We start from the raw sequence: 57,671 nt of genomic DNA on the forward strand, positions 1-57,671 counted from the left end.
ATGAAGGCGCAACTGTTCCGTTTATTTCCCGTTACCGTAAAGAGGCGACCGGCAGCTTAGATGAGGTCGAAGTGGCCGCAATCCGCGATCGGGTTTTGCAATTACGTGATTTGGACAAACGCCGCGAAGCGATTTTAAAATCGATGACCGAGCTAGGCAAGTTAACACCCGAACTTGAGGAACAGATTAACCAGGCGGAAACCATTTCACTTCTTGAAGATATTTACCTGCCTTATAAGCCGAAACGTAAGACACGTGCATCGGTTGCTAGAGAAAAAGGATTAGAACCTTTGGCTTTACAAATTCTCGAACAGCGCGACTTTGACCTTGCTGCTGAAGCCAATAAATTTGTCGATCCCGAAAAAGCGGTGAATTCGCTTGATGAAGCTTTAGCTGGCGCAAGAGATATTATTGCCGAGATGATCGCTGAAAATGCAGAGGCGCGCGACAAAATGCGGACTTATTTCCAGGAAAAGGCTGTTTTTAAATCAGAAGTAATCAAAGGTAAAGAAGAGGAGGGTATTAAATATAAGGATTACTTTGAATGGAGTGAGCCGGTTAAAACAGCCGCATCCCACCGTGTTTTGGCCATGCGCCGGGGCGAAAAAGAGCTGATTTTAAGACTAGATGCACTTCCGCCGGTTGAAGAGGCCATCTCTATCCTCGAAAACCAGTTTATTGCAGGCAATAATGCGGCTTCCAAACAGGTACAGCAAGCTTTAGAAGATGGCTACAAGCGCTTACTTGAGCCTGCCATGGAAACAGAATTGCGTGTTTTTACCAAACAAAAAGCAGATGAAGAAGCCATCCGCGTTTTTGCCGAAAATGCACGCCAATTGTTATTGGCAGCTCCGATGGGACAAAAAAATGTTATGGCTATCGATCCGGGATTCCGTACCGGTTGTAAGGTGGTTTGCCTAGATAAACAAGGTCAGTTGTTAGAGAATACAGCAATTTATCCGCATACCGGACAGGGAAATGTGAAAAACGCCGAATTTACTATCCGGCAACTTTGCGAAAAGCATAATATTGAAGCTATAGCGATTGGTAACGGCACTGCCGGAAGGGAAACTGAAGCTTTTGTCAGAACATTAAATCTACCTAATATTACCATAGTGATGGTTAACGAAAGTGGTGCTTCAATTTATTCGGCATCAGAAGTGGCCAGAGAAGAGTTCCCTACGCATGACATTACTGTTCGTGGAGCCGTTTCAATTGGTCGCCGTTTAATGGATCCGTTGGCCGAACTGGTTAAAATTGATCCAAAATCCATAGGTGTTGGCCAATATCAGCACGATGTTGATCAGAATAAATTGCAGGCAAGTTTAGATGATACCGTAATTAGTGCGGTAAATGCGGTGGGAGTAGAATTAAATACCGCTTCAAAACAGATCTTAGCATACGTTTCCGGCTTAGGGCCAGCTTTAGCAAAAAACATTGTTGATTATAGGAACACCCATGGTGCTTTTAAAAACCGCGAAAGTTTAAAAAAGGTACCGCGGTTAGGTGATAAAGCTTATGAGCAGGCAGCGGGTTTCTTACGTATCCGCAATGCCGAAAATGTTTTGGATACCAGCGGTGTGCACCCCGAACGTTATGCAGTAGTAGATCAAATGGCTAAAGACCTTGGCACTACGGTGTCTGCTTTAATGAAAGATGCGCAATTGCAAAAACAGATTAAACTACAGCAATATGTTACAACCGAAATCGGTTTACCAACATTAACAGATATTTTAAAAGAATTGGCAAAGCCCGGTCGTGATCCACGCAAACAGTTTGAGGCTTTTAATTTTACCGATGGAGTGAATGAGATTTCTGATTTGAAAGTAGGGATGAAACTTCCAGGCATTGTAACCAACATTACCAATTTTGGAGCTTTTGTTGATATTGGCGTACACCAGGATGGCTTGGTACACACCAGTCAGCTGGCAAACCGTTTTGTCGCTAATCCAAATGACGTATTAAAAGTGCACCAAAAAGTCGAAGTTACGGTGATGGAAGTTGACGTAGCCCGTAAAAGGATTTCGTTGTCAATGAAGACTGAAGCTAATCCGAAGTCAGAAGTCCGGAATCGGCAGCCGAAGGAGCAGAAACCTAAGCAGAATTTCAAATCTAATAATAATAACAAACCAAACTTCAAGCCGCGTAATGAACCAAAAGATGCTGATGGTGATTTACAGGAAAAATTGGCAAAACTGAAAGGGATGTTCAAATAATTTAGTTACTGAGCGGCACAGGTAAGCTTGTGCCGCTTCAGTTAGAGAATTACTGGAGCGCAATTAATAATCGAACTGGTGGGTATAATCTTTATTAACATCAACGGTAACCCCATCATCATTGGTGACCACTTTGCCATCGATCTCCGCTTTATAACTGATCTGATAACTGGCATTAAAATTAATACACTGCGCACTTGCACTAATCACATCAACTGGCAATATGGTCTCTATTACATAGGTTTTGGTACTCCCCGTAAAATCGTCTTTACCTAAAGAAATAGCAGCCTCATTGTTTCTGGTCACGCCATTTACCTTCCAGATGGTTTTAGTGCCTTTAGTATCACCGCCTACAATTACGAAAGAAACGTAATCGTCTGTTGCATTCACACCGTTTGCAGTAATGGTAAATTTTGCAGTTTTACCACTTTTTGAAGGAGTTGTTTCTGAATCCTTTTTACAAGAAAACAGTAGCGAAAAAACAAGAGCAAGAGATAATAATGTTGAAATTTTTTTCATAGGTTTTTAGTCTTTTTCTTAGCGATTATGCCAATTAAGTGCCAAGACTAATTACTATAATTAAAATACTATGTTCCCGGTAATCGGAACTACCTGTTTTTAGGTAGTTTTTCGATAACATCTTATTATTTAATGTTTATTATGACATACAATGTCCTAAAATTACAGTTGCGAAAAACAGATTTACAATCACTAACACGGACTCAACAGCTGCTAAAAGGTTTAAATCTGCCATGCGAATTGAATAATTACCCGTTCTGTTTGATTTTGAAACTACAACCCCGCAAACTTATCCCGAAGCTCAAATCTTTTTTTAGGTAAACTATCAGGATAGTTTTGCTGAATAAAAGCAATCATTGCTTCCCTTACATAGCACCTTAAATCAAAAGCCCTCGATGAATTCGAAGCGCTCATCAAAAAACGAACCTCGATGGTTCCGTCTTTAATACTGTCGGTAACCTGTACAACATTTACCCTTTTATCCCACAAAGGATTTTCATTCAGCAATCTTGTTAATTCCTGTCGCATTGGTTCAATCGGAATTGTATAATCAAGATATAAAAAAACTGTTCCGAGCAGATCAGCCGAAACACGTGTCCAGTTTTGGAATGGCTTTTCGATAAAATAGGTAATTGGCAGGATTAAACGTCTTTGGTCCCAGATATTAACGACTACATAGGTTAATGTAATTTCTTCTACCTTACCCCACTCCCCTTCCACAATCAACACATCATCGATTCTTATCGGCTGGGTAAAGGCAATCTGAAAACCGGCCAATAAATTACCAAGCGATTTCTGTGCTGCAAAACCGATGATAATCCCTCCTATACCAACGCCTGTAAGCAGCCCCGCCCCGATTTTTCGCATGCTTTCAAAACTCAACAGAATGATAGCAATAGTAACCAAAATAATAAGTGAAACAATAAACTTTCGCACAAACTGCAACTGTGTTCTTATTTTACGCTCTTTTAAATTATTTTCTTTGTTTAGATCATATTTCAGGTAAAAATAGTCTTCTAAAACGTTAATGGCCCGCACCAAAATCAGCGCAAAAATAATCGTGAGGGCGATCTCCAATGCCTTGCTCATTGGAAGGCGGTAGGCCGGCGACATCTCCATCAGCGTTAAGGAAAAATTGAGGAACAGTAAAGGAATAAAAAAAGCAATAGGCCTCTTCAAATGCTTTACTGTAGATTTAATAATAATAAAATCCCACCAGCGAGAAAGCAGGATAAAAGTTTTATGAATAATAAACCTGATTAAAATACCAAGAAATACCGCTATAAAACCAATAATGAGGTTCTTGAAAAACAAAGGAATAGGGAAACCGAAAAGCTTGTCGAGATACTGCATAAACGAAATTTGCTGGTTAATAAATGTGGCGGTAAGCCATTTGACATTGTTTATAACAGCCAGATTTTTGGATTGTTTGTCAATACAAAACCATTAGCCGCAAATAAATTATCTACATTAGCATTTTATACATCCTCAAAAGATAAACATGAATTTCTTCGATGCCCACAGTATATTTTTCACAGTTTTTGGCTATAAATTGAGCTATCTGGAATTTTTCGCTGTAATTACGGGAATCGTTTCTGTTGTCCTGTCAGCAAAAGCCAGTGTCTGGAGCTGGCCCGTAGGCATTATAAATGTATTTTTATCCGCCTTTTTATATTATCAAAGTCAGCTTTATCCTGATATGTTTCTAATGGTTTTCTTTTTTGTAACCAACATAATGGGCTGGTGGCGATGGACAAACCCAAAACCCGAAGAAGAAGATAGAAACAAGGAGCTTAAAATCAGCTTTATGCCACTACGGCAATTTATGTATTTATTGTCCGTTGGCATTTTTGGCACATTATTAATAGGCACTTTGGCTGGCCAGCTCCACAATTGGCTGCCCCTATTATTTAATTTGCCCAGTGCTTACCCTTTTATTGATTCATTTATTTTTGTAATGAGTGTAATCACCACTTTCCTAATGATCCAAAAAAGAGTAGAATGTTGGATCATCTGGCTGATAATTGATATTGTTGCTACCTATCTCTATTTCCTAAAAGGGATTAAATTTATGGGAATTGAATATATCATCTTTACCATTATTGCAGGCTTTGCCTTATGGAACTGGATTAAGGAATACAAGGGTTACAGTAAAACAATATCGAATACTGAAGATTTATAGATCTGATTTCGACTTACAAAACATTTTTTTATCTTTAACTTAAATCCTAAAATGATATGACAGCGAAACAGATGCTTCCTATCATCCCTGATAATATAGTAGTTAATAAAATTTACGGGTTAAGAGGCCTAAAAGTGATGCTGGATAGTGATCTGGCGGAGTTGTATGGCGTAGAGACTAAACGTGTCAATGAGCAGGTTGGTAGAAATCCTGATCGGTTCCCAGAAGATTTCATGTTTCAACTGACTGATGAAGAGTGGTTAAACTTGAAGTCGCAAATTGCGACTTCAAGTTGGGGCGGTAGAAGAAAACTTCCTTTTGTTTTTACCGAACATGGCATACTGATGCTGTCAAGCGTATTAAACAGCAAGCAGGCTATCCAGGTAAATATCCAGATTGTCAGGATTTTCTCCCGAATACGGCAATTTATTATTGACAGCGGTGAACTTAAACTTGAAATCGAAGAAATTAAGCAAAAAGTAAGCAATCAGGATAAAAACATCGAACTGGTTTTTACCTATCTGGATAAACTCATTGATAAGAAAATCGAACCAAGGAAAAGAATTGGATATATGCCTGATGATCTGTAATAGCCGCATATAATCCGGTAATATTTGCTAAGCAGGATTGCAATGATATCCTGGTAATATGCATTAGCTTATTCACGATGTCATTCGGAGACACGAAGCATCAGTAAATGATGAACAGTTGTTTTAAAGCTCAGCAGGCAGCAAATTAAGATTGGCGTAAACCCGATGGAAGCAACCAGAAAAGCTGTGGTTTTGCTTTAACAGAAAAACTATTGCATTTTTTATCGCTGCGTTATTCACAGTAAAGATATTTTATATCAAAAATTTTCCTTCCAACTATTTGATAATAAAAGTATTCTATCTATCTTTGCAGTCCCAAATTTAATGGGAATAATAAATTGTTTAATAAATTAAATACAAGCAAGTGAATACGTTAAGTTACAAAACTGTCTCGGCCAATGCTAAAACTGTAAACAAACAGTGGATTGTTGTTGATGCGGAAGGCGAGATTTTGGGGCGCTTGTCATCGAAGATCGCTATGATCATCCGTGGTAAAAACAAGCCTGAGTACACCCCACACGTAGACTGCGGTGATAACGTTATTGTTATTAATGCAGACAAGGTTAAATTGACAGGAAACAAATTCAGCGAAAAGCAATATGTTTCTTACACTGGTTATCCAGGTGGTCAACGTTTTATTTCTCCTAAGGAATTAATGGCGAAACACCCTCAACGTGTAATCGAGAAAGCGGTACGTGGTATGTTACCGAAAACTAAATTGGGTAAAAAATTATACACCAATCTTTTTGTGTATGCTGGTGCAAACCACCCTCATGCAGCTCAATCTCCAAAAACCATTAAACTTTAAGAAATGTCAGTTACTAACACTTCAGGAAGAAGAAAAACAGCTGTTGCACGTATCTACTTAAAAGATGGTGCTGGCGCAATTACCGTTAACGGTAAAGATCACAAAGAATATTTCCCTACTTTACCTTTACAATATATCGTAAACCAAAGTTTAGAAGTTGCTGAACTTGCTGGCCGTTATGATATTACTGTAAACGTACAAGGTGGTGGAGTAAAAGGACAAGCAGAAGCTGTTCGTTTAGCTATTGCTAAAGCGATTGTTGAACTAGATGCGGAGAAAAAACCTGCATTACGTGCTAAAGGCCTGATGACGCGTGATATGCGTATGGTTGAGCGTAAAAAACCAGGACGTGCTAAAGCCCGTAAGAAATTCCAATTCAGTAAACGTTAATCACAGGAGGCAACAACAATGGCAAGAACAACTTATCAAGACTTATTGGATGCAGGTGTACACTTTGGTCACCTTACCCGTAAATGGAATCCAAAAATGGCTCCTTACATTTTCATGGAGCGTAATGGCATTCACATTATAGATTTAAATAAAACTTTAACTAAAACTGAAGAGGCTGCGGCTGCGATCAAACAAATCGTAAAATCAGGTCGTAAAGTATTATTTGTTTCAACAAAAAAACAAGCAAAGGGAATCGTAGCTGAACAAGCTAAAAAAGTAAACATGCCTTTCGTAACCGAGCGTTGGTTAGGTGGTATGTTAACTAACTTTGCTACTGTTCGCAAGTCAATCAAAAAGATGTCTAACATCGATAAAATGACTAAAGACGGTACTTATTCGATCTTATCTAAAAAAGAGCGTTTAATGATTCAACGTGAGCGTATTAAATTAGAATCACTTTTAGGTGGTATTGCTGATTTAAACCGTTTACCTGCTGCTTTATTCTTAATCGACGTTAAGAAAGAACACATCGCGGTAACTGAAGCGTTAAAATTAAACATCCCTACTTTTGCGATGGTTGATACTAACTCTGACCCTTCTAATATCGATTTCCCGATTCCGGCAAATGATGATGCTACAAAATCTATCTCTTTAATCACTGATGTAATCATCAAAGCGATTGAAGAAGGTTTGGAAGAACGTAAACGCGAAAAAGATGATGAGGCAGAGAAAGAAGCTGTAGCCGCTAAAGCAGCAGCTGATGCTCCTGAATCAAAAGAGCCTAGACGTAAAAAAGCTGCTGAGGCAGAAGTTGAAGCGTCAGCATCAGAAGAAACTAAAACAGAAGAATAGTAATATTTTTTAATTGCAGGTTACTGGTTTCAGGTTTTAAGTTGGCTTAACATGAGTTTAACTTGGCGCTTGTAACTTGTAACCTGTAATTGTTATAATAAGATTGTAAAATTTAAAAGAGGAAATAAAATGTCTACAGTACAAATTACTGCCGCAGATGTAAATAAACTACGCCAACAAACTGGTGCTGGTATGATGGATTGCAAAAAAGCTTTATTAGAAGCTAATGGCGATTTCGAAGCTGCTGTTGATTTATTACGTAAAAAAGGTCAAAAAGTATCTGCTGCCCGTTCAGGTAATGCTACTTCTGAAGGCTTAGTGTCAATTGCTGTTTCAGCAGATGGTACTAATGGTAAATTAGTTGCTTTGGCTTGTGAAACTGAACCAGTTTCTAAAGTTGAAGATTTCCGTAATTTAGCTCAGGCTGTTTTAGCTGCCGCAGTTGCAAACAATCCTGCTACTACTGAAGAATTATCAGCAATTACTTTGGAAGATGGACGTACAGTTGCTGAAACCATTACTGAATTAACCGGTAAAATCGGAGAGAAAATTGTTATTCAGGAATATGCAAATATCTCTGGCGAAAAAATCGTTTCTTATATCCACTCTAATGGTAAAATGGGTGTTTTAGTAGTATTTGAAGGTGCTAATGGCGCAGATATTACTGAAGCTGGTAAAGATGTTGCGATGCAAATTGCTGCAATGAACCCAGTTGCTGTTGACAAGGATGGTGTTGATCCGGCTACTATCGAACGCGAAATCGAGATTGCGAAAGATGTTATCCGTCAGGAAGGCAAACCAGAAGAAATGGTAGAAAAAATTGCTGCCGGTAAATTGAACAAGTTCTACAAAGACAGCACTTTATTAAACCAGGAGTTTGTTAAAGATAGCTCTATGGATGTGCGTAAATTTTTAGATAATACTGCTAAAGGTTTAACTGTATCTGCTTTCAAACGCGTACAATTAGGTGCATAAGCATTTATAAAAATATATTTAGAAGCCTCAAGAAATTGAGGCTTTTTTTTTGCATTGCAATTCCAAACCTTGAATTAAAGTACCACGATATAGCTACAATATTTAACTTTGAAATCTATAAGCTAAACCTACTTAAACATTTCGATATGCATAAAGTAATATCCAATACTTCTTATTTTCAGGACGACATTTTAATAGAGAACCAGGACATCGTAATTGATGGCACGATCATTTCAGGCCTTATCGAAAGCAGCAATGAGAAAAACGGATCTTCGCTGGTTGTGCCTGGTTTTATTGACTTACAGATTTATGGTGCAGGCGAAAGGTTATTCTCTGCCGATCCAACTGTCGAATCATTAACCATAATGGAAGATGACCTGCTTAAAAAAGGTACAACCGGTTTCTTAGCCTGTATGGCAACAAATTCTCAGGAAGTTTTTAATGAGTGCATCAAAGCAGCCAAAGCACATCGATCAACAGCAAAAAATTGCTTAGGATTACATCTGGAAGGACCATTTTTGAATCCAAAACGTTTAGGTGCACATGTACCTGCGTTTGTCAGGAAGGCCTCGCTTGATGAGATTAAAAAATTAATCGATTTTGGGGATGGTGTGATTAAAATGATGACCATTGCACCAGAATTGCAGGATGATGAGGTAATTCAATACCTGCTTGATCATGGAGTGGTGGTTTCGCTTGGCCATAGTAATGCGACTTTTGAAGAGGCTACAGCCGCTTATAATAAAGGCATCCAAACCACAACCCACCTGTTTAATGCCATGAGTCCCATCCATCATCGCGAGCCCGGGATACCAACAGCAGTGTTCAGTCATGATAAGGCTATGGCCAGTATTATTGCTGATGGACAACACGTAGATTTCGAAGTGATTAAATTTGCGCAGAAAATATTAAAAGAACGTTTGTTTCTTATTACTGATGCCGTTACATCCTGTTCTACCGGACCATATCAACACGTCGAAAAAGGGAACAAATTTGTGATGCCCGATGGCACACTATCGGGTTCGTCGCTAACCATGTTAGAAGCCGTTAAAAATTGTGTATCACATTGCGATATCAGTTTGAATGAGGCAATAAAAATGGGAACCCTGTATCCTGCGAAATTAATTGGCATTGACAAATTCACCTCATGTATAAGTGTCGGGCAACAGGCAAACCTCTTACTCATTGATGATCATTTTAATTTAAAAGAGGTCATATTTCATGGTAAAACGGTATAAAGCATTCAATATGGTAAAAAAAATAGCTGCGACATTTTTATTCTTGTCAATTTGCGCCGTTAATTCCTGGGGGCAACAAACAAATACCGCTTTTTCCATAATACCACTTGGCGTAAAGGGTGGCGATGACGAGAGCAATTTATCCTGCTATATGATTGCGCCAGAAGGCAGCAATAACTATGTCTGCCTTGATGCAGGCACCGTCAATGCAGGTATTCAAAAGGCAATTAATCGTAGGTCGCTTAACGGCACCAGCGAAGAAACTCAGCGTAAACTGATTAAAGGGTATTTGATTTCGCATGCGCATTTAGACCATGTGGCAGGTTTAATAATCAACTCACCTGCTGATACTGCAAAAAAGATTTATGGAATTCCTTCCGTGCTTGGCATTTTAAGTGATAAATATTTTACATGGGATGCCTGGGCCAATTTTGCCAACGAAGGCGAAAAACCACAGTTAAAAAAGTATACTTATTTCCCCCTGATGGAAGGCAATACCTATCCGCTGGAAGGTACAGAAATGAAAGTGAAAGCTTTTGAACTGAGCCATGGTAATCCTTATAAAAGTACTGCTTTTCTCATTAGCCATGGTAATAGCTATGTACTTTACCTTGGAGATACCGGTGCCGACAAAATTGAGCAATCGGATAAACTCTTTAAATTGTGGCAGGCAGTAGCACCACTGGTCAATTCCGGACAGTTAAAAGCAATATTCCTCGAAGTTTCTTTCCCAAATGAACAGCCCGACAAACAATTGTTCGGACACCTTACGCCAGAACTTTTTTTTGCTGAACTATCCAACCTTGAAGCTTTAACCAATGAAAAAGTATTTAGAAAAGTTTCTTTTGTTATCACGCATATCAAACCCCCTCTGCAAACAGCAGAAAAAGTAAAGCAACAATTGATTTCCGGCAACAAAAAGCATTTAAAATTAATCTTCCCCGAACAAGGGAGGCGCTTAAAAATCAATTAAAACAGGAGCACTATTTGATGGTATTGCCCTTTTCTTTTAAAATCAATATTTCTATTTAAATATTTACATCAATTATTAAAAACCATAGCCAGGTATTAAAAAAATGTTAATATTTTTGGGGCCATGAAATATAAACGCATCCTACTTAAGCTTAGTGGAGAATCACTAATGGGCACAAAACAATATGGAATTGATAATGAACGCGTTAAACAATATGCTGAAGATATCAAGGCTGTACACGATAAAGGTTTAGAAATCGCAATCGTTATTGGAGGAGGAAATATTTTTCGAGGCCTGAGCGCCGAAAAAAGTGGGATGGACAGGGCACAGGCAGATTATATGGGTATGTTGGCTACAGTAATCAACTCTATGGCCTTGCAAGATGCTTTAGAGAAAGTTGGTATCAAGACACGTTTACTTACTGCCATTAAAATGGAGCAGATTTGCGAACCATTTATCCGCAGAAGAGCTGTTCGGCATTTAGAGAAAGGCCGTGTGGTTATTTTTGGTGCAGGAACCGGCAACCCATACTTTACAACAGATTCTGCTGCCGCTTTACGTGCTATAGAAATCAAAGCCGATGTTGTGCTAAAAGGAACACGTGTAGACGGTATTTATACTGCAGATCCTGAAAAAGATCCATTGGCTACTAAATACGAAGAAATTTCTTTTAGAGAAGTTTACAATAAAGGCCTTAATGTTATGGATATGACAGCTTTCACCCTTTGCGAAGAAAACCAATTGCCAATTATTGTGTTTGATATGAACAAACATGGCAATTTTATGAAAATCGCTAGTGGCGAACCGATTGGAACACTGGTTAAATAAGGTATAAAAATATTATTTTCGTAGAAATAGACACAATTATGAACGACCTCATACAATTACAATTAATGGATGCTCAATCTGCAATGGAAAGGGCCATCGATCATTGTGAATCTGAATTAACTAAAATCAGGGCTGGTAAAGCATCAGCTGGAATGTTGGATGGTATTTTCGTAGATTATTATGGTGCAGCTACAGCATTGTCACAGGTAGCGAGTATCAATACGCCTGATGCCAGGACCATCGTCATCCAACCCTGGGAAAAATCGCTTTTAACAGCGATTGAAAAAGCTATCCAGATAGCCAATATTGGCATCAACCCGCAAAATGATGGTATCGTTATCCGCCTGGTTGTTCCACCGTTAACTGAAGAGCGCAGAAAAGAATTGGTAAAAAAGGTGAAAGAAGAAGCCGAAAGAGGTCGTATTACCGTTCGCAATATCCGCAAAGATGCCAATACCAAAATTCAGAAATTAAAGGGTGAAGGCGTATCTGATGACGAAATTAAAACAGGAGAGGGAGAGGTACAAAAATTAACTGATGCCTACATCATCAAAGTTGATAAACATGCCGAAGCTAAAGAAAAAGATGTAATGACCGTTTAATCTTTACAAAAATAAAGAATTGGGAATAGACTTAAACTATTCCCTTTTTTATGCCCCTATTTTTTAGCGCTGGAACCCCTAACATTTAATATGGTGGGCAATGAAACCTGCGTTATCTTTTCGGCAGACTTACTGCCCTTTTTAAGTTTTTTCAATAGAATCTTCATTACGTTTTCTGCAATGGCTTCAAGAGGTTGAGCAATCGCTGTAACCGGGGGTTCACAAAATTCCAAAATTTCAAAATCATCAAAGGAAACAACAGCAATGTCCTGATGAATCTGAATACCTAGTTTCCTAAACGTTCTCAAACCATCCAGGCAAATATAGTTAGCGGCAAATAACACGGCGTCAAGTTGCTTCTCGGCCTTAAAAAAATCGATCATTTCCTTAATCGATTCAGCAGAGTTTACATAATTGATCTTCTTGACAATTGCAGGCAGGTTGTATTTCTCAACAGCCTTTTCGTAACCAGCCAAACGATCAACCATCTGTTGCTGAACGGTATCAATGGTTACAAAACCGATATTTTTATAGTGGTTTTTAATAAGGTGTTCAATGGCATTGTAGGTGCTGTTCTCGTTATCAATAATGACATAATCGGTTTTAACATCCTGTACATACCGATCAAACAACACTACCGGAGCATCTGTCTGGATCAGTTTTTTCACCTCTTCTTCCAACCCTTCAGGTAAAGCCATAATGTAGCCGTCAACATGCCTGTCTTTAAAAATATGGAGCAGTTCAATCGCCTTTTCAGTATCGTTTCTGGTACTGCTAAATAAGATTTTATATCCCAGGCTCGAAGCAATTTCATCAATCCTGCGTGCTATCCCGGCAAAAAAAGGCTCAGAAATATCATCAACCAGGAAACCTATAATTTTCGTTTTGCCTGTTCTTAAACTTGTTGCGAGGGCATTGGGATGATAATTTAGTTCGGCCACCAGGTCTAAGACCTTTTTAGTGAGCGATTCACTGATGTTTTTTTCCCTTGCTTTCCCATTAATCACAAAAGAAACAGTTGTGATGGAGATATTTAACTGTTTAGCAATGTCTTTAATTGAAATGCGTTTCTTTATCACAGGCATTAAGCGAATAAATTTGATTGTTAATATAACAATATATCATATAAATATAGAATGATATGATGAAATGACCTAAAAATAAAAAAGAGCAACCTATCCAGGATTGCTCGATTAACTAACTTATTATTCATAAAAAATGCTGTTGGGGAAGGAGTCGAACCTTCAAGGGGTAGTTAGCTACAGTTCAAAAAATTAATTTGTGGTCAACCCAATAAACTGCGTTTGTCCCATTATTCCCCACCACCGAGACAAGGAGGCGTGTCTGCCAATTTCACCACCCAACATTTTAGTCTGTAGTCCAAAGTCTGCAGTCGTAAGTCTACTAAAGACTATAGACTCTTGACTTAGGACTAAAGCAGCTGTAGGGGAAGGAATCGAACCTTCAAGGAGTGGTTGGTACCAAAACTGGTATATTCCCATTATTCTCCGCCACCGAGACAAGGAGGTGTGTCTGCCTGTTTCACCACCCTACATTATGTTTAACAATTTTGAAAGAACGTTTCCTTTTTGTTAATTGCTTGATACAAATGTAAAGGAACAACCAATACCTTGCAAATATTTTAAACATTTAATTTTATTTTTATAATATTAATAAATATTTGTAATTTCGCTTATCATAATTCAAAAATATGCTTAAAAAAGACAATTCCAATTTAGAAATTGACAACCTCGATATCGATATATTGAAGCAATTGATGCAGGATGCCACTAAACCGTATACAGAAATTGCCAAAGATCTTATCGTTTCCGGCGGAACGATCCATGTTAGGATGAAGAAACTGCAAGAAATGGGCATTATAAAAGGATCCCACCTCATCATTGATCCGCAAAAGGCAGGATATGATATTTGTGCATTTCTGGGTATTTATCTCGAAAAAGGAATCCAGTATAAAGATGCAGTTGCACAGCTAAGCAAAATTAAGGAGGTGGTAGAATTACATTACACTACCGGAGCATACAGTATGTTCGCCAAAATTATCTGCAGAGACACCAATCACTTGCGCCATGTTTTAAATGAAGAAATACAGGCGGTAAACGGCATACAACGTACAGAAACTTTAATATCATTGGAGGAAAGCATTAAGCGGCAGATCGAATTGGGGTAAGCGGATAGACTAAAGTAAAAAGGCTTCATTAAGAACAACATACTTTAAACCTTATCTATCTTAAATGGTAGTAATGCTTTGGGTTTTCGTGATGCTTATTGGAAATTAATGCTCAGTGTGGCTTCGGAAACTGCAGTCCCGTTATCCGCTATAGTCCCGATGAAAAAATCGGGAGCTGCCGCTACTACCGGGTTTAGGAACAAAGATTTGTGCAGATAAGCACCCAGCCCAAAATAGCACTACTTAACGGACCGCCTGGACCTGATTGGAGTGAACATCACGATTTTTTCATCGTGATAAAAAGAAAAGCGGGGAGAAACTTTAATAATGCACAGCGCCTGCGCTCCAAATCCAAATCATGATCATATTTTTTTTGATAATGCCCTTTGACTGCTCTCTATCAAAAACAGATCAAAAAATATCGTCATTGCGAGAAGGAACGACGAAGCAATCTTTCCCGGCAAACGAACCTTACTGTAAAGCTTGCTACGTCGACTGAAAAGCCTTCTTATATTGACAATTTATTCAGGAGATCTGTAACGATAAATTCTCCTATTATCTACATTAATTTTTATGCACAACAAATCATCGTTCGAAAGGACGCACTTATTTATTTCAGCAACTGGTAAGCAACCAGGGCAGCAATATATGCCATAGCCGTCATATAGGCCAGCTGGATTACCGGCCACTTCCAACCCTTGGTTTCGCGGTAAACAATAGCAACTGTGCTCATACACTGCATGGCAAAAGCATAAAAAAGCATCAGCGAAATACCAGTAGCAAAAGTATAAATTGGCAAGCCCGTACGGCTGTTTACCGAGGCAGACATGCGCTCCCTTATAGTTGAGGTATCTTCATCACCACCATCAACACTATAAATGGTAGCCATTGTACCAACAAACGCTTCACGGGCGGCAAATGAAGTAATTAAACCTATGCCAATTTTCCAGTCATAACCCAACGGACGGATAACAGGCTCTATCCAGTGTCCAAGAATACCTACATAGGAGTTTTCCAATTTTTCGGTTGCCACCAGGGTTTTAATGTGATCGGTATTTTTTGTCGTATCAGCCAGGGCCAATTCGTATTTTTTATCAATGTTTTCAAAGCGGTTGCCCGGTCCGAAAGAAGCCATTACCCAAAGGATGATGGAAATGGCAATGATTACCTTACCGGCCTCGAACACAAAAGTTTTTGATTTTTCATACATGGTGTAAAACACGTTTTTCCATCTTGGCATACGGTAAACCGGCAGCTCCATGATAAAATAAGACCTTTCTTTCGTTTTAATGATAAATTTCATTACCCATGCTACCAATACCGCAGCAATAATCCCTACCAGATACATAACCATCAGCGCCAGGCCTTGCAGGTTAAAAATGCCAAGAACGGTTTTTGATGGAATAATTAATGAAATGATTAAAATATATACCGGGAGTCTTGCCGAACAACTTACCAGTGGCGTAACCATGATGGTAATCATTCTATCTTTCCAATTTTCAATATTTCGGGCAGCCATAATAGAAGGTACAGCACAGGCTAAACCGCCAATCATCGGTACAACAGATTTGCCGTTGAGTCCAACCTTGCTCATCACTTTATCCATCATAAAGGTAACACGAGCCATATAACCCGTATCTTCCAAAACAGATATGAATGCGAAAAGAATAGCAATTTGTGGAATGAAAACAAAAATGCCACCCAAACCGGCAATTACACCATCCAACAACAAATCGGTAAGCATGCCTTCCGGCAAGTATTCATGCCCTATGCTGGTTATAAATCCAAAACCAGTTTCGATCCACTCCATCGGATAGGATGACCAGGCAAATATTGCATTGAAAATTACAAAAAGGATAAGCATAAAAATGGCAAATCCCCAGACTTTATGGGTTAAAACAGCGTCTAGCTTATTACTAAAAGAAAATTTCTTTTCGGTGCCTTTATCAATAACCACATCAGATAAAACAGTGCCGAGATATTTATATCTGGCAATGGTTTCCGCAGCCTGAATTTTAGAAGATTCGAAATGGTGAGACTGTTCAATATGTTCAATTTCTTCCTGTTCTTTTTCGGTGAAGAAGGTTAAATGTTCATGCTGATGTAATACCTGCAGTGCATAATAATCATTGTCTGAATTCAGCTTCGTCTTTATGGCATTAATGGCCTCCGGAGCAAGGAAGTTCACGTCTATATCCTGATACTGCGTGGCAATTTTATTGGTATTGGCAATAGCCTGTTTTAGCCTGTCAATCCCGATATTATTTCTTGCCGAAATGGAAACTACCTGGATACCCAATTTTTCGGATAGTTTATCCAGATTGATTTCAATCCCCTGCTTGGCGGAAAGATCGATCATATTAAGCGCCAAAATGATTGGGATACCCAAATCTGCCACTTGAGAATATAAAAGCATGTTACGCTTTAAATTCGAAGCATCGGCAATAAGTACAATCACATCAGGATGACTATTGTTCTTTTTATCGGCAAGTACCTGAAAAACGATACTTTCATCAGTACTCTTTGGATATAAGCTATATGTTCCCGGTAAATCAATAACCTCAGCTTCTTTACCATTTTCGAGTTTTGTAAAACCCGTTTTTTTATCAACAGTGATACCCGGAAAGTTTCCAATTTTTTGATTTAACCCTGTTAAACGATTAAATAAAGTAGATTTACCTGTATTGGGATTACCAACTAATGCAACTTTAATATCCAAACCCAGCTTTTTTATTGAATAATAATAACATCAGCTTCACTTTTACGCAAACAAAGCTGATAACCAGCCACACGGATCGCCATAGGATCGCCCAGAGGAGCAAAACGTTCCACCTCTACTACCTCACCCGGTAAGCAGCCCATCTCCATCAACTTTACAGACATATCCAAATCTGTAAAGGCTACAATTGTTCCCTTTTCTCCAACTTTTAGGTGCGACAGTTTCATGTGCTAAATTTGTCGCAAGTTAGCCTTTCTTTAGATTTATTCCAAATAAGATAATGCGGTGGGGACGATAAATTATACAGCTTTACCGTAAAATGATTTAATCCCGCTGCCTTCCTCCTCCAAAGCCACCTCCAACATTGCCACCACGGCCTCTACCACCATCTCCGCCTGCCCTAATCATGTTTTTTCCTCCCATACGATTTAAGGAATAGGTAAATGAAAACATGAAATAACGCCGCAAGACATTGTAGCTCTCATCACGTATGGTATTATTATTGGCCGTGCGGCTTACACCTTGATTTTCATTTAGCAAATCATTTACTGCCGCTTTAAAAGTACCTCTGTTTTTGAAAAACTGCTTGCTTATGTAAGAATTTACTAAAGTAAAGCGGGTATCAAAACCCTCTCCCCTGCCTGTATTTTGGTTATAGTCTGCATCAACTGACCATCGGATATCACCTGGAAACAGATAGCTTACACTGATATTGGGGCTAAAAGTATAATATCGTGTATTGGAACCGGATTGAACGGAATAGGTAGCCCTGTTTATTGAACCGTTAACACCTGCGGTCAGATCAAGTTTATCCAGGTTGGAAACTAAACGGTAACCATTATTAATCGACCAGCTATTGGTGATGTTCTTTAACGTATTGGTAAAGTTTACATCCCTGCCGTAGTTGCCATTAACGTTGATATGGAAATTAAGTTTATTTTCTGTCATGATGGGTAAACTTAATGAGGAAGACAATGAACCTGAATAAACGCCACTTACGTTTACAGGCAAAACAGCAAATTTACCCTGGTTAGCCCCACTCTCGATCAAACTGCTGCTATTGGCAATTTTGTTCGAGGTTTGGGTAAGGTTTATATTTATAAATAACGACCTGTTTTTACCGGGCGTAAATGTGTTATAGGCAATGCGCAACGTATTGTTGAACTCAGGCTTCAAATCAGGATTTCCCAACGGTATACTTTGCGTATTGGTATTGTTTGGAATAGGCTGCAATTGCTGTATGGAGGGCTGACTGGTGCTGCCCCTGTAATTAAAAACCAATCGCTTGCTGTTGCTGAAATTATACCGAAACATGGCAGAAGGGGTATAATTAAATACGTTCTGTTTTAGTATAAATCCTCTGGTAATGTTATCGTTTTTCCGATCGGTATTCTGAACGGCCATCCCCACATTCCAGTTGTATTTTTTAGCCATTTTATTAAAACTGAAACCAGCCGTATTGGTTAAAATCGTGTTTTCATAAACGTTACTTAAAGAATCATTCAGCAAATCATAATTTAGTGTAGCCGGATTAAAATCGTAGGTAAAGCGCTCAGAGGTATTATGATTATAGCCGTTCTGGTAGTTAAACTCAATGCTTAATGTTTTATTTAATGGTTCTGTATATACCAAACGGGTATTTTGGTTAATAGACTCGCTTTCCTGATCATTAAGCTGGTTAATAATCTTCTCTGTTTTAACATTATCTTTTTCGCGCGTTTCAGGATTGTAATTATAATTGTCGGCGTCGTTATTGTTGATATTGGTATTAAGATTCAGAGACAAAGTCCTGCCGCGGCGCATAAACTTTTTGCGCAATAAAATATTGTTGCTGACAGCTGGCGATGTATTATGGTTAGTTAACCGCTGAGCGCCATCTGTAGTATAGGTACCAAAATCGCGGGTATAAGTACTGCTGTTCACACTTTCATTATTGGTATAGCTTAAATTCGGCTGTATGCGCAAGGAAGTGAGCGAATCTAGTTTCGTATCGACCATAAAATTTAAACGGTGGTTCAAACGGTCTGCAGTATTATTTTGGCTGTTGTTGAAAACTGTAGTTACATTACCCAAAAGATTTTGGGTAACACTGTTCCTTAAAATCAGGTTATCAGATTTATTGACGAAATAACTAAAATTAATTTCAGTTTGATCGGCATACACATCCGAAAAATTGACCCCACCGGCTTTGGTATCGGTAATACCGCTACGTCCGCCGCTGCCACCCAGGCCACCGCCAAAATTTTGCCTGTTCACATTATTAAACTGAGCCACTACACTCAATCGCTTATCCTGATCGAAATGGTTGATATTCGCATTCACATCGTAACGGTCATCAGAACCATAACCACCGGTGCTATTCCCGAAATAGCCATTTTTTTTCTCCTTCTTTGTGGTAATATTAATGATTTTGGTTCTTGAACCATCATCAATTCCGGTAAACTGTGCCTGATCTGAAAGTTCATCAATAATCTGAATTTTATCGATCATATCGGCGGGAAGGTTTTTAGTGGCCAGCAATGGATCATTGCCAAAAAATTCTTTACCATCAACCCTTACCTTGGTAATGGTTTCGCCCTGGGCCTTCACTGTTCCGGCTTTATCGACCTCTAATCCTGGCAATTTCTTTAACAGATCTTCTACTACAGCATTCTCCACCACTTTAAACGAGCTCGCATTAAACTCAAGCGTATCCTTTTTTACTACAATTGGCGGGATTTCGGCTTTAATATCAACCGTTTGAAGATCAATCGCCCCTCCTTCCAAAACAATATCAGCGAGGGTGATATCTCCTTGATCTAAAGTAATGGTAAAATCTTTAGTGGCATTTTTTAAACCCAGATACGCTGCATATAATCTGTATTTACCTGGCTTTAAATTTTTAAAAACAAACTTCCCATCTTCTGTGGTATTTGCAGCACCTACTGTACTTGAGTCTGCCAGATTTTTAAGCGCCAAAGAAGCATAATCAATTGGTTTTTTATCTGTCGATTGGATAATCCTTCCGCTAACAGAACCCGTTTTCTGGGCGTACACATAAAAAGATGATAAAATAAGTAGAAAGGTAAAAATTTGTTTCATTCGGTTACTTCGGCTTATAGCATAAAGACAGCAGGCTGTTATAAAGGTTTATTTTGTTTTGAGTAACAATTGAAATACATAAATGTTAATTGTACATTTAATATGGTCAGATCTCTTAAAATATAAAAGTCCCGAATCAGACCGGAACTTTTATTTGTGTTTAAAAACGAACTAATATCAACAGGATTGCATTTTCGGGCAATGGTTGTTAAGGTTGAGTTACATCCTCATGCGGCCTCCACCACCGCCACCACCACGCTGACCTGGCATCTGCATATCGCTGCTCATGTTTCTACCCCCAATGCGCGTTAATGAGTAGGTGAAGGAGAACATATAATAACGTCTTAACACATTAGAAGTTAAATCAACAATTGAAGTTCCCGTAGCGGTTCTGCTCACACCGGTGTTCTGGTTAAGTGCATCATTTATAGAAAACTTGAATGTTCCCCTATTTTTAAAAAACTGACGGCTGATGTAAGGATTAAGAATGGTGTATTCCTGGTTAAACAAATCACCGCCGCCAAAATTCCTATAGTAATCGATATCAATGGCTAACCGGATATTGGCTGGCAATACATAACTGACATCAAAACTAGGATTGATGGTATAATACTGTGTATTGGATGATGGCCTGGCAGAAAATGTAGAGTTCGTATAACTTCCCGTTATACCTCCTGTTAAATCAAATTTATCTACATTGGTAACCAATTTATAACCATTTGAAATGGTGTAACTATTGGTTACATTCTTTATCAGCGCGTTGCTCACCTGATCTGCAATAAAATTCACATTTCTGTTATAAGAGCCGTTGCCGGAAATATTCAGCGTTAGCTTACGCTCTGCCATCAAGGGCAGAGACCAGGTAGCATTGGCATTACCTGCATAAACGCCGTCAACATTAATATAACCTACCTGCTGAACACCTCCTGACAAAGGTACAACCGTGTTTCCGATGGCGTTAAACGTTTGCGTGAGATTTAAACCGGCAAAGAAAAAACGACCAGTTTCGATATTAAAATTATTAAAGTTAATTCTTAACTGGTTATTAAACGCAGGTTTTAATTCAGGATTACCCAAATAAATGGTTTGAGCGTTTGTATTGTCAGGTATCGGTTGGATCTGATCAATAGTTGGCTGATTGGTTGAGCCACGGTAATTGATGAATAAACGCTTGCGGTTACTAAAATTATACCTGAACTGTGCTGACGGCGTAATATTGATAAAATTCTGGGTCCGCCTTAAACCTGTTGTTAAATTGGTATTTACCCTATTGGTCTGTTGCGCAGCTACGCCAATATTCCAGTTGTATTTTTTCTCGGTTGTAGTTAAACTTAAACCTGCCGCATTAGTTAGCGTACGGTTATTATAGATATTGGAAAATGTATTATCTACAAGGTCAAATTGTAGCGTTAATGGATTGTAATTAAATACATCTCTTTGCGAATCGCTATTTGAATAACCGTTCTGATAATTAACCTCCACACTTAACGTCTTGTTTAACGGTTCAGTATAAACCACTCTTGTGGTATTGTTTATGGAATGACTGCTGGTATTGTTTAACTGATTGGTAATGGTATCTCTTGCTACTGTTCCTTTTGTAATTTTGTCATTTCTATAGTTAAGGTTCGTCCCGTCATTATCGTTAATGCTGGTATTTACATTTAAGGATAACGTGCGGCCTCTCCGTTTAAAGCTCTTGCGGATCAATAGATTGTTACCAATGCTAGGTGTTGCTGTAGTTGTAGTGTTTCGCTGCGAACCGATTGTTGAGCCATCATCAAGTATTCTGGTATAGCTGTTAAAATTGTTACCATCGGTTTCGGTATAGGCGAGGTTGGGCTGTATTTTAACAGATAAAGATGGGTTAATTTTGGTATCGACCATAAAATTGAAACGGTGGTTAATCCTGTCAGAGGTATTATTTATCGCTTCATCAATGTTGTTGGTACCGCCAGCGAGGTTCTGGGTATTGGAATTCTGGATAAGTTCCGATTTCGCCTTATTAAAGAAATAGCTGGCCTGAAACTGGGTTCCATCTTTATAGGTATCGGCAAAGTTTAAACCTGCTGCGTTTGTAGTGGTAATTCCGCCACTTCCGCCGCCATTACTTCCGCCACCAAAACCACCACGTCCACCACCGAAGCCCCCAAAACCATTGCCTACACCTCCGCCCTGTCCAAAATTCTGCTTGTTTACATTGTTAAACTGACCGATAAAACTAATCTGCCTGTCATCGTCAAATTTGTTTACGTTAAGGCTTGCATCATAACGGTCGTTTGAACCATAACCGACTGTACTGTTACCGAAGTAACCGTGTTTCATACCATTTTTTGTAGTGATGTTCAAAATCTTGTTTCTTGTTCCGTCATCAATGCCGGTAAACTGTGCCTGTTCAGATAGTTCGTCAATTACCTGAATCTTATCTACCATGTCGGCAGGAAGGTTTTTGGTTGCCAGTAATGGATCATTGCCAAAAAATTCTTTACCATCAACCTTTACTTTGGTAATGGTTTCGCCCTGGGCTTTTACACTCCCGTCTTTTGCTACCTCCACCCCTGGAACCTTTTTCAGGAGATCTTCTACCACGGCGTTTTCACGTACTTTAATTGATTTGGCATCAAACTCCAGGGTGTCCTTTTTCACCACAATAGGAATGGTAGCGGTAACATTAACGGTTTTCAAATCAACACCATCATCGCTCATCGCTATTTCACCGGCGTTTACTGCTGCTTTGGCAACTTCTATATCCTTGGTCGTTGTTTTTAAACCCAAAAAGGCAGCATAAATCCTATACTTACCCGGGGCTATAGCTTTAAAAGTAAAACTTCCGTCAGGATTGGTTTGACCGGAAGCCACCACGCTCGAATCTTTCAGGTTTTTAACTGCTATGGTAGCAAAGTCAACCGGTTTTTTATCTTTCGCGTTAACCACTTTACCACTTATTGAGCCAGTATTTTGAGCCTGGGCAAGATATCCACAAAATAGGAGCATAATGAATATTGCCCGCTGAACGTTTCTTTTCATTAAAAAGTTAGGTATTATATTATAAAACTAAGCTATCAGACTAAAGAAAAGTCCAAAGGTTTGTTAAGGTGTGTTAAAAGCTTGGTAACATTTTAAATACACCCTAGAGAAGATATTCAGGCCAGAAGAAAAAGTGGTCTGAAGGAAGGTTATTTTTGAGATGAAGGATAACTCTGGTAATATACTTTTGGGCAGTTACAGTCTTTTTTAAAGATACTACAGCCGCTTAAACATACTACTACGATTACATATAGAATACTAACGTTCCTTCTCATTGAAATTTAATTTATGGAGCAATACATAACTAAAAACGGCCATTGATGCGCCTAACATATCACAGCCAAAATCCCACCATTCTGCAGAGCGGTAGGTAAAAACCTTCCATTGCAGCAATTCTATTCCACCACCAATAATGGCATTAATGAGCAAAATTTTAAAGATGGTAAATGTTCTGAAAGCGTAGGTATGCTGATATTTAATTTTACCAAAAAAGAGCAGGACAGATAAGACGAAAAAGAAGCCCATATGGGTCATTTTGTCAAAACCTTCAAAGAAAAAGCCACTTTTCCCAACTGAATCGGAAATGTGCATATTACAAAACACCAAAACAACAAGCGTCCAGAGAAGGGCCCATTTTTGCTGTTTTAGTGCTTTGTACAAAATATCAGAAATTAAGCTCCTACCAGTTCCTGGTAAGCTTCTGCTGTTAATAAACTATCTAATTCAGCTGCATCCGCCAATGATACTTTAACCATCCAGCCTTGTCCATAAGGATCAGAATTAACCAATTCAGGGTTATCATTTAATTCAGCATTAACTTCCAACACCGTTCCGGTAACAGGCATATACAAATCAGATACAGTTTTAACCGCTTCTACAGTACCAAAAACTTCTTCTTTAGCAACCTCACTACCTACAGTGTTAATATCAACATAAACGATATCACCCAATTCACGTTGTGCAAAATCGGTTACGCCGATATAAGCTTCATTACCTTCAACTCTAACCCACTCGTGGTCTTTGGTATACTTTAATTCTGATGGAAAATTCATTATTTTTATATTTTGAAAATAAGTTATCTACGTTGTTGCTCTGTCAGGGTTTGCAAACATAGCTGCAACCATTTTAAAGCTTCCTGATATTTACACTCCAAAAATACAATTTACTTTCACATATCGCAATGCCTAACCCATTAACTTAAATATTAATTTATCAGCACTAAGCTAATATTTGGTAACATTTATCAATTTAACAAACATCTATTTTGTTAGGATGCGGTTTCGACGATGTTATGCGCGGGTATTAAAACCCCAGCTTGTGATTCTTTCCCTACCGCAGCGATGGCAGTGAATAAATAGAAACTATTAAACATCAGGCATATGGCATGATGATGGCTGCTGCCCGCAACCAGTCAACCTTAAATTACGATATTAGATTCAACCTATCAATAATTGATACTGAATAGTTCAAAATCATGTGACCCTCATATCGTACTTTAATCCAAAGTAATTATCCAGACCAGTAATGATATAATAAATAATAGCGTAAATATGGATCCTATTATGTCAAATTTGCTCATAAACATTTGATTTGTAACACTTGTATACGAAATGTTTCACCAAATGGTTTCCTGATCTTTTTATTTTACGAAAAAAAATCTGCACATTCAGTAAATTCTAAACGTTTCCGAAGTGTTCAACCATAGTTTTTTTATCCATCTCAGTATAAAAAGGAATAGATCTTTAAGCTATAGTTATCCTTTTTTTGTATTAAAAATTTTTAGGAACTTTCAAAGCGAACACAATTATGAATAAGGCTAGGGTAAGCATGTTTCATTCACGCTGAAAACATGTAAAAGATAACATTTAGAACTTATGCAAGCAGCAACAGTATAGCTTTAATCTTTCAAGGATGACTATACTGGTTTCAATCGGAAGTTTGCTCGCTTAATTAAAAATTTCAGGAACATAACAAACACATTCAATAATTACAAAATTAGTGACGATGTAGTATCATGATCTGCTTCTTCCTAAATTGATTGCGTTTCTTCTGACACTGAAAATCGACTACCATTAGCATAAATGCCAAAATCAATAAAGTGATCAGTAGCCAGTCCACCGTTGGACGGTCTCTCATAAAAAATAGTTGGTTAGAATGCAAACATAGTAAAAAACTTAGTGTAACGCAATAATGCATATTTATGGTTATGATTAACGAAAAATGCATCTTTAGATAATAAAAATGCATTAATGCTATTTAGCGTGAAGCGGTATATTATTTAAGCAATCCGGTTAAATTACCTGCTATAGAAACCGTTAAAGGCATGACTATTTCTATGGAATTGTTTGTTCTGGCTTGCCTTATCGACTAAAATCATCACTAAGGCACAAACTAATAATAAGATTAACATCCAGTCAATTGTGAATTGCTTTTTCATCATCTGATTATTTAAAGACATGCAAATTTATGAAAAAAATAAATGTAGTTCAGCAAATCCGCATCGCCAGATTAGGGTTGATATTAAGCCTATACAGGAAAAATATGGTCAGTTGCAAGCATTTGGCTGATAACTGGAGGATAAAGTGGCTACAATTCAAACCATAAGAAGATATTTTATCCTACAAATGAGTATTTTTTTTTCAACCCTGCCTGTTTATATATACAGAAAACATCGCATCGTAAAAATATTAATGATTTGATTGCTAGCAAATTAAGAAATACCTGAATATACACAAACATATTAGGAATACCTTTTCTGTTGGAATTCAAATCTTTTAAATGAAAAATTACGTATCTATGTAAATCTAACCATACACAATACCTAACCAAAAACTAATTATGAGTAAGCTAATCATTGTTGCAATTATTTTTTTCACCTTATTTTGGGCAGTTCTGCTGATCGTAAAGCCTATAATCCTGGCTATTTTTATCGTATTAACCAGCATTGTATTTTGGCTGAATACCAGGTATGCAAAAAACATAGAATAAAGCTTTAGCCATAGGAAACCTTTTCAGGAATATGGGTTTCCTATGCCGAAACGGCTTAATTTCCGCTCTTCGCTAAACAAAGCCCCCTATTCATCATCTGTTGCCCTAACAAAGAAGGAGAGAAATTTCAGACTATAATCCTTAAGCTGCCTGATATACAAAACGGGTTAGTTAACCGTGTGTGTAAAAAAATATGTCTTTGCGATCATCCAACTTGTAAAAAAACAACAATGCTTGCAGGAATTTGTGTATAACACCGCAGTTTAAAGGAGATGCAAATGCAGCATCAGGTAATGATATAGAATGTTACTGCTTAATAATATCAAACATCATTAATTCAATGTAAACCTTAAGCTAAAACCAAAATTACTGAAAGAGGTATTAAAGGTTTGCGAAGTATAAGGTTTTGTAATATTCGAATCGTAAAATAACTTGATATTGAATTTCTGATTTAACACATAATCTACACTTGGCCTTAAGGTAATATTCTTGGCTCCCGAAGATACTTCTGCTTCAGTGACATCGGCACGATAGATCACCGTTTTGTTATCACGGATGGCCACATCCAATTTAAAATCCATATTGTTATCCATTTTGAGGCTTTTAAACCATCCAAACGGAAAGCGGAATTTATTGGTGCGATAGCCGAGGCCCAATACCATATTATTTTCAGACAACTGCGCCAATTGACTGTTCGCCAGGCTAAGCCCCAGCAAACGCGACCGGTTTAATTCGAAAGAAGCAGTGAGGTTATTTTTAAATCTGGTATCCACACCAACCAATGGAGAAAAATACTCAGAAATGGTTACCTGAGCAAACTGGTATTCAGGCAAAAAATTATTATTCACATCTCTACTGCTAACGGCGCCGTTCATTTCCTGATAACGCAACAAGGTATTAAATCCATTAATATTATAAGCCGAGCGATAGCCATGACGGATATCGACAGATGAAAACTGATCTGCAATAAACGGAATACGGGTTAAACCACTATACGTCAGGGTCCAGTTTGGAAGTGGTATTTTAGGGAAAGCATTCATTTTTGTTCTGCCGGCATCCTTGCCAGAATAGGCAGCCATAAAAGCAGAGATAATTACATCCTGGCTTTCCTTGCCGTATCCATCTGCGTACCCTCCACTAATGCCAGCCGAATTTGGGTTTTGCGCGCCCAGCCTTCTCGAAATAATTATCCGGTTAGCCATAAACTGATTGAATAATTCAGAGACAATAGTGGAGTTGCTTTCTTTAAATGCCGTACCCAAAGCAATGTATGACACACTATAATCGCCCGTAGTAATTGCACTCAGATTCTCAAATGATGATGCACTGGCCACATACCTAAAATTGGTACTGAAATTTCTGGTTTGTGCTTTATTTGCTTTTAAAGTAATCCGTAAATCTTTAAACGGTTCAACCAAACCTGTAAACTGAAAATCTTCGCGCAAGGTATTAACATATAACTGGTTCTGTAAGGTATCGGTTGTTAACCAGCCATTGCCAAGCGCCATCTCACGGATATCGCGCTGACTACCAAAAACGAACCCCAAACCAGGCGCACCTGTAGCCCTGTCGATACCAAAAAACTGTGTTGTTGGCATATAACCTGGAAGAAAAATACCTTTTGTCTGCACAAAACTGGCATTAACATTTTTTAAGCTGGTTAAGATATTGATAAAAAAGTTCTTCGCTTTGCTCCCATCCTGATCATTCCCGGCATTTCTGATAAAACCAAATTTGTTGTATAGCGCAGTCAGGTTTAACGTTGGGTTCACCTGAACGGTTCTGCTGTTTTGTACCGTGTTACCTAAGTTTATATTCGGATCGCGTAAGGTAGATAGCGGCTCCGTTTGCCAGTTAAAGTTGGTTCCATAACGGGTTTTTACGGTCACCCAGTTTAGTCCCGGTATTTTATCAATCGGTAAATTATAGGTAACGTTTAAGTTGTGGTTATAATCGGTTGTACGTCCTAAGCGCTTTAGGTTCTGCCAAACGGTATCACGTTTAATGCCATCAATTCTGCCATCCGGTTCATCTATAATCGAATAATTTGTGGCATTAAAATCCAGCTGTAATGAACGTGTAAGGTTCCACGCAATACCATAAACACGGCTCATGGTAAAGTTTTTGTTAAAGGTAGTGCCGTATCCGCTCTGGTAAAGCCCAATGGTATTGTTCGGATCGTTATTCCGCAAGGTATTTTCTGAATATAAACGGTCTACATCAATTCTGAAATTAATGGCACTAGGAAAAATACTAAAGTTAAAATCCCTTAACAAAGCCAGCATGTTCGATTTTATAATCTTTTCAAAAGGGGCTATTGTTTTGGCTTCTTTTGAATAACTGTACTGTAACGATGCCCTGTATGTATTCTGAATGCTGTTTTGATTAATAAAATCACGATGATTATATTGGGTATAAGCATAACTTGCTGCAAAATTTTCAATATCCCAGAGTTGGGCAGGTTTACTGGTATTGGTACGTTCCTTCCTAACATTGGTGAAGTTGATCCCCCTTCTAATGGTATAGTCCTGTGCGAAATTTAAAATCGAATCTTTTTGTTCCTTGGTAGATTGTGATAATGCATTTTTGAGCTCAATATCTGGTGTCCTTGGATTGAATTGCGGCGTAGAAACCTGTTTAGAGTAATTCACGAACATCGGTATTTTCACACCCGATTTCTGTGGCAGAAATTTACCCAATTCCATAGCTGAAGAAACATCAAGCAACACATTGTCTGCACGGTTCCGCTCGCTCACTTTCGAATCAATAGATCCAAAACCAATGGTCGATTTACTTCCTGAAATATTTACATCTGCAAAATCGGCCAGTTTCAGGTTCAGTCTTCCTGTGGCTGCCCAACCACCTCTTTCATCAAATTCAGTTAACCTTAATTCATTAAACCAAACCAGTGCATTTTTATCAAGACCATCATCATTCTGCTCATCATTGGCGGCGCGGAGCGGATTTTTAACACCCACCATATACACCCGAACCTTGCTCATATCCGGCTGCCCTTTAACAATGATTGTCCTTGTTCCGTCGGTATAGGTAAAGGGAACATTTGCAGGCCATGGCTGCCCGTTCGCTTGTTTGGCAACGTTACGGGCTAACTTAGCATTCTGAAAAAGCGTTAAGTTAATATCCATTCTATTGGCTTCAGGCCAAATGGCATCGGCATCTCTTGTACCGGGGTTAGTAACCTTTAATGGAATTACATATTCATAATAGTTGTCTTGATTGTCGGTACCGATCCGCAAAAACGCTGCAACATCATTATCATTTAAAACCTGGTTATTAACCGCTTCAGCATGAATAAACATTTCCAGATGTTTATAAGACCTAAAATCACTGTAAGCTGTTTTAAATGCGGCTCTACCGTAACCATCTCTTAACGATTTTACGGTAACCGATAACGATTGCTCATTTAAACGTGTATCGCCCCGGTAATTGCTATAGTCTCGCTCGCGAAGAATACCGGGAGGCGTTACATATGGAATTGGTGAACGTTTGCCGTTCTCTTCAATGTTTACCGTCGAAACTTCAATGGTAGAATTATCAGGAGTAAGTGCTGGTAAAGATGGGTCTACAATCACCTGTGATGCCTGGTTAGCAGCATTAAACTCCCTCCACTCCCCACGAATCAACTGTAACTTCGCAAAACGCATTACGGCCGTGTCCGCAAAATTGGTCATAAACATCCTAAAGAAACGGATAGATTTAAAATCCTGGATACCGCCCACACGATCTTGATACTGGCTGATCGGGATTCTGAATTGATACCATGAAACGGCCTGCGTATTTCCATTGGCCAGTCTCACCTGCGAGGTGACCTTATCAGTAATGAAGTTCTGTCCAACATTTAAATCACCCGGACGCATCGAAACCTTATATTGAAAATACTCATCGCTTTGCGTCATGTTATTATCGCGGTTGATGTCTTCCCCGTCCGGTAATGAAGTGGATGCTGAGTTTTCAAGGCCTAATTCTTCCTGCGACTGCTGTGATGTTTTAGAGTTTCCTTCTGTTCCGTTGTATTTTTCATAACGCTTAAGAATACCTGCATTGATCTGATCTAATGCCGGTCCCCTAAAATAGGTGTAGTTATCTGATGATGGATCGGCATCAATTGCGGCCGAAGCTGTTGCATTCAGTTGCGATTTGATCTGGGTAATTGCCGCAGCAAATTTTACTTTCTCATCAGCATCTGATAATCCATCCAAACCTACATCCTGAGCCCTACGCGAATTTGGATCATTATCGAAAGCCTGCACTACGGGTTGTAGTTTCGGCACACGCCCCCAAACGGTTTCATCATATTTGCTTGGATCGTTTGTAGCAGGCAAACCATTTTCCAAAGATTTTCTACCGTCTTTCAGAATATCTTCTGATATGTTTCCGAGGTTGAAATAAATATCACCTCCGGCCGAATTCGGTTTATAAATAAATGGATCCATTACCCAAAATTCGATAAAGCCAACATTTAAGGCTTCAAAATCATTGGTTTCGATTTTACGCTGAAAACCGCCCCAACTGTTCCTAGGCTGCAACAAACTTCCATCTGGCCTGAAATCAGTAGTACGGAAATTATATGGCCCCCTAACAGTTGGATAAAAGGCTACATCCAAAGTGGTAATATTTAAAGCCTGCCCTGTTGCGGTTTCCTTAAATGGAAAAACCTCCTGTTCAATTACCTCTCTTACATAGTGATTGGAAAGTTCGGTCCGGTTGCCCCTGATATTGGCAGGTGTAGTAGAAGCGGCTGAATTGTAAAAAGTTGGATCGATATTGTAAAACGCGATCCTCGCCCGGTTATAACCGTATGATAAATCGTTGGATTTATTAAATTCCGGAAAAAGCTGTGGTGTACCGGATAGTTGCCAGGAAATAGCACTCTTTAAATCGATTACCGATCTTGAAGCTTCGAAATCATCTAGATAACTTACCCCGTTTTTACTGCCTGCAAAATTCAGCGCTCTCGGATGACCGGGAATCAGTTGCGCAAATTCACCATAAAATGTTACACTTGATGGTGCTTTGGTTGAAATGAACGGAAGTTTATCGACCAGTTTTGTTAAAAATCTTGACGGTGAACTATAATTAATATCTGCTCCCCAAATGGTATTGGAAATAGGCTCTTCTCCAATGTTTACCTTCTGGGTTAAAGGTTTTTCGGTCAGGTTCATTATTGTACCGCCGAGATTTAATTTATTATTTACACGATAATCTAAACGGGTTCCGAAAAGTGACCGTTGCTGCAAACCAAAGGTTTCGCTGTTTTCTGTGGTAATCCTGATCGGTTGACCGGATACCAGAAGTGCCTGATTGATGATGCTTACCCGGCCACCCTGATAATCGACTGTAAAATCTACGCCCTCTGTTAGTGGCATCGTTCCTGCAAAAACCTTTACCGAGCCTTCCGGAACGTTGATGGCATTTAAGCTGAATTCAGAAGAAATGTCAGACTGGTAATTTACCCTGATGGTATACCTGTTCTGGTTTTGAAATAGTTGCCTTGCAATGGTTTGTGTTGAATCGTATAGTGCCGTAAATGTATATTTATTAATCAGCGCCTGTTCACTCGGCAAAAACTTTGCAGCCAGATCTTTACCAAAGGGTTCAATTACCGGAAAAATAATTCTTCCATTTGCCGGATCAATGGTAATATAACCTGAATTGGTATTGGTAACTAATGAGGTCTGTCCGTTGCTGCCTACACCGAACATACTGGCCTGATTGGCATTACTTGCTGTAGAATAAGATCCAAAAGCATTGTTTGCTGCCACAAAATCGAAAACTCCATCAGGTTTCCGTTCGTTCTGCTGATTCAGACGATCAAATTCAGTTAGGTTAATCCACTGCTTGTTAGCCGTATTCTGACCTTCGGTCATGACCGGATTATCCACTCCTGTTTCATTATCAATACGATAAATATCAAGTTTAAAATTTTGACTGCTGATCTGGTACCCGCCAATGGAGTAAATATTTTTCATCATCAGATCCCAGGTTGGCAGCTGTATCTTGGTCGTTTCGTTCTTTAACAATTTGGCATAAAGCATTTTTGGATTAGCCGCATCAAAAGGAACATCGGTAGAAAACTCACCTACCTGATATTCTACACCATTATAGGTATAGCGGTAGGCAACAGCTAAAACCTCATCGGCATTTAGCGGGTTGTTTAATGATAAATACCCCAACTGTGGCTGAAAGGTAAATTCGCGCTCTGTTAACTTTCTGGCATAAACCAGTTTGGCAAAGTTATCGGTATTGCTACTGTTAGCTGGCGTTGTTTGGAAGAAAGAAAGGACTGCATTAGAATTTGTTTGCCTGATTGCTCCGCCCTGATAAGTGTTTAACTGCGAGATCAGGTTGTTTGATTGTTGTGCGAAACCAGTAGCGGTAGTTCCTGCCGGTAAGCCTGAGGTTCCACCTGTAATTAACACATTGTTAAAAGGAACATTTTCACCCAGGTCCATTAAGCCCAATACATCCCTGGAGTCGGTTGTACTCCCTGCCTTATTGGTAATCCAAACTTCAATTTTAGTGATCTGGATAGGTGAAGTGATAATGGGTGCGTTGGCCAGGTTCCTGTTATAGTTATTTCTGAAATATTGCGATAGGAAATAGTGTTTATTGGCTTCGTAGCTATCAATGCTTAATGTCGTGGTATTTTGCTGTGCGCCATTGGTAATTTTAATCTCTCTCGATTGCGATTTTTGTTGAGTATAAACACTGGTTACGTTTAAACGCCCAAATTTAAGTTGCGTTTTTATACCAAAAAGCGCCTGTGTTCCGGTAATCAATGAGGTATTTAAAGGCAAACTTACGTTACCTGCTTCTATTTTCTGAATAATATCATCTACGCCTCCTGTATAATCCAGTTTGATTTGATTTTCAAAATCAAACTGTGCTTCGGTATTGTAATTACTTTTAATTTTAAGCTTGGTACCGATATTTCCAACAAGGTCCATCTGGATCCTCTGGTTAAAATCGAAATTGGTCTGTACCCTTTGCCTTTCGTTAAAAAGTGGGTTTTCGTTTTTATTTATCCTGCCCAAAAAAGTAAGTTCGGCCTCGCCACGGGGCTGAATATCAATTGTTGTACCTCCGAATAGTTTTTCAAAAGCTTTACTGTTTACCTGGATTTTCGGAATAATGCCAGTAGTTCTGTAATCGCTTACTTCAGCATTGGAAATACTACGCCAGTTTCCCCTTTTGATTTCACTGTTTACCAGGCGCTGGTACTCATCAATGGTTAAATACTGGGTATTAATGACAAATTTTTCTCCTATCAGTTCCTTAACCACATAACGTTTATTCTTCGCGTCGTATTCTACAACTCGTTTTAAATTACTCGGAGATGGATAAAATGGATGAACTGCCGAACCAATCCCTAATTGTTCTTTTTCACGCAGGCTGAAGTTATTTTTAGGCTTAACAGTATCCGTTTTGCCTGCAACAACTTGAGAGTAAGTAGTTTGAGAAGCAATTAAAAAGAGAGAAATGAGAAAAAGAAATGTAGATATTCTCTTCAAAGGCGTTAATCTATAAAGTTTTCAAAGCTTGTTTAATTAGTTGCTCTACCGAAAGGCTTCCTTCTGTCACTTTTAATATTTGGTCTATAGTTTTTTCGGCAGTTTGTTTGGCGAATCCGAGCATTACCAATGCTGATAACGCTTCATCTTTAACAGTATTGTGTTGAGGCATAGAAATTAATGAATCTGCCCCTTCTTTTTTTAATTTATCCTGTAGTTCTAAAACCAGGCGTTGTGCGGTTTTTGCACCCAAGCCTTTTATCCGCTGTATCAGTGGCAAGTCTGCTTTAACAATTGCAGTTTGAATCTCTATTGGTGTGATGGAGGACAAAATCATCCTCCCGGTGTTTGGACCGATGCCCGATACCGAAATTAAATGTAAAAATAAACGGCGTTCGCCCTCATCAGCGAAGCCGTATAATGTATGTGCATCTTCTTTTACATGCAGCCAGGTATATAATTTGCACCTTTCTGCATCGCCCAAAGCGCTGTATGTGTTTAATGAGATATTTATATGATAGCCTATACCTCCGGCTTCAACCACAACATAAGCCGGGTTCTTGAATGTCAATCTACCATCAATATAGGCGTACATGTAATATTACTTTTTAGTTGTTTTCCCAAATATACCTTTTCGTTTCGATGTTGCAATTTCTTCTTTTCCCTGCACATCTACAACAGCTATGGTAACCATATTAACAATTTCGCGTACAGAACTACCTAATTGAACAATATGAACAGGTTTATTCAGTCCTAACAGGATTGGACCCACTGCTTCGGCACCACCAAGCTCTTGTAACAATTTGTATGCAATGTTTCCGGATTCCAGATTTGGGAATACTAAAGTATTGGCCGGGGCATCTGCCAAAGTGCTAAATGGAAAATTATCCTGCAGCAATTCATTGTTGATGGCAAAATTCCCCTGCATTTCTCCATCCACTACAATTTCGGGATAGTTTTTATGAAGAAGCCTTACGGTTTCCCTAACTTTATTTGGAGTTATCCCATCGTTAGAACCAAAATTTGAATACGATAATAAAGCAATGCGCGGTTTAATGTTAAACTGTTTAACCGATTTATCGATCAGCAAAGTGATATCTACCAATTCCTCCGCCGTTGGATCTACGTTTACAGTCGTATCGCCAAAAAAAACAGGACCTTTTTTGGTCATCATCATGTACATACCGGCAACGCGTTTAACACCTGGTTCCACACCGATTACCTGAAGGGCCGGTTTAATGGTAGCGCCGTAATTTTTAGTTAAACCCGAAATCATTGCATCAGCCTCTCCAAATTCAACCATCGAAGCACCATAGTAATTACGGTCTCTCAATAGCTTTGTAGCGTCGCGCATAGAAGAAACCCCCTTGCGCTGGCGTTTTTTGAAAAGTGCTTCTGCATATTGTTTGGTTTTTTCAGGATTCTGCATCTGATCGATGATCTCTACGCCCCCGAGTTCCAAAGCATGCTCATCAATTATCGCCTGTATTTTTTCGCGGTTACCCAACAGGATCGGAATGGCAATATTTTCATCTTTGACGATCTGGGCAGCTTTTAAAATTTTATAATTATCAGCCTCTGCAAACACCACCCGTTTAGGATCCATTTTCGCTTTGGTTATAACTGCCCTCATAATGGCATCATCCAAACCTAAACGTTTCCTGAGTTCTTCATTATAGGCATCCCAATCGGTAATAATTTTTCTGGCTACGCCGCTTTCAATTGCAGCTTTTGCCACAGCCGTTGACACTTCGGTAATTAACCTAAAATCAACAGGCTTTGGAATAATATAATCGCGTCCGAATTTTAAGTTTCGTGCATTGTAGGCCAGGTTAACAGCTTCAGGAACTGATTTTTTAGCCAATTCGGCAATTGCCTTAACCGCAGCAATTTTCATGGCTTCATTAATGCTGGTTGCGCGAACATCGAGCGCTCCTCGGAAAATATAAGGGAAACCTAAAACGTTATTTACCTGGTTCGGATAGTCAGAACGGCCTGTAGCCATGATCAGATCTTTACGGGTTTTGATGGCCAGGTCATAGGCAATCTCAGGATTTGGATTCGCCATTGCGAAAACGATCGGGTTTTTGGCCATCCCCATCAACATGTCCGGAGATATAACGTTTGCTGCCGAAAGTCCGATAAAAACATCTGCCCCTTTCATGGCTTCTCCGATATTGGCAATATCCTTCCTTGTGGTAGCGAAGCCCATTCGGATATCATCCAGGTCGGTACGGTGGATATCAATCAATCCATTGATATCGAACATCACCAGGTTCTCTTTTTTAACGCCTAAGCTCAGGTACATTTTAGAGCAGGAAACTGCGGCAGCACCTGCGCCACTTACCACAACCTTAATTTTATCTATTTTCTTTTTCTGGATTTCGCAGGCATTCAATAATGCTGCACCAGAAATAATGGCCGTTCCATGCTGATCATCATGCATTACAGGGATATTCATCTCCTGCTTTAAACGTCGCTCAATCTCGAAACATTCAGGCGCCTTGATATCTTCCAGATTGATCCCTCCAAAGGTTGGCTCCAAAGCTTTAACGATTTTTACAAAATCATCTACATTTTCAGTATCCAGCTCCAGGTCAAAAACATCGATGTCGGAGAATATTTTAAATAAAAGACCTTTGCCTTCCATTACCGGCTTACCCGCTTCGGGACCGATATTGCCCAGCCCTAAAACAGCTGTTCCGTTACTGATTACTGCAACTAAATTACCTTTAGCGGTATATTTGTAAACATCCTCTGTATTGTTTGCTATCTTTAAACAAGGTTCTGCAACTCCTGGAGAGTATGCCAGGGTTAAATCCCTTTGTGATGTTGTTGGCTTAGTAGGTACTACTTGTATCTTTCCCGGACGGCCTTGCGAGTGGTAATCCAACGCATCTTGCTTTCTATTCGTATTACTCATTAAGTAACTTATTAGTGACGGCGCAAAGGTACAATTCTTTTTATGAGGCTTAAAATAAAAAGCCGTTCAAAAAAAGTAAATGGGCAGGTAAGAGACTGAAGTTTAGTTTCTGAATTAAATGAGAAAAGCAAGCGGCCTAACTTCCTTTACCGATGGACTCCGTTATGGCAGTAATATTGCGCCAAAGAAATTTCATCGCTATTTCTTTAGATATAAATATCAGATACCAGATAGGCTGTGAATTATCCTTTGCTGATTTTCAGGATCATCCCAGCTTGTAAACCAGCTTTTGACAAATTATTATCTCTTCTGATACTTTGTACGGTTGCCCCGTCAAATCGCTCTGCAATTTCCGATAAGGTATCGCCCATTTTCACTTTATAACTGAAAAACGATGATGGCGCTTTTAATGGTTTATGGTTTTTGGCATAGATCTTCAACCTTTGGCCAGGCACGAGCGTTTTGCTTTTTAAACCGTTCCAAACCCTTAAATCTTGTACTTCTACACCAAATTTATCAGCAATTGTGGTTAAACTTTGTCCTGAGGCAACTTTATGATAAACTACAGCTGATGTAGTCACGCTTTTATTCTTTTGCTTTCTCAAATCCCGGACATCATCGGTACCGGCAGCCACCACTTTCATGTCAACCTCTACTTCCTGGTTGTTAAGCACATCATAAATACCTGCATAATCGATATCCCTCAACTTTGGCATTACAATACGCTTTGGTTCATCATCGGTGCCATTAACAATCTTCTTCTTATACGATGGATTTAAAGCCATCATAGCAGATTCTTCAATATTAAGCACCCTGGCCAGGGTAGACAGGGATACAAACCGCGTAGTTTGTACGGTATCCGTTTTGAGGAACATATTCGAGGCCTGTGCCGTAATCTGGTGTTTGTGAGAATAGTTCATTACATAAACCGCAGCAATAAAGGCTGGCACATAATTTCTGGTTTCTTTGGGCAAAAACTGTCTGATTACCCAAAAATCCCTTGATCCTGCTTTATCGATGGCCCGGTTCACATTTCCCTTTCCGCAATTATAGGCGGCAATGGCCAGCAGCCAATCGCCAAGTTCTTCAAAAGCATCTCTAAAATAAGCTGCCGCAGCATAACTGGCCTGTATAGGATCTTTCCGTTCATCAACAAAATTATCCATCTTTAAGCCGTAAGCCTTGCCTGTGCCGAACATAAACTGCCAGATACCTGTAGCGCCCACTCTGGAAATCGCATGCGGATTCATCTGCGATTCTACTATGGTAAGGTATTTTATTTCCTGCGGAATATTGTAATCCTTTAATGCTTTATCAAAAATGGGGAAGTAATAACTTGATAAGCCCATCATTTTACCAAACATGTCTTTACGTTTGGCATAAATATCAATATATTGCTGAACGTATTCGTTATAGGGAAGAGGTACTGTTTTAGCAATAGAATCGAGCCGGAGCTTATAAATAAAGTTCTGCCCCATAGTCAATGGGTTTTCGGAAACAGCCGGTACCGCTACGGTATCAGTATTGATAAAGATATTGTTACGAATCTTTGGCAGGCTATCCAGCTTGAGCGTTTGCTGCGCAGAAGAGGAAGAAATAAATCCTAAACAAGCACAAATTGAAGCAAAAAGTAATTTTTTAATCATGGGCTATTGGTTCAAATTTTCATTAACCATGGCTTGCATTCCTACAAAACCTTTATGCAGATTCTTTCTTCTTTCCAATAAAAAAGATTGAGAGAAAACTGCGCACTTTCCAGACTATACCCGGAAAGCAGTTAATAAAATGTCATTGCCATACTTGATTATAATGCTGTTTGCATTAAAAATTGTGCGTAATTTCAATGACAATAAAACTATGATAAAAATGCCTGAGAAAAAGCCAGAAGCTTATCTTCCTCAAAATGTTTGGCTGTAAATTGTATACTTAACGGTAAACCTGCCTCATTATTGCCTATTGGCAAAGCAATCGCCGGATTTCCGCTTAAAGATGGAAGCACTGTAAAAATATCGGCCATGTACATCACCAGTGCATCCTGTAGGTGATCACCTATTTTAAAAGCTGCTGTTGGAGCCACAGGAGAAAGAATCAGGTCATAATCCTGAAATAAAACATCCATTTTTTCTCTGATCAGCCGACGTACCTGCTGTGCTTTTTGATAATAAGCATCGTAATACCCTGCACTTAAAACAAAAGTACCTAAAAGGATACGACGTTTAACTTCTTTGCCAAAGCCTTCGGCCCGGGATAATTTATAAAGTTCATTTAGGGATTTTGCTTCCATGTTACGGTGTCCGTAATGAACGCCGTCGTAACGCGAAAGATTTGATGAAGCTTCGGCAGTTGTTAAAATATAATATGCCGGCACCAGATAATCCAGCAGATCAAAAGAAACATACGATACCGTATGTCCATCAGCTTTGAGCTGCTCAATTGATTTTAAAATAGCAGATTTGATTTCAGGATCAAGGGCTTCGCTCTCCATAGTTTCCTTTAATACTGCTATTTTGTATCTATGATGTTTTTTCAACTGAACGGGATAATCAGGTACAGACATAGGGGAAACCGTAGAATCATATTCATCCGCACCTGCTAAAACCTGTAAAAGCAATGCTGCATCTTCTACTGAAGAGGTAATGGGGCCAACCTGATCAAAGGAAGAAGCGTAAGCAATCACCCCATATCTCGAAATACGGCCATATGTAGGTTTAAGACCAATCTGTCCGCAAAATGCCGCTGGCTGCCTTACAGATCCACCCGTATCGGTACCCAGTGCAGCTAAACACATATCAGCCTGAACGGCTACCGCCGAGCCACCTGAAGATCCACCCGGAACAAGCTCGGGGTTTGCTGCATTTTTAGCCGGTCCAAAGTAGGATGTTTCATTAGAACCGCCCATCGCAAATTCATCGCAGTTTAAACGGCCTATAATAACGGCATCTTCCTGTAATAAACGTTGCACAACGGTAGAAGAATATGGAGATACAAAGCCTTCAAGCATTTTTGATGATGCCGTAACGATATGGCCTTCATAACAGATATTATCTTTAATACCAATTACCATCCCTGCAAGTTTACCTGCAGTCCCATTTTCTATCTTTTGCTGTACCGCTTTCGCCTGAACTTCGGCCGATAAAAAAAACACCTCATTAAATGCATTGAGGTGTTCATTATTTTTAATTTGCTTAAAATAATAAGCCAATAAATCGGGTAAAGTTAATTGCTTTTGCGAAATGAGTGTCTGAATCTCTTTCAGAGAGCTGTATTTCTTCAAAACTAAAATTTATTGCAATTAAACAGTTTTATCACGGTTAGACGGATCTACCTGATCTCCATCAACACCATCTTTACCATCTTTAAATTCTTTAACACCTTTACCTAAACCCCTCATCAGTTCAGGAATTTTTTTACCACCAAATAATAACAATACCACTACCGCAATAATGATAATTTCTGGCGTTCCAAGCATTGCTGCTATTGTTGTATTTAACATAACTTATTGTTTAAACTTTTTCTTTGTCTGTTGTAATTTTCTCCTCAGCTGGTTTAGTGGCTTCAGTATCCGCTGCGCCAGGGCTTACCGTATCATCAACAGGTGATGCTTCTGTAGGATGATGGCGCTGAGTATGATTTTGTACTGTTTCTTCTGCTTCCTCTTTATCCAGGTCCATGGCATTGATATTTCTATGGATTTCACGCTTCACACCGTCAGAGGCGTCTTTAAACTCCCTGATCCCCTTCCCCAGTCCTCTTGCCAGTTCAGGTAACTTTTTACCCCCGAACAACAACAGAACTACTACCAAAATGAGCACGATCTCCGATCCACCCATGTTTAAAAACTCTAATAACGTGCCTTGATACATCACTAATATAATTTATACAAATATAGACATTTTAAAAACTATTCTTTTATTTACTGATCCAGGCTTCCGGATTCAATTTCGTTTGCCCACGCATAATTTCAAAATGGAGTTCTGCAACATCTCCGGTATTGGCCAAAATCCCAATAGTCTGGTGGGTACTTACCTTATCGCCTTTACTTACGCTTGCCGATTTAAGGTTCTGGTAAATGGTAAAATAATTACCATGCATCAATATCACCACATATTTACCATAAATAAGGCTTACCCCCAAAACTTCCCCATCAAATACCGCTTTTACTGCAGCGCCTTCTGCTGCAGTGATATTTACCCCTTCGTTATTCATACTTGCCTGGTCTACCTTGTGTATACCGAAATGTTCGGTAATCGTACCAGATACCGGGTAAGGCAAACGGCCTCTGTTATTTTCAAACCCTGCAGCAAGTTTTGCCGATCCGGCATTATTGGTTAGCAGTTCATTGGTATTCTTTTCTTTAACTGCCGGCGGCGCTGCAGGAACAGGCTTGTTTTCCGCCTTTGCCTTAGCCGCTGCTGCCTTAGCTTCTGCCGCAGCTTTAGCTGCTGCTATGCGCGCTTCTTCGGCTGCTTTTCTTCTTGCTTCTTCAATGGCGCGTTGAATGGCTAAACGGATCGCTTTATCAATCTGCGCCTGTTGTTTGATACGGGTGTTAATATCTTGTTTAAACTGTCGTTCCTGCTTACTTAATTTATTAAGAACTACAGATTGCTCATTTTTATCTTTTCCCAAACGCTCACGTTCCTTCTCCTGCTCTTTCAGTAGATCGCTTTTTTCTCTGAGCGTTTTGTCAAGTACTTTAATCTTTCCGTTCAGGTCTTGTTGCGTACTCTCAATATAACCAGCCTGTTTTTTACGGTATTGACTGAATTGCTGCAAGTATTTGATCCGTTTATAAGCCTGGTTAAAATCCTTTGATGCAAAAATGAACATCATCTTATCATAGGAATTTCTATTTCGCTGCGCAAATCGGATCATGCCCGCATACTCCTTTTTAAGATCGCCTAGCTGACCCTGCAACGTATGTACGGTATTTGTGTTCTGAGAGATTTGGTTATCCAGATTTTTTATTTCGGAGTTAATGGTACCAATTTTATCCTGGCGCAACCTAATCTGGGCATTTATGGCATTAATCTGCTGTATGGTAAGCTTTTTACCACTCGCAGTTTTATTTAAATTCTTTTGGAGCTGTTCTATTTCACGTTGTATAGCTTCTTTTTTCCTTCTGAGCTGGTTTTCAGTTTGTGCAAACGCTGAAAGTGTTAACACGCTTAAAAAAAGGATAAATAGGAATTTTTGTAGCTTCATTAAGCCAAAAGTATAAAATTTTTACAGTAAAAAACATTAAAATTGAGATACTAACGTCATAATCAATTATTACAGAACCCTCTTCACATATTCTTCATCCAATATAAAGATTGCCAAATTGCCTGATGCAAGCAGCAGGTTTTTTGGCAAACTATTAAAATTAACTGTAATTACTATTATTTTACAACTGTAAACCTCTTTGGTACATTAAACGGAAAATCGACCGGAACATTGCCGTCAATTTTTACATATTGAAGATCGATATTGATGGTTTTCGCTTTAGATAGCGTTTTGATCTTCAGCGCACCAGGAAATAAAAATTCGTTTAATTTTTGATAATCTGAATACGTAACTTTCAATGCCTGCCCATTTTTAGCATCATTTAAATTGGTTTCAGATACTTTGAAAAGTGTATTAAAGAGCAACCTGTAATCTAACTCCGATTTACTTCCGGAAACAACCCAAACCCCGTTCTCCTGTTTAACATCCGATTCCGGAACTAAAAACTCGCCCACGGCATTACCTGTTAAGATGGCCTGAAGGGTGTTAAAATTAACCTGTTTGTTGGTAAAATTGTAAACATAACTGAACGGTTTTTTGAGGTACTCGTTTTTCATCCGGTTCATAATCTTGATGCTATCAGGCGTAATTAACGCTCTTGCCACCTCTGCCATTCCACCCAATGCCGTAATGCTTACCCAAATGGTCTCCTTATCTTTCATTTTGAAATTCATGGTTACATCATTCGCATTACCGGCAATATCCAAAGTTGCTTTTGCTTTAAGTGATAGCGTATTAAATTTAAGCTGTTTGCTATTCAACAGGGTTAAGGCTTCTGCTTTGGTATTATCTGTTTTGGTTTCCGTTTTGGTAGGAGGAGCCACTACAATTTCTTTTTTAGGTTTACATGCTGAAACAAAGATTACCGCTCCTAATAGGAATACACTATTTAAAATATTTTTTTTCATTGATCTTCTTAATTAATACTTCTGATCCGTTTCCGGCCTCTTTTGCTTTTTGCCATTGGATTAATGCAGCATCTTTTTCCCCTTTCATAAAAAGTATATCTCCATATCGCTCCAGGTAAACACCGTTTTTACTGCTATTGTTTTGTAAAGCCTTTTCAATCCATATCTTCGCCAGATCGTATTTTTGCTGTTTAAACAGAATGAAGGCATAAGTATCTGCAACAGAAGAATTATTCGGCATGGCATGTGCAGCTGTTTCAGCATATTTAGCCGCCTTTGTCAACTCATCATTTCTCAATGCCAGATAATAGGCATAATTATTCATGATCAGATAATTATCTGGCTCTGTTGCAATCGCTTTTTCAAAAGCCGTTTTAGCCTGTGCAAAATTATTCTGGTTGAGGTAAACATCGCCCTGAAGTGCATAAATCTGCGCCTGGAGGCTTTTGTTCTCTACATCCAATTGTGACGAGGTTTTTAAATTGCTTTGGGCAGCTTCATATTTACCGGTTTTAAAAGCTGCATAAGCCATATAATAATATAAACTGGCCTGGTTAGGATAAATGCTTAAAGCCTCTTCGCCAACTTTTAGGGCTTCATCGTAATGTCCAAGCAACGTTTGGATATTAATCACCTGTTCCCATACGATGTAAATCTGTTCGTTAAGTTTCAACGCAGCCTGATATTGTAGCAATGCCTCCTTCAAGTTATTCTGCTGATAGAGTACATCGCCGTAAAGGGCCAATGCTTTGGCTTCCGTAGGGTTTTTCTCTGCAACCAGCTTACTCAGTTCAGCTGCATTTTTAGCCACAATAGGCTGGTTTAGTTTAGGGAAAAGTGCGGCAATGATCTTTACCTTTTCTGCAAGCGGCATTTCATTGCTTTGAAAAGCCAGTTTTAAGGATGAAAAGGCTGCTTCATCATTTTTTTGCTTACGGTAGATATCGGCCAAAGCCAGGTTTACTTCAAAATTATTCGGTTCAAGTTGCTGTGCTCTGGTTAATACCTTTAAGGCTTCCGGGTCGTTCCCTTTTTGTAAAAGCAAACCTGCAGCGTATAAATAGTTCTTTACATCCGCCTGGTTACCTTCCAACAACTTCACAATATCACTTTCTGTGGCATTGCCGTTAGATTGCAGGCGCTTTCTGGCATTTGCCAGATCTCTTGAATTACCAAATTTACCCTCAATTTCTTCATAGGTCTTTTTGGCGGAATCCAGCTGATTGGCCAAAAACTGTGCATTGGCCTTATCAAAATAATAGGCATCGTTTTCAGGATCGAGACGGATGAGTTGGTTAAATACCCCGATCAGTTCGGGCATATTATTGCTGCGTTTATACACCTCTCCCAACAAACGCCAGTACCATAAATTTCCGTCATTTATTTTAATGGCCTGTTTAATATGCTGTTCAGCTTCCAAAAGCTTATCTAAACGCAGGTCTGCGTTGGCCAGTTCGAAATAAGCAGCATGGTTATTAGGATCTAACCCGACGATTTTATTGAAATTGGTAGCGGCCTGAACATAATTTTCAGACATTTTCTCCCGAAGACCTGCAAAGAACAATTGCTTTACCATATTGCTGTCGCGACTGGCACCTGGTACAGCCGTCCCTTGCCCAAAAGCCTGAAAGCTAAAAAAAGCAATCCCGATAAGAAAATGCACTTTATACTTCATATTATCCAAAAATTAACCCCTAACTCCCCCTCAGAACTTCTGACTGACAGCTCCCAACTGAGAACTCCCAACTATCTCCCCGTATGCCCGTAACCACCTTCGCCGCGAGCCGTTTCGCCCAATGCTGTAACCGGCTGCCAGCTCACCGTTTCGTGTTTGGCCACTACCATTTGTGCAATCCTGTCGCCATTAACGATCTTAAAATCAGTATCTGATAAATTTACCAATAAAACTTTTATTTCGCCACGATAATCGGCATCTATTGTACCGGGTGAATTTACAATACTGATGCCATATTTGTAAGCCAGGCCACTTCTCGGTCTGATCTGTGCTTCGTAACCAACCGGCAGCTCGATAAACAGGCCTGTTGGTACCAGCAACCGTTGTAAAGGTTTTAAAATAATGTCTTCGGTTATTGCCGCTCTTAAATCCATTCCTGCCGCATGCGCAGTTTCATATTGTGGAAGCGGATGCCCGGATGTATTGATGATTTTTATTTCCATTTTTTCTGAGATATGAGATTGGAGATGCCAGATTTTAGACAAAACCAGAAGCCTTAAAGCCTAAACCTTTTCCTCGTTTACCTTTTTAGTATTTTCATTAAATCATTCTTTTCAAAATAGGCAATACCAGCAACAAAAGCGATCAACATGGCATTGCCGATATAAATGTTCCGGTTAAAGATAAAAAATGAAGAGAATACAATTATTGTTGAAATAATTAAATATGCTGAAATCTTTTTGAGGTTATAAGGGATGGGATAATACTTCTGTCCGAGAACATAAGATAAAACCATCATTACAAAATAAGCCAGCATACTTACCCATGCAGACCCCATATAACTAAACCGTGGAATGAGAACAATATTAAGCACGATTGTAATGATTGCTCCGGCGACAGAAATATATAGCCCGAAACGGGTTTGATCAGATAGTCGGTACCAGATAGAAAGATTCATATAAATACCCAGGCAAACGTATCCCAATAACAAACACGGTACCGCCGGTAAACCTACCCAATATTCTTGTTTACGAATGAAAAATTTAAGTAGTTCGATGTTGGCCATTATGGCAACAAAAAGAATAGATAGGGCAATTACAAAATATTTCAAAATCGTAGCATAGGTATTTCTTGCGTTTTTCTCTTTTGCATGGCTAAAGAAAAATGGTTCGGCACCCAGTCTGAAAGCTGTGATAAAAATACTTAAGAATATTGCTATTTTACATACTGCACCATAAATACCAACCTCTCCATCTGCTATTTCAGGCGGCAATAGCTTTTTAAGCACTATCTTATCTAAATTCTCGTTTACGATAAATGAAAGATTTGCTACTAAGATTGGCCAGCTGTAAGAAAACATATTTCTAAAAAGCTGACTATCGAAACGTAATTGTAATTTCATAAATTCCGGCAGCAAATAAATCAGGGTAGCAACAGAGGCGATAAGGTTAGCTACGAAAACATAACCGATCCATTGGTTCCTGTACCATGAAGTGAACCATTCTGCACCTACCCAGTTGTGTTTTATGATGGCAGGAATGAGGTAAATAAATACGAGGTTAAAACCAACAAAGCAGCCAATATTTAAAAATTTGGCAACACTGTATTTAAATGGCCGACCATCTGCGCGCAATTTCGCAAAGGGGATTACGCAAATAGCATCAATAAAAAGTATCCATAAAAAGAAACTTACATACTGTTTATAATCAGCAATTTCAGATGCTTTTGTTGCCAGGTAACCTGCAATCGAAGAGGAAAAAATTAAGCCTGTAACTAAGAAAAGTGTCGAAATAAACGCAATGCAAAGAAATGAATTGTTATATACCTGTTGCTTTTTATCTTCAAACTTATTTAAATACCTAAAATAGGTACTTTCCATACCAAAGGCCAAAACTGCATTAATCAACGATGCATTGGCGTACATATTAGTGAAAATGCCATAAACACCTTTTTGATAAACACCGGTATAGATAGGTGTGAGAATGAAATTGAACAGCCTGGAAAAAACGGTACTGATACCGTAAACCATGGTTTGTCCAAGAAATTTTTTATATACAGACATTTAGTATCGAGATAGAGGTATCAGGTATCAAGATTATTCACAGATAGCGATATTGCTACTTGATACAAAATACCTGTTACTTTTTAAAGACTTCAAAATTACGATAGTTTTTTACTTCGCCATTGCTTACCTCTACATTTTCAACACGCGATCGGTCAGGACCTTCATGGCACCAGTTCACAAATTCTTCCAGAAAAATATCTTCGCCTTCCGCTTCGATATAAACCGATCCGTCTTTTTCGTTCCTTACAAAACCATTTACCATCATCTGGTTGGCAATCATTTTAGTGGTTTCTCTAAAACCAACGCCCTGCACTTTACCTGTTACTTTTATATTGAGGTGTTTCATTTAATGTCGTAAAGTTGAATATCGCTGTAAAGGTAAATGAATTATCACAATTCTTCAGCACCTGTTACCGAAGGTATATAACTGATTAACGATAATCTTCAGGCTGAACTATGATAAAAGTATTAAACAATTAAAACCACAACAAAAAACGGTTATGATCCATTAAACAAAACTATAATTAGACTGGTTATCATTAGCACTAATTTTTCGGGAATAGCTTAACATTTAGGTAATTTGGGTTTTAAAAACGGAGACAATAATGAGTGTACATATCGGATTGATGATCTGGAAGGAAATGAAAACCAAAGAGATTCCCATTTCCATATTTGCAAAAAAGTTGGGCATTAGCAAAATCAAGGCGCAGGAAATTATTAACAGTCCTACCTTAGATGTTTCTCTACTTGCCAATGTGAGTGAAGTACTCGGCTACAATTTTTTTAGTTATTACGAAAAAGGCAAGGCATTTTCCGAGTTCAGTAAAAAGGAAACACAGGCATCAGCAGAAGAAATCAAAAGATTAAAAAGCCTGCTCAGTGAGAAGAACAAAACGATCGAACTTAAAGATAAAATCATCCAAAACCTTTCGCATACTGTTTCTCTGCTTGAAAAAGTCCAGTACCGTTAATTTGGAAAGTGGAAAGTTATTATTTTGGAAAGTCGTTCAAATGACTCATGAAAACACCAATCATTAATTTCCCCTAAAATAGAGATTTACATTTAGGAGATAAAAACCTTCCATCAATTTAAGCTTTATCCATCCTCAAATCTAACTTACATAAAATTCTATAAATTTGTTGAGTCTGAAAACGGACTTTAACAATGAAGATTTATTTCAACAGAAAACACTTATTTAAAGAAATTGATTACCCAGATCGTTACCGCAAGAAAAATCTTTTTAAAACCGTTTCCATCATTTTTGGTGTTATTCTCGGATTTCTAATCCTCCTGAAGCCTTTTGAAGTTAATACATCGCAACAGAAAGTTAATTATTTTTTCATATGCTGTCTCCATGCCTTGTTACCTGCAGTAATCCTATATTTTTATTTTACCGCATTAAATTATTTACGGGCAAAACATTCTGAAAACAAAAGCTGGTCTTTGTCGTCAGAATACGCGCATGTTGGCATTTCACTTCTTTTCACAGGTATAGTTAGCTTCCTGATCCGCGATTTCATTTATTTCAATCAAAATAATTGGTCATGGCACTATCTATGGGAAGAAGTGAGAAACTGTTTTGTAGCTGGTATGCTTTTGTATTTTTTGATGAGGATGGCGATGTTCTATTTTGAATCAAAAAAAGATACTTCCTTAATTTTCCAGTTTACTCCAATCAATCTTCAATCAGAAAATAATACCGGAAACAAATTAATTCATATCAAAACCCAAGTTAAGCAAGACGATTTCACTTTAACTTTAAACGATTTACTTTTTGCCAAAGCAGACGGAAATTACATTGAGATAGCAACCTGTAACAATAACCAGCTAAATCTGGAGCTAAAAAGAATATCGCTAACACAATTTGAATCACAGCTACTTTCAGATCGTAATTTTTTCCGTTGCCATAGGGCATTTTTGGTAAATATGCATGCCATAAAAAACGTAACCGGAAACTCGCAGGGCTATATACTTTCATTTGATCACACAGTTGATCAGGTACCCGTTTCAAGGGCACAGCTTGTTGCATTCAATGCGCTTTATCAAGAACTCCTCCTCACCCAAAGTTCATCACCTAGTTATTGATCACAAAGATTTGTTGCTGGTAACATTGGCAATAAACAACCGGATTTCCATTTTATGTTTGCGGCAGTATCGGTTTAATCAAGCCTAACAATTAAAAACGTATCTGCCATGTCATCCAAAATATCACTTCAACAAATTACTCCAAACAAAGCCAATAAACTATTTTATATTGATAATCTTAAGATCCTTCTAACAATGTTAGTTGTACTACATCATACTATTATTGTGTATTGCGCTCCAGGTGGATGGTACTATACCGAAAAAACAACCCAAATGGCCGCCATTATACCATCAACAATTTTTGTAAGCTTAAACCAATCGTTTTTTATGGGCTTTTTTTTCCTCTTGGCAGGATACTTTACTGCACCATCTTATGATAGAAAAGGCAGCTGGCAATTTTTAGGAGATCGCCTCATCAGGCTTGGTATCCCACTGCTATTTTACTCCTTCGTTTTATCACCATTAATAAGCTATCTCGTTTATTATTTTGCGGAAGGCCGCCACGTTAGCTATCTACAATATCTTTCAGGTTACCGCACCTGGATTAATTTTGGCGTACTGTGGTTTGTTGCAGCACTGCTATTATTCACGCTATTATACGTTGTAGCAAAATCATTGATTACCATCAAATTTAAAAATCCTATTTCAGTACCTGGTACTGGCATCATTTTGCTATTTGCTGTTTTCCTGGGGGTGCTCACCTTTTTGGTGAGGATCGCATTTCCGGTGGGTTGGGTGCTTAAACCGTTTGGTTTTCAGTTAGGTCACTTTCCACAATATATCGTTATGTTTATTATAGGTTTAGTGGCTTATAAGAATCAATGGTTTGATGGCTTATCATTAAAACTTGGTAAAAGCCTCAGGCGGGTTGCCTGGTTAGGTCTAATATTCTTTCCTTTGTTCTTTCTGATCAAGGCTAAGCTTAATATCCCAATTGAATGGTATTCGGGTGGTTTTCACTGGCAATCTCTATTATATGCCGTTTGGGAACAATGCATAGGAATTTCAATTCTCACTGCATTATTAAGCGTGGGCAGAAATTCGTGGAATAGATCATCGCCATTTCTGAATAAACTATCTAGATGTACTTTTGCCACTTATATTTTCCATCCATTGGTCATTACAGGCGTTTCGCTTATTTTTAAATACTGGTTGGCAGATCCGGCAATCAAATTTTTAGTACTTGCTCCATTTGTAGTGATGGGAAGTTTCTTATTGGGCTCCATTGTGCTGATGATTCCAAGCGTGAAAAGAATTATCTGATAGATTGAAATGGAGAACTGGGGTTATCGAAAATACGAAAGTAAATTCCGCGTCTCTTATATACACGTCGATCTAACTATCCAATTCGTTTTGTAATTGTGCAAACTGCGCTAATTTATTTTTAAATTCCTGCCATATCTCCTCAAGGATAACTCGCGCAGGTTTGATACTTTTCAGCATTGCCGAAACCTGCCCGATTTCGAGTTCTCCATTTTCTATATCACCTTCAAACATCCCCAGTTTTGCCCTGGCGTGCCCCAAAAGTTCAGCCAGTTCTTTCGGGCTTGCACCTGTAGCTTCAGCATGGACAATAGTATCTGCAAATTCATTCTTCAATAACCTTACCGGAACCAGTTTTTTCATCGCTAGCTTAGTATCGCCTTCATTGGCAGCAATAATTTTATATTTAAACGCTTCGTGGGCAGACGATTCTTCGGCTACTGCAAAAGCCGAACCGATCTGAACGGCATCAGCACCCAACGCGAACGCTGCCAACATGGCCTTTCCACTTCCAATGCCACCGGCAGCGATTACAGGAATATCAACCACCTCTTTAATCATCGGGATTAAACACATGGTAGTGGTTTCTTCTCTCCCGTTATGCCCTCCGGCTTCAAAACCTTCGGCAACAATGGCATCAACACCAGCTTCCTGTGCTTTTATCGCAAATTTTGTATTCGCAATCACATGAACAACAGTAACACCCCTTTCTTTTAAAAAACTGGTCCATGTTGCTGGATTACCAGCAGAAGAAAATACAATTTTCACCTGCTCTTCAATTACAACATCTATAATTTGCTGAATATTAGGGTAAAGCAATGGAATATTAACGCCAAAAGGCTGATGAGTGGCTAATTTGCATTTTTGAATATGTGATCTTAAAACTTCAGGATACATCGAACCTGCTCCAATGATGCCCAGGCCTCCTGCATTAGAAACTGCTGAAGCCAGTCTCCAGCCACTGCACCAAACCATGCCGGCCTGGACAATGGGATATTTAATATTGAAAAGTTTACAGATTGTATTCATGAGGCAAATTTACTTTACAAAATGATAGGGCAAATTATTGAAATCACTTTATTCTGAAAGAATTCTATATAATTCTAAATTAAGGAAATAATGTCCTTTACCTACACTTCTTTTTTCAAGAATTCCCATCTCCGTTAGCTGATCCAAATATTTTCTTGCGGTATTTTCTGCGTAAATGCCTGCATTAACTAAATGCTGAACCCTGGTAAAAGGCTGAGTAAATATTGAATTTATTAATGAATCCGGTCGCTGAATACCTGTATTCACCAAAACCGACTCTGTAATTGCTTCCTTAGCAGTAATAATATCGTTGATCTTATCATACGTTATATTTGCCGTTAATTCAATTGCTTTAAGCATATAAAGTAACCAGTTTTTCCAACTTCCACGCTGAGTAATACCAGCAAGACCTGCATAATACTCTTCTTTATTTTGCATAATATATTTACTCAGAAAAAGTATAGGATAGTCGAGTAGTCCTTTTTTTGTTAAATAATTTATATTAAAAATCCTTCCAGTTCTACCATTACCATCCCTAAATGGATGTATAGCTTCGAACTGATAATGTGCTATGGCCATCTTAAGCAATGGATCCAATGGATAACTAACCTCATCATTAAGAAATTTGATTAAATTATCCATTTTGGCTTCAATTATTCCTGCGCCTCTTGGCGGAGTATAAAATACTTTTCCAGCATTAGGCCCGCTTCCACCTTCTTTAATTACAATCTGAGCCACCGGAGGCCGAATACCATCATTGAATTGGCTAACAATACGATACATCTTCACAAAATATCCTATATCTATAGCCTTATGTTCTTGAAGATATTGATGGCCCTTCCACAATGCTTCTCTATAGTACAGAATTTCTTTAGCAGGACTACTTACCTGTCCAACATTTTCTTCACTATATGCCTTATAAAGCTCATCATCAGTAGTGAAAATATTTTCAATTGCGCTTGATGCTTTGGCCTCTTGCAAACTTATCGAATTAATAAGCAGTCCTTGATTTGGAATCGCAATACTTCTACCCTGCAAACGTGCCAGGGCGGCTTTGCTTTCTCCAAGTTGCAACAGAATATCAATATCAAGATAGATATTTGGATCAATTGGGAGCTCAGGAAGGGTGTTCCATGGTTTCGTACGATCCGGATTTATCACAATTGCCATGTTCAAATATAATTTTTTAACATTAAAAAATCGCATTTTTAATGCGAATAAGCAAAATCGCATTAAATAAATTGAAATCATACCCTTATACATTAAAAACACTAATTTTTAATGTATAAGGTCTAAGTGACATTAAAAATTATGACCAAATAAAATGACTCTTCAAAACAAGCGATTTTTAAGGTGATTAAAGAATGAGTATTTTCTTTAAATCAGCCGCTGTACCTTATCGCTTTCAATTTTAAAATTGGCAGAAAGCTGAATTAAATTTACTCCTGGCTTTTTACCAACATCTAGTGTACCCATTTGCTGATCAAGCTCCAAAAATTCTGCTCCGTTTATGGTTGCCCAGCTCAACAGTTTTTCAAAAGGAACCTGCTTACGTTGCTGTAAAGTGAGCATTTCTGATAATATATTCAGTTGATGGTTACTCGCTAAACTATCTGTTCCCAACGTGATTTTTAAATTTTCATCCATTAACAGGTCAACATCGGGTAAAGCATTTTCGATGTATAAGTTAGCCTGAGGACAAAGACACCAATATAAATTGGGATTGCTTTGTTTAGCAAATTCAATATCTGCTCTATTCGTAACCGTATTATGTACGAGTAAAGTTTTTTGTTTTTTGATATAAGGCAGCCAGGTTTTTAACGAGGTTTTATTTTTTGGATCAAAAAAAGAAAGATCCATTCCTAAAAACTTATAAAGCTTTAAAAAACCACCGGTTTTACTTTCAAAAAAAGCATTTTCATCAACAGTTTCCTGGTTATGTACACTAATAAATGTATTTGATTTTTCGGCTTCTTGTCTAATCAATTCAAATAGTTCAGGCGAAACGGTGTAAGGCGCGTGCGGAACTATGGTTGTGGGGAGAGGTTCAAAATCACGCTTAATTTCCCTCAAATGATCAATTATAGCACCTGCACGTTCCGGGTTAAAACCTAGGGCTTCTATAAAAGTATGATAATAAACCTTACTGCTTTCTTTTACCTTTTTAGAGGAAATCTGGTTGGAAATATCTCCAACAGCAACAATTCCATTATCGAACATTTGTTTATCGGCTTTTTGCATCGCCAGATCAATCTGGTCAGGTTCGCTTTGCCTCCTTTTAATAACATGCTGTACAAATTCTACCAAACCTGTTTGCTCAGGAATTTGATCCAACATGTGCGATAACTCCAAATGACAATGCGTATTAACAAAGCCCGGAACAATTGCGCCTTTATATTTAATGAAATCCAAATCAAGGTTCACCCAATCTTCTTCGGCTAAAACCTCTTTTATTTCGCCATCAGGATTTACGGCTACTAATCCGTTTTTAATTGGCGGGGAAGAAACAGGAAAGACCCAATCAGCTGAAAAGTATTTTAACATACGGCAAATTAATGGAATAATCGGAGCAAATAAAATATTTCCCTGGTTTGCGTTATTTTGGTAATGACTAAGTTTTGAAATTGCTTCCCTAAGGATGAGAATAAGAAAAAAGAGCCTCCTATCGGAATCGAACCAATGACCTACTGATTACAAGTCAGTTGCTCTACCAGCTGAGCTAAGGAGGCTTTAATCGGGCTGCAATGATAGAAAAAAATCTTCATTTTTAAAAATTGAAAATTATTTTTTCTACTATAGGTAGCGAATAGCTTCTGGTTATCCTGAATATTTATTTATAAATACCATTTGGTTAGTAGTGCATGTTTAAACCAGCATGCCGTCAGCAACAAGCACTAAACTTGTAGTGCTTCACCTCAAAGTGTAGACAAACTCCACAGCCTTAAAAGTTTGGCATAAAAATAATTATCTAAAAACCAATCACTTAACTAAATTAATCCATTTGGCATCATTATGAAACATAAGCAAGTATTGTTACACAAATTAAATTTAAAAATATATACTATGAAAAAGTTCGTTTTAGCAGCTACAGTATTAGCATTAGCAGGATTCTCAACAGTAAAAGCAAGTGAAGTAAAAGATTTTAAAACTACTGCAATTGTTACAGTTCAAGATAGCGCAGTAAAAACTCCGGTTAAACTGGAAGAGCTTCCTGAGCCGGTAACCACCGCATTAAAATCTGATGCTTACAAAGGATGGACCGCTACTGAAGCCTGGTCGGTAAAAGAAGGTACAAAAGAGTATTATTTAATTAATGTTAAAAAAGAAGCCGAAACCGGTTCTGTTAAAATTGACAAAGACGGTAAACCCGTTCAATAGATAATATAAGTTAGCGCTCCGGAATTAACAAGTATTTAACGTAACGATAGTTACAAACCATATTTAAACATCATATCATGAAAAAGATCATTTTAGCCGCCACCTTAGCATTTGCAGGATTCACAGCAGTACAGGCAAATGAAGTAAATACCATTAAAAACGCTGCAATTGTTGCAGTTCAGGATAGTGCAGTGAAAACTCCGGTTAAACTGGAAGAACTGCCTGAGCCGGTAACCACTGCTTTGAAATCTGATGCTTATAAAGGATGGACCGCTACCGAAGCATGGTCAGTTAAAGAAGGTACCAAAGAGTACTATTTAATTAACGTAAAAAAAGAAGCAGAAACCGGATCCGTTAAAATCGATAAAGACGGTAAACCTGTTCAATAAATAAAAACAGTTAGCGCTCTGTAATTAACAAGTATTTAACGTAACGATAGTTACAAAACATATTTAAAACATCATATTATGAAAAAGATCATTTTAGCCGCTACTTTAGCATTCGCAGGATTCACAGCAGTACAGGCAAGTGAAGTAAATACCATCAAAAACGCTGCAATTGTTGCAGTTCAGGATAGCGCAGTGAAAACTCCGGTAAAACTGGAAGAACTTCCTGAGCCGGTAACCACCGCATTAAAATCTGATGCTTACAAAGGATGGACCGCTACCGAAGCGTGGTCGGTAAAAGAAGGCACGAAAGAATACTATTTAATCAATGTTAAAAAAGAAGCCGAAACTGGTTCTGTTAAGATTGATAAAGATGGCAAGCCCGTACAATAAAACCCAAATAATTACATCTACCTATGATAAGAAAGCCAGATTATGTCTGGCTTTTCTTATTTTTGTTACATGGCGAGAATCCTGATTTTAGAAGACGATACCACATTTGCCCAAATACTTGATGGTTTTTTAACAAAAAATGGTCACGAGATTACCCTCGTAACACAAGTAAAGCAATCATTTAAGCAAGTTGAAACCAATGCATTCGATTTACTTTTAATCGATTACCGCCTACCGGATGGAACCGGATTTGAAGTGCTTACCCATCTTCGTGATTTGGGGCTTTCCATTCCGGTCATCATCATGACCAGCTTTAACGATGTTCGTACTGCAGTCAAATCAATTCAATTGGGTGCATTTGATTACATCACCAAGCCGGTTAATCCAGATGAGCTTTTAATGGTGATCAAAAGTTCTCTAAGCAAAAAGGACTTAAAAAGTGTTGAACCAAAAGAGGTAAACAGCGATTTTATTAAGGGCAAAAGTGCCATTGCCGATAAACTCTATGAGCATATTAATTTGGTCGCGCCTACAGACATGTCGGTAATCATACAGGGCGAAAGCGGCACAGGGAAAGAATTTGCAGCCAGAACCCTGCATCAGCAGAGTAAACGTGCCAACCAACCGTTTGTTGCTATCGATTGTGGTGCATTATCCAAAGATTTAGCCGCCAGTGAATTATTCGGACATGTTAAAGGGGCATTTACAGGGGCGCTAAATGATAAAAAAGGCCAGTTTGAGGCTGCCGATGGAGGAACTTTATTTTTAGATGAAGTGGGCAACCTAAGCTATGAGGTGCAGATTAAGTTGCTCAGGGCTTTACAGGAAAGGGTGATACAGCCTTTGGGCAGTACCAAACAGATTCCCGTTAATGTGCGTATCATCACGGCTACCAATGATGACCTGGCCAATAGCATGCAACAGGGAGAATTCAGAGAAGATCTGTACCATCGTTTAAATGAATTTAAAATCCAGCTTCCGCCTTTACGCGAAAGGGGCGGGGATTTAGAATTATTTATCAACCACTTTATCACTTTATCCAACCGCAATTTAGGTCGTAATGTGAAAAGTATCTCTCCTGAAGCGAAAGCATTATTGTTGAGTTATGACTGGCCGGGAAATCTCCGCGAGCTTAGTAATGTGATCAAACGAATGGTTTTATTGAGCCAGGGCGATGTTGCACAGATTAATGCATTACCCGATGAAATGATGGTTTCTGTCCATCAGCAATCAGCTCCGGGCAATTCATCCGATCTGAAAGCTGTTAACGAACAAAATGAAAAAGCATTGATTACCGAAACACTGATCAAAGTAAGATATAACAAATCGAAAGCTGCAAAAATCTTAAATATCGACCGCAAAACGTTGTATGCTAAAATGGAACGCTACGGTATAGAATAACTATTCTACAGTAACATAGTCGATTTTTTCTATAAAGGCAATCAAACTATCCAATGCGCTGAGCTGTAGTAACAGCTCAGATTTAATATTTTCGGTTAAGCCATTTTCCACTATTTCCATTTCCAGGGTTCTAAAAGCATTGGCCAATGTCTTCGAGCCCATCTGGGCCACGCGTCCCGCAAGCCGGTGAACCAATAACCTGCTCCTGTCCTGATCGTTTTCATCCAGGTATTTTTTTAGTTCGGTTGAATCATCAATCGAATCTTGCCTGAAGCGGGTAAGGATTTTTTCCAACAATTCCTGATCACCAAAAGTCATTTTCTCGATTGAGGAAAAGTCAAATTCAGGTTGATTGGCCAATATCTCTGTTCTATCAAAGATGGACAAGATATCAACAGCCCTAAACGGTTTCATAATTAATCCGTCAAAACCCTCACTCAAAACCATTTCGCGCTCTTCAGGTAAAACCTGTGCGGTAATGGCATAAAATTTAACATTTTGCGGCAGTTTCTTTTTCAATAAGTGACAGAGTTCAAAACCCGTCATTTCAGGCATGCGCATATCTATCAAAACATACTTCAAATCCGCATCAGGCTCGGTATGAAGAATGTCTGCCACGTGTGTAAAACTCCTGTAAGGCACTTTATTTCTCTGAAAAATCATCCCGCATAAATCGAGAATCAGTTTATCATCGTCGATTACCCAAACCCTTCCCGGATTTACTATGGCATAATGCGTTAAGTCTAAGGCATCATTTACACGCTCTGTGGTATTTTCATATTTGATGTAAATATTAAATATGGTACCCATGCCCGGTTTACTTTTCACATAAATTCTTCCTCCCTGCGCTTCAATCAAAGATTTAACAATAGGCAGGCCCAAACCGGTACCTGCAGGATTAATCAAATATTTTTCAGGAGATTCGATCTGCTCAAATTCATTAAATATCTTCGGAATATCTTTTTCCTCAAAACCGATTCCTGTATCCTTTACTGTAAAATGGAAATGCAGATCATTTCCCTGCTTTTTGTAAGATACAGCCAGCTCAATTTCACCTTTCAAAGTAAATTTTACTGCATTACCCAATAGGTTAAATAAAATTTGCTTTAGCCTGAAAACATCTCCCTTTACAAACTCCAGACCGGCAAGATCAAATGCCGTATCTAACCGGAGCAACTTCTGTTCTGCCAATGG

Annotated in this window: 46 protein-coding genes and 2 tRNA genes (2 of these 48 cut by a window edge); 20 read left to right on the forward strand and 28 right to left on the reverse strand. The window is 38.6% G+C overall.

The features are described 5' to 3' along the window. Positions 1 to 2,216, forward strand: partial view of a Tex family protein gene (locus ACIQXP_RS18985; RefSeq protein ID WP_387506780.1) — the 3' portion only. Its footprint begins 79 nt before the window's first position; only the last 2,216 of its 2,295 coding nucleotides appear in the window; its start codon lies off the left edge, out of view; the stop codon is at positions 2,214 to 2,216. Between the two features lie 63 nt (positions 2,217 to 2,279). Here the strand turns inward: ACIQXP_RS18985 and ACIQXP_RS18990 are convergent, their stop codons facing one another. Both ACIQXP_RS18990 and ACIQXP_RS18995 read right to left on the reverse strand, forming a co-directional pair. Next, positions 2,280 to 2,735 carry a hypothetical protein gene (locus ACIQXP_RS18990; RefSeq protein ID WP_090982971.1) on the reverse strand — a complete coding sequence of 152 codons (456 nt, stop codon included), beginning with the start codon at positions 2,733 to 2,735 and terminating at the stop codon, positions 2,280 to 2,282. A 273-nt stretch (positions 2,736 to 3,008) separates the two neighbouring features. Then, a complete protein-coding gene (locus ACIQXP_RS18995; RefSeq protein ID WP_387506778.1) occupies positions 3,009 to 4,088 on the reverse strand; it encodes a mechanosensitive ion channel family protein in 1,080 nt (359 codons plus the stop codon). 148 nt (positions 4,089 to 4,236) lie between these two features. Between ACIQXP_RS18995 and pnuC the strand changes: the two genes are divergently transcribed. From pnuC to frr, 10 genes are all read left to right on the forward strand, one after another. After that, complete coding sequence (gene pnuC, locus ACIQXP_RS19000) at positions 4,237 to 4,917, forward strand: nicotinamide riboside transporter PnuC (protein WP_387506775.1); 681 nt, start codon at positions 4,237 to 4,239, stop codon at positions 4,915 to 4,917. Between the two features lie 56 nt (positions 4,918 to 4,973). Beyond that, a complete protein-coding gene (locus ACIQXP_RS19005; protein WP_293743264.1) occupies positions 4,974 to 5,507 on the forward strand; it encodes an ORF6N domain-containing protein in 534 nt (177 codons plus the stop codon). A 364-nt stretch (positions 5,508 to 5,871) separates the two neighbouring features. After that, the gene (rplM, locus tag ACIQXP_RS19010; RefSeq protein WP_039481184.1) at positions 5,872 to 6,315 is read left to right on the forward strand and encodes a 50S ribosomal protein L13; all 444 of its coding nucleotides are present in this window, start codon (positions 5,872 to 5,874) and stop codon (positions 6,313 to 6,315) included. Between the two features lie 3 nt (positions 6,316 to 6,318). Further along, a complete protein-coding gene (gene rpsI, locus ACIQXP_RS19015) occupies positions 6,319 to 6,705 on the forward strand; it encodes a 30S ribosomal protein S9 (protein WP_039481187.1) in 387 nt (128 codons plus the stop codon). An 18-nt stretch (positions 6,706 to 6,723) separates the two neighbouring features. Beyond that, the gene (gene rpsB / locus ACIQXP_RS19020) at positions 6,724 to 7,557 is read left to right on the forward strand and encodes a 30S ribosomal protein S2 (RefSeq protein WP_090982964.1); all 834 of its coding nucleotides are present in this window, start codon (positions 6,724 to 6,726) and stop codon (positions 7,555 to 7,557) included. A gap of 129 nt (positions 7,558 to 7,686) precedes the next feature. Next, complete coding sequence (tsf, locus tag ACIQXP_RS19025) at positions 7,687 to 8,532, forward strand: translation elongation factor Ts (protein WP_293743265.1); 846 nt, start codon at positions 7,687 to 7,689, stop codon at positions 8,530 to 8,532. A gap of 146 nt (positions 8,533 to 8,678) precedes the next feature. After that, entirely contained in the window at positions 8,679 to 9,770 is a 1,092-nt protein-coding gene (gene nagA, locus ACIQXP_RS19030; RefSeq protein WP_387506771.1) for an N-acetylglucosamine-6-phosphate deacetylase, read from the forward strand. A gap of 10 nt (positions 9,771 to 9,780) precedes the next feature. Further along, on the forward strand, positions 9,781 to 10,743 hold the full coding sequence (locus ACIQXP_RS19035; protein ID WP_387506768.1) for an MBL fold metallo-hydrolase: 963 nt from the start codon (positions 9,781 to 9,783) through the stop codon (positions 10,741 to 10,743). 123 nt (positions 10,744 to 10,866) lie between these two features. Then, entirely contained in the window at positions 10,867 to 11,571 is a 705-nt protein-coding gene (gene pyrH, locus ACIQXP_RS19040; protein ID WP_090982955.1) for a UMP kinase, read from the forward strand. Between the two features lie 38 nt (positions 11,572 to 11,609). Next, positions 11,610 to 12,173 carry a ribosome recycling factor gene (frr, locus tag ACIQXP_RS19045; protein ID WP_293743268.1) on the forward strand — a complete coding sequence of 188 codons (564 nt, stop codon included), beginning with the start codon at positions 11,610 to 11,612 and terminating at the stop codon, positions 12,171 to 12,173. A 56-nt stretch (positions 12,174 to 12,229) separates the two neighbouring features. On the opposite strand, the gene ACIQXP_RS19050 is transcribed toward frr, so the two are convergent. Together ACIQXP_RS19050 and ACIQXP_RS19055 are read right to left on the reverse strand one after the other, a co-directional pair. Continuing rightward, a complete protein-coding gene (locus tag ACIQXP_RS19050; protein WP_293743269.1) occupies positions 12,230 to 13,258 on the reverse strand; it encodes a LacI family DNA-binding transcriptional regulator in 1,029 nt (342 codons plus the stop codon). Positions 13,259 to 13,394: 136 nt separating this feature from the next. Beyond that, positions 13,395 to 13,539: transfer RNA gene (locus tag ACIQXP_RS19055), tRNA-Asp, on the reverse strand. 345 nt (positions 13,540 to 13,884) lie between these two features. On the opposite strand from ACIQXP_RS19055, the gene ACIQXP_RS19060 reads away from it, so the two are divergent. Beyond that, positions 13,885 to 14,361 carry an Lrp/AsnC ligand binding domain-containing protein gene (locus ACIQXP_RS19060; RefSeq protein WP_025145395.1) on the forward strand — a complete coding sequence of 159 codons (477 nt, stop codon included), beginning with the start codon at positions 13,885 to 13,887 and terminating at the stop codon, positions 14,359 to 14,361. 610 nt (positions 14,362 to 14,971) lie between these two features. Here the strand turns inward: ACIQXP_RS19060 and feoB are convergent. The 6 genes from feoB to gcvH form a co-directional block, all read right to left on the reverse strand. Then, a complete protein-coding gene (gene feoB, locus ACIQXP_RS19065) occupies positions 14,972 to 17,080 on the reverse strand; it encodes a ferrous iron transport protein B (RefSeq protein WP_387506763.1) in 2,109 nt (702 codons plus the stop codon). An 11-nt stretch (positions 17,081 to 17,091) separates the two neighbouring features. Next, positions 17,092 to 17,307 (reverse strand): FeoA family protein, encoded by a 216-nt coding sequence (locus tag ACIQXP_RS19070; protein ID WP_055913318.1) that lies wholly within the window; start codon positions 17,305 to 17,307, stop codon positions 17,092 to 17,094. Positions 17,308 to 17,404: 97 nt separating this feature from the next. After that, entirely contained in the window at positions 17,405 to 20,161 is a 2,757-nt protein-coding gene (locus ACIQXP_RS19075) for an outer membrane beta-barrel protein (protein ID WP_387506761.1), read from the reverse strand. Positions 20,162 to 20,380: 219 nt separating this feature from the next. Beyond that, positions 20,381 to 23,185 carry an outer membrane beta-barrel family protein gene (locus tag ACIQXP_RS19080; protein WP_387506759.1) on the reverse strand — a complete coding sequence of 935 codons (2,805 nt, stop codon included), beginning with the start codon at positions 23,183 to 23,185 and terminating at the stop codon, positions 20,381 to 20,383. A 258-nt stretch (positions 23,186 to 23,443) separates the two neighbouring features. Then, the gene (locus tag ACIQXP_RS19085) at positions 23,444 to 23,845 is read right to left on the reverse strand and encodes a VanZ family protein (RefSeq protein WP_293743272.1); all 402 of its coding nucleotides are present in this window, start codon (positions 23,843 to 23,845) and stop codon (positions 23,444 to 23,446) included. Between the two features lie 11 nt (positions 23,846 to 23,856). Further along, positions 23,857 to 24,237, reverse strand: a complete 381-nt coding sequence (gene gcvH / locus ACIQXP_RS19090; RefSeq protein ID WP_090982942.1) for a glycine cleavage system protein GcvH — start codon at positions 24,235 to 24,237, stop codon at positions 23,857 to 23,859. A 1,786-nt stretch (positions 24,238 to 26,023) separates the two neighbouring features. Here gcvH and ACIQXP_RS19095 point away from each other — a divergent pair. Next, positions 26,024 to 26,173, forward strand: a complete 150-nt coding sequence (locus ACIQXP_RS19095; protein WP_293743273.1) for a hypothetical protein — start codon at positions 26,024 to 26,026, stop codon at positions 26,171 to 26,173. 332 nt (positions 26,174 to 26,505) lie between these two features. Here ACIQXP_RS19095 and sov read toward each other — a convergent pair whose 3' ends face one another. The 13 genes from sov to ACIQXP_RS19160 form a co-directional block, all read right to left on the reverse strand. Further along, positions 26,506 to 33,705, reverse strand: a complete 7,200-nt coding sequence (gene sov, locus ACIQXP_RS19100) for a T9SS outer membrane translocon Sov/SprA (RefSeq protein WP_387506755.1) — start codon at positions 33,703 to 33,705, stop codon at positions 26,506 to 26,508. Between the two features lie 10 nt (positions 33,706 to 33,715). Then, entirely contained in the window at positions 33,716 to 34,300 is a 585-nt protein-coding gene (gene ruvA, locus ACIQXP_RS19105; protein ID WP_090982937.1) for a Holliday junction branch migration protein RuvA, read from the reverse strand. Between the two features lie 6 nt (positions 34,301 to 34,306). After that, positions 34,307 to 36,628 carry an NADP-dependent malic enzyme gene (locus ACIQXP_RS19110; RefSeq protein ID WP_293743275.1) on the reverse strand — a complete coding sequence of 774 codons (2,322 nt, stop codon included), beginning with the start codon at positions 36,626 to 36,628 and terminating at the stop codon, positions 34,307 to 34,309. Positions 36,629 to 36,870: 242 nt separating this feature from the next. Then, positions 36,871 to 38,274: a lytic transglycosylase domain-containing protein gene (locus tag ACIQXP_RS19115; protein WP_293743276.1), complete on the reverse strand. Its 1,404-nt coding sequence runs from the start codon at positions 38,272 to 38,274 to the stop codon at positions 36,871 to 36,873. 209 nt (positions 38,275 to 38,483) lie between these two features. Beyond that, the gene (gene gatA, locus ACIQXP_RS19120) at positions 38,484 to 39,902 is read right to left on the reverse strand and encodes an Asp-tRNA(Asn)/Glu-tRNA(Gln) amidotransferase subunit GatA (RefSeq protein ID WP_387506751.1); all 1,419 of its coding nucleotides are present in this window, start codon (positions 39,900 to 39,902) and stop codon (positions 38,484 to 38,486) included. An 18-nt stretch (positions 39,903 to 39,920) separates the two neighbouring features. Then, positions 39,921 to 40,121, reverse strand: coding sequence for a Sec-independent protein translocase subunit TatA/TatB (locus ACIQXP_RS19125; protein ID WP_029986031.1), 201 nt, complete (start codon positions 40,119 to 40,121; stop codon positions 39,921 to 39,923). A 10-nt stretch (positions 40,122 to 40,131) separates the two neighbouring features. Beyond that, positions 40,132 to 40,491: a Sec-independent protein translocase subunit TatA/TatB gene (locus ACIQXP_RS19130; RefSeq protein ID WP_387506748.1), complete on the reverse strand. Its 360-nt coding sequence runs from the start codon at positions 40,489 to 40,491 to the stop codon at positions 40,132 to 40,134. A gap of 46 nt (positions 40,492 to 40,537) precedes the next feature. Further along, positions 40,538 to 41,833, reverse strand: coding sequence for a murein hydrolase activator EnvC family protein (locus ACIQXP_RS19135; RefSeq protein WP_387506746.1), 1,296 nt, complete (start codon positions 41,831 to 41,833; stop codon positions 40,538 to 40,540). Positions 41,834 to 42,009: 176 nt separating this feature from the next. Beyond that, positions 42,010 to 42,801, reverse strand: coding sequence for a lipoprotein insertase outer membrane protein LolB1 (gene lolB1 / locus ACIQXP_RS19140; RefSeq protein ID WP_134204664.1), 792 nt, complete (start codon positions 42,799 to 42,801; stop codon positions 42,010 to 42,012). Next, entirely contained in the window at positions 42,779 to 44,476 is a 1,698-nt protein-coding gene (locus tag ACIQXP_RS19145; RefSeq protein WP_293743280.1) for a tetratricopeptide repeat protein, read from the reverse strand. The genes lolB1 and ACIQXP_RS19145 overlap by 23 nt, the downstream gene beginning before the upstream one ends. Positions 44,477 to 44,547: 71 nt before the next feature. Then, on the reverse strand, positions 44,548 to 44,979 hold the full coding sequence (dut, locus tag ACIQXP_RS19150; protein WP_387506742.1) for a dUTP diphosphatase: 432 nt from the start codon (positions 44,977 to 44,979) through the stop codon (positions 44,548 to 44,550). 77 nt (positions 44,980 to 45,056) lie between these two features. Further along, positions 45,057 to 46,538: an oligosaccharide flippase family protein gene (locus ACIQXP_RS19155; RefSeq protein WP_387506739.1), complete on the reverse strand. Its 1,482-nt coding sequence runs from the start codon at positions 46,536 to 46,538 to the stop codon at positions 45,057 to 45,059. Between the two features lie 76 nt (positions 46,539 to 46,614). Further along, positions 46,615 to 46,887, reverse strand: coding sequence for an acylphosphatase (locus tag ACIQXP_RS19160; RefSeq protein ID WP_090982922.1), 273 nt, complete (start codon positions 46,885 to 46,887; stop codon positions 46,615 to 46,617). Between the two features lie 259 nt (positions 46,888 to 47,146). Between ACIQXP_RS19160 and ACIQXP_RS19165 the strand changes: the two genes are divergently transcribed. The 3 genes from ACIQXP_RS19165 (at position 47,147) to ACIQXP_RS19175 (ending at position 49,890) form a co-directional block, all read left to right on the forward strand. Next, on the forward strand, positions 47,147 to 47,512 hold the full coding sequence (locus ACIQXP_RS19165) for a hypothetical protein (protein WP_090982920.1): 366 nt from the start codon (positions 47,147 to 47,149) through the stop codon (positions 47,510 to 47,512). Positions 47,513 to 47,706: 194 nt separating this feature from the next. Beyond that, entirely contained in the window at positions 47,707 to 48,627 is a 921-nt protein-coding gene (locus tag ACIQXP_RS19170) for a LytR/AlgR family response regulator transcription factor (RefSeq protein ID WP_387506736.1), read from the forward strand. Positions 48,628 to 48,735: 108 nt separating this feature from the next. Continuing rightward, on the forward strand, positions 48,736 to 49,890 hold the full coding sequence (locus ACIQXP_RS19175; protein WP_387506734.1) for an acyltransferase family protein: 1,155 nt from the start codon (positions 48,736 to 48,738) through the stop codon (positions 49,888 to 49,890). Between the two features lie 72 nt (positions 49,891 to 49,962). Here the strand turns inward: ACIQXP_RS19175 and ACIQXP_RS19180 are convergent, their stop codons facing one another. From ACIQXP_RS19180 to ACIQXP_RS19195, 4 genes are all read right to left on the reverse strand, one after another. Next, the gene (locus ACIQXP_RS19180; RefSeq protein ID WP_387506732.1) at positions 49,963 to 50,919 is read right to left on the reverse strand and encodes an NAD(P)H-dependent flavin oxidoreductase; all 957 of its coding nucleotides are present in this window, start codon (positions 50,917 to 50,919) and stop codon (positions 49,963 to 49,965) included. Between the two features lie 48 nt (positions 50,920 to 50,967). Beyond that, entirely contained in the window at positions 50,968 to 52,089 is a 1,122-nt protein-coding gene (locus tag ACIQXP_RS19185) for a Fic family protein (protein ID WP_387506730.1), read from the reverse strand. Between the two features lie 207 nt (positions 52,090 to 52,296). Next, positions 52,297 to 53,463 (reverse strand): amidohydrolase family protein, encoded by a 1,167-nt coding sequence (locus ACIQXP_RS19190; RefSeq protein WP_387506727.1) that lies wholly within the window; start codon positions 53,461 to 53,463, stop codon positions 52,297 to 52,299. Positions 53,464 to 53,575: 112 nt separating this feature from the next. Beyond that, positions 53,576 to 53,648 (reverse strand) — tRNA-Thr (locus ACIQXP_RS19195). A gap of 334 nt (positions 53,649 to 53,982) precedes the next feature. Between ACIQXP_RS19195 and ACIQXP_RS19200 the strand changes: the two genes are divergently transcribed. The 4 genes from ACIQXP_RS19200 to ACIQXP_RS19215 all read left to right on the forward strand — a co-directional run bounded on the left by ACIQXP_RS19200 (position 53,983) and on the right by ACIQXP_RS19215 (position 56,477). Then, on the forward strand, positions 53,983 to 54,297 hold the full coding sequence (locus ACIQXP_RS19200; protein WP_293743288.1) for a hypothetical protein: 315 nt from the start codon (positions 53,983 to 53,985) through the stop codon (positions 54,295 to 54,297). Between the two features lie 77 nt (positions 54,298 to 54,374). Further along, positions 54,375 to 54,686, forward strand: a complete 312-nt coding sequence (locus tag ACIQXP_RS19205; protein WP_293743289.1) for a hypothetical protein — start codon at positions 54,375 to 54,377, stop codon at positions 54,684 to 54,686. A 78-nt stretch (positions 54,687 to 54,764) separates the two neighbouring features. Next, complete coding sequence (locus tag ACIQXP_RS19210; protein ID WP_090982910.1) at positions 54,765 to 55,076, forward strand: hypothetical protein; 312 nt, start codon at positions 54,765 to 54,767, stop codon at positions 55,074 to 55,076. Positions 55,077 to 55,145: 69 nt separating this feature from the next. Beyond that, positions 55,146 to 56,477: a sigma-54-dependent transcriptional regulator gene (locus tag ACIQXP_RS19215; RefSeq protein ID WP_293743290.1), complete on the forward strand. Its 1,332-nt coding sequence runs from the start codon at positions 55,146 to 55,148 to the stop codon at positions 56,475 to 56,477. Here ACIQXP_RS19215 and ACIQXP_RS19220 read toward each other — a convergent pair whose 3' ends face one another. Continuing rightward, on the reverse strand, positions 56,478 to 57,671 hold the 3' end of the coding sequence (locus tag ACIQXP_RS19220) for an ATP-binding protein (protein WP_387506723.1). 1,284 nt of this gene lie beyond the right edge of the window; only the last 1,194 of its 2,478 coding nucleotides appear in the window; its start codon lies off the right edge, out of view; it ends in the stop codon at positions 56,478 to 56,480.

It is taken from the genome of Pedobacter suwonensis (assembly GCF_044762335.1).
Taxonomy (GTDB): Bacteria; Bacteroidota; Bacteroidia; order Sphingobacteriales; family Sphingobacteriaceae; genus Pedobacter.

Excerpts from the sequence above, each read along its gene's own strand:
- ACIQXP_RS19190 (WP_387506727.1), bottom strand. The coding sequence starts at position 53,463 with ATGTTAAAATACTTTTCAGCTGATTGGGTCTTTCCTGTTTCTTCCCCG.
- dut (WP_387506742.1), bottom strand. The coding sequence starts at position 44,979 with ATGGAAATAAAAATCATCAATACATCCGGGCATCCGCTTCCACAATAT.
- lolB1 (WP_134204664.1), bottom strand. The coding sequence starts at position 42,801 with ATGAAAAAAAATATTTTAAATAGTGTATTCCTATTAGGAGCGGTAATC.
- ACIQXP_RS19180 (WP_387506732.1), bottom strand. The coding sequence starts at position 50,919 with ATGAATACAATCTGTAAACTTTTCAATATTAAATATCCCATTGTCCAG.
- ACIQXP_RS19165 (WP_090982920.1), top strand. The coding sequence starts at position 47,147 with ATGAGTGTACATATCGGATTGATGATCTGGAAGGAAATGAAAACCAAA.
- ACIQXP_RS19130 (WP_387506748.1), bottom strand. The coding sequence starts at position 40,491 with ATGTATCAAGGCACGTTATTAGAGTTTTTAAACATGGGTGGATCGGAG.
- ACIQXP_RS19215 (WP_293743290.1), top strand. The coding sequence starts at position 55,146 with ATGGCGAGAATCCTGATTTTAGAAGACGATACCACATTTGCCCAAATA.
- ACIQXP_RS19125 (WP_029986031.1), bottom strand. The coding sequence starts at position 40,121 with ATGTTAAATACAACAATAGCAGCAATGCTTGGAACGCCAGAAATTATC.
- rpsI (WP_039481187.1), top strand. The coding sequence starts at position 6,319 with ATGTCAGTTACTAACACTTCAGGAAGAAGAAAAACAGCTGTTGCACGT.
- ACIQXP_RS19050 (WP_293743269.1), bottom strand. The coding sequence starts at position 13,258 with ATGCCTGTGATAAAGAAACGCATTTCAATTAAAGACATTGCTAAACAG.
- ACIQXP_RS18995 (WP_387506778.1), bottom strand. The coding sequence starts at position 4,088 with ATGCAGTATCTCGACAAGCTTTTCGGTTTCCCTATTCCTTTGTTTTTC.
- ACIQXP_RS19135 (WP_387506746.1), bottom strand. The coding sequence starts at position 41,833 with ATGAAGCTACAAAAATTCCTATTTATCCTTTTTTTAAGCGTGTTAACA.
- ACIQXP_RS19075 (WP_387506761.1), bottom strand. The coding sequence starts at position 20,161 with ATGAAACAAATTTTTACCTTTCTACTTATTTTATCATCTTTTTATGTG.
- ACIQXP_RS19145 (WP_293743280.1), bottom strand. The coding sequence starts at position 44,476 with ATGAAGTATAAAGTGCATTTTCTTATCGGGATTGCTTTTTTTAGCTTT.
- ACIQXP_RS19070 (WP_055913318.1), bottom strand. The coding sequence starts at position 17,307 with ATGAAACTGTCGCACCTAAAAGTTGGAGAAAAGGGAACAATTGTAGCC.
- ACIQXP_RS19200 (WP_293743288.1), top strand. The coding sequence starts at position 53,983 with ATGAAAAAGTTCGTTTTAGCAGCTACAGTATTAGCATTAGCAGGATTC.
- ACIQXP_RS19060 (WP_025145395.1), top strand. The coding sequence starts at position 13,885 with ATGCTTAAAAAAGACAATTCCAATTTAGAAATTGACAACCTCGATATC.
- tsf (WP_293743265.1), top strand. The coding sequence starts at position 7,687 with ATGTCTACAGTACAAATTACTGCCGCAGATGTAAATAAACTACGCCAA.
- ACIQXP_RS19210 (WP_090982910.1), top strand. The coding sequence starts at position 54,765 with ATGAAAAAGATCATTTTAGCCGCTACTTTAGCATTCGCAGGATTCACA.
- ACIQXP_RS19155 (WP_387506739.1), bottom strand. The coding sequence starts at position 46,538 with ATGTCTGTATATAAAAAATTTCTTGGACAAACCATGGTTTACGGTATC.
- frr (WP_293743268.1), top strand. The coding sequence starts at position 11,610 with ATGAACGACCTCATACAATTACAATTAATGGATGCTCAATCTGCAATG.
- ACIQXP_RS19185 (WP_387506730.1), bottom strand. The coding sequence starts at position 52,089 with ATGGCAATTGTGATAAATCCGGATCGTACGAAACCATGGAACACCCTT.
- ACIQXP_RS19170 (WP_387506736.1), top strand. The coding sequence starts at position 47,707 with ATGAAGATTTATTTCAACAGAAAACACTTATTTAAAGAAATTGATTAC.
- ACIQXP_RS18990 (WP_090982971.1), bottom strand. The coding sequence starts at position 2,735 with ATGAAAAAAATTTCAACATTATTATCTCTTGCTCTTGTTTTTTCGCTA.
- ACIQXP_RS19005 (WP_293743264.1), top strand. The coding sequence starts at position 4,974 with ATGACAGCGAAACAGATGCTTCCTATCATCCCTGATAATATAGTAGTT.
- ACIQXP_RS19095 (WP_293743273.1), top strand. The coding sequence starts at position 26,024 with ATGAGTAAGCTAATCATTGTTGCAATTATTTTTTTCACCTTATTTTGG.
- ruvA (WP_090982937.1), bottom strand. The coding sequence starts at position 34,300 with ATGTACGCCTATATTGATGGTAGATTGACATTCAAGAACCCGGCTTAT.
- gcvH (WP_090982942.1), bottom strand. The coding sequence starts at position 24,237 with ATGAATTTTCCATCAGAATTAAAGTATACCAAAGACCACGAGTGGGTT.
- ACIQXP_RS19175 (WP_387506734.1), top strand. The coding sequence starts at position 48,736 with ATGTCATCCAAAATATCACTTCAACAAATTACTCCAAACAAAGCCAAT.
- ACIQXP_RS19115 (WP_293743276.1), bottom strand. The coding sequence starts at position 38,274 with ATGATTAAAAAATTACTTTTTGCTTCAATTTGTGCTTGTTTAGGATTT.
- ACIQXP_RS19110 (WP_293743275.1), bottom strand. The coding sequence starts at position 36,628 with ATGAGTAATACGAATAGAAAGCAAGATGCGTTGGATTACCACTCGCAA.
- ACIQXP_RS19080 (WP_387506759.1), bottom strand. The coding sequence starts at position 23,185 with ATGAAAAGAAACGTTCAGCGGGCAATATTCATTATGCTCCTATTTTGT.
- pyrH (WP_090982955.1), top strand. The coding sequence starts at position 10,867 with ATGAAATATAAACGCATCCTACTTAAGCTTAGTGGAGAATCACTAATG.
- ACIQXP_RS19035 (WP_387506768.1), top strand. The coding sequence starts at position 9,781 with ATGGTAAAAAAAATAGCTGCGACATTTTTATTCTTGTCAATTTGCGCC.
- rpsB (WP_090982964.1), top strand. The coding sequence starts at position 6,724 with ATGGCAAGAACAACTTATCAAGACTTATTGGATGCAGGTGTACACTTT.
- ACIQXP_RS19205 (WP_293743289.1), top strand. The coding sequence starts at position 54,375 with ATGAAAAAGATCATTTTAGCCGCCACCTTAGCATTTGCAGGATTCACA.
- ACIQXP_RS19160 (WP_090982922.1), bottom strand. The coding sequence starts at position 46,887 with ATGAAACACCTCAATATAAAAGTAACAGGTAAAGTGCAGGGCGTTGGT.
- nagA (WP_387506771.1), top strand. The coding sequence starts at position 8,679 with ATGCATAAAGTAATATCCAATACTTCTTATTTTCAGGACGACATTTTA.
- pnuC (WP_387506775.1), top strand. The coding sequence starts at position 4,237 with ATGAATTTCTTCGATGCCCACAGTATATTTTTCACAGTTTTTGGCTAT.